Source organism: Streptomyces sp. NPDC055254, assembly GCF_053606025.1.
The window spans coordinates 1-56,207 of the sequence record NZ_JBSGQV010000031.1; the positions used below are offsets into that span (position 1 = coordinate 1).

50 protein-coding genes and 1 pseudogene (1 of these 51 running past the window's edge) are annotated in these 56,207 nt (G+C 72.8%); 20 read left to right on the forward strand and 31 right to left on the reverse strand.

The genetic code is table 11. The features are described 5' to 3' along the window. Positions 1-169 precede the first annotated feature (169 nt). Together ACWFQ8_RS24550 and ACWFQ8_RS24555 are read left to right on the forward strand one after the other, a co-directional pair. Positions 170-1,840 carry a hypothetical protein gene (locus tag ACWFQ8_RS24550; RefSeq protein ID WP_453788421.1) on the forward strand — a complete coding sequence of 557 codons (1,671 nt, stop codon included), beginning with the start codon at positions 170-172 and terminating at the stop codon, positions 1,838-1,840. Between the two features lie 171 nt (positions 1,841-2,011). Beyond that, on the forward strand, positions 2,012-3,709 hold the full coding sequence (locus tag ACWFQ8_RS24555) for a PKD domain-containing protein (protein WP_453788422.1): 1,698 nt from the start codon (positions 2,012-2,014) through the stop codon (positions 3,707-3,709). Positions 3,710-3,783: 74 nt separating this feature from the next. On the opposite strand, the gene ACWFQ8_RS24560 is transcribed toward ACWFQ8_RS24555, so the two are convergent. Further along, positions 3,784-5,067, reverse strand: a complete 1,284-nt coding sequence (locus ACWFQ8_RS24560; RefSeq protein WP_453788423.1) for an adenylosuccinate synthase — start codon at positions 5,065-5,067, stop codon at positions 3,784-3,786. Positions 5,068-5,251: 184 nt separating this feature from the next. On the opposite strand from ACWFQ8_RS24560, the gene ACWFQ8_RS24565 reads away from it, so the two are divergent. Then, the gene (locus ACWFQ8_RS24565; protein WP_453788480.1) at positions 5,252-6,043 is read left to right on the forward strand and encodes a diacylglycerol kinase; all 792 of its coding nucleotides are present in this window, start codon (positions 5,252-5,254) and stop codon (positions 6,041-6,043) included. Between the two features lie 181 nt (positions 6,044-6,224). On the opposite strand, the gene ACWFQ8_RS24570 is transcribed toward ACWFQ8_RS24565, so the two are convergent. The 7 genes from ACWFQ8_RS24570 to ACWFQ8_RS24600 all read right to left on the reverse strand — a co-directional run bounded on the left by ACWFQ8_RS24570 (position 6,225) and on the right by ACWFQ8_RS24600 (position 13,883). Further along, complete coding sequence (locus tag ACWFQ8_RS24570) at positions 6,225-7,433, reverse strand: cytochrome P450 (protein ID WP_453788424.1); 1,209 nt, start codon at positions 7,431-7,433, stop codon at positions 6,225-6,227. Between the two features lie 70 nt (positions 7,434-7,503). Continuing rightward, complete coding sequence (locus ACWFQ8_RS24575; protein ID WP_453788425.1) at positions 7,504-8,163, reverse strand: response regulator; 660 nt, start codon at positions 8,161-8,163, stop codon at positions 7,504-7,506. Further along, positions 8,160-9,428, reverse strand: coding sequence for a sensor histidine kinase (locus tag ACWFQ8_RS24580; RefSeq protein ID WP_453788426.1), 1,269 nt, complete (start codon positions 9,426-9,428; stop codon positions 8,160-8,162). Before ACWFQ8_RS24580 ends, ACWFQ8_RS24575 begins: the two co-directional genes overlap by 4 nt. Before the next feature lie 149 nt (positions 9,429-9,577). Then, the gene (locus ACWFQ8_RS24585) at positions 9,578-10,249 is read right to left on the reverse strand and encodes a response regulator (RefSeq protein WP_453788427.1); all 672 of its coding nucleotides are present in this window, start codon (positions 10,247-10,249) and stop codon (positions 9,578-9,580) included. Further along, positions 10,246-11,622, reverse strand: coding sequence for a sensor histidine kinase (locus ACWFQ8_RS24590; RefSeq protein WP_453788428.1), 1,377 nt, complete (start codon positions 11,620-11,622; stop codon positions 10,246-10,248). Before ACWFQ8_RS24590 ends, ACWFQ8_RS24585 begins: the two co-directional genes overlap by 4 nt. After that, entirely contained in the window at positions 11,615-12,850 is a 1,236-nt protein-coding gene (locus tag ACWFQ8_RS24595) for an acyltransferase family protein (protein ID WP_453788429.1), read from the reverse strand. The genes ACWFQ8_RS24590 and ACWFQ8_RS24595 overlap by 8 nt, the downstream gene beginning before the upstream one ends. Further along, complete coding sequence (locus ACWFQ8_RS24600; protein ID WP_453788430.1) at positions 12,843-13,883, reverse strand: alpha/beta hydrolase; 1,041 nt, start codon at positions 13,881-13,883, stop codon at positions 12,843-12,845. The genes ACWFQ8_RS24595 and ACWFQ8_RS24600 overlap by 8 nt, the downstream gene beginning before the upstream one ends. 313 nt (positions 13,884-14,196) lie before the next feature. Here ACWFQ8_RS24600 and ACWFQ8_RS24605 point away from each other — a divergent pair. After that, positions 14,197-14,694 (forward strand): annotated as a pseudogene (locus ACWFQ8_RS24605) (HIT family protein); the annotation flags it as partial. Between the two features lie 119 nt (positions 14,695-14,813). On the opposite strand, the gene ACWFQ8_RS24610 reads toward ACWFQ8_RS24605, so the two are convergent. The 3 genes from ACWFQ8_RS24610 to ACWFQ8_RS24620 all read right to left on the reverse strand — a co-directional run bounded on the left by ACWFQ8_RS24610 (position 14,814) and on the right by ACWFQ8_RS24620 (position 18,154). Then, positions 14,814-15,203 carry a nuclear transport factor 2 family protein gene (locus ACWFQ8_RS24610; protein ID WP_453788431.1) on the reverse strand — a complete coding sequence of 130 codons (390 nt, stop codon included), beginning with the start codon at positions 15,201-15,203 and terminating at the stop codon, positions 14,814-14,816. Between the two features lie 907 nt (positions 15,204-16,110). Then, positions 16,111-16,599: a MarR family winged helix-turn-helix transcriptional regulator gene (locus ACWFQ8_RS24615; protein ID WP_453788432.1), complete on the reverse strand. Its 489-nt coding sequence runs from the start codon at positions 16,597-16,599 to the stop codon at positions 16,111-16,113. A gap of 925 nt (positions 16,600-17,524) precedes the next feature. After that, the gene (locus ACWFQ8_RS24620; protein WP_453788433.1) at positions 17,525-18,154 is read right to left on the reverse strand and encodes a DJ-1/PfpI family protein; all 630 of its coding nucleotides are present in this window, start codon (positions 18,152-18,154) and stop codon (positions 17,525-17,527) included. 183 nt (positions 18,155-18,337) lie between these two features. Here ACWFQ8_RS24620 and ACWFQ8_RS24625 point away from each other — a divergent pair, with 183 nt between their 5' ends. The 3 genes from ACWFQ8_RS24625 (at position 18,338) to ACWFQ8_RS24635 (ending at position 21,285) form a co-directional block, all read left to right on the forward strand. After that, entirely contained in the window at positions 18,338-19,699 is a 1,362-nt protein-coding gene (locus tag ACWFQ8_RS24625; protein WP_453788434.1) for an aminotransferase class III-fold pyridoxal phosphate-dependent enzyme, read from the forward strand. Between the two features lie 129 nt (positions 19,700-19,828). Next, positions 19,829-20,494, forward strand: coding sequence for a GntR family transcriptional regulator (locus tag ACWFQ8_RS24630; protein WP_453788435.1), 666 nt, complete (start codon positions 19,829-19,831; stop codon positions 20,492-20,494). Positions 20,495-20,634: 140 nt separating this feature from the next. Beyond that, positions 20,635-21,285 carry a hypothetical protein gene (locus ACWFQ8_RS24635; RefSeq protein WP_453788436.1) on the forward strand — a complete coding sequence of 217 codons (651 nt, stop codon included), beginning with the start codon at positions 20,635-20,637 and terminating at the stop codon, positions 21,283-21,285. A 338-nt stretch (positions 21,286-21,623) separates the two neighbouring features. Here the strand turns inward: ACWFQ8_RS24635 and ACWFQ8_RS24640 are convergent, their stop codons facing one another. Next, the gene (locus ACWFQ8_RS24640) at positions 21,624-22,373 is read right to left on the reverse strand and encodes an SLATT domain-containing protein (RefSeq protein WP_453788437.1); all 750 of its coding nucleotides are present in this window, start codon (positions 22,371-22,373) and stop codon (positions 21,624-21,626) included. A 275-nt stretch (positions 22,374-22,648) separates the two neighbouring features. On the opposite strand from ACWFQ8_RS24640, the gene ACWFQ8_RS24645 reads away from it, so the two are divergent. The 7 genes from ACWFQ8_RS24645 to ACWFQ8_RS24675 all read left to right on the forward strand — a co-directional run bounded on the left by ACWFQ8_RS24645 (position 22,649) and on the right by ACWFQ8_RS24675 (position 28,910). Beyond that, positions 22,649-22,996 carry a YbaB/EbfC family nucleoid-associated protein gene (locus ACWFQ8_RS24645; RefSeq protein ID WP_453788438.1) on the forward strand — a complete coding sequence of 116 codons (348 nt, stop codon included), beginning with the start codon at positions 22,649-22,651 and terminating at the stop codon, positions 22,994-22,996. An 84-nt stretch (positions 22,997-23,080) separates the two neighbouring features. After that, positions 23,081-23,680, forward strand: a complete 600-nt coding sequence (recR, locus tag ACWFQ8_RS24650) for a recombination mediator RecR (RefSeq protein WP_453788439.1) — start codon at positions 23,081-23,083, stop codon at positions 23,678-23,680. Further along, positions 23,673-24,320 (forward strand): DUF5063 domain-containing protein, encoded by a 648-nt coding sequence (locus tag ACWFQ8_RS24655; protein ID WP_453788440.1) that lies wholly within the window; start codon positions 23,673-23,675, stop codon positions 24,318-24,320. The genes recR and ACWFQ8_RS24655 overlap by 8 nt, the downstream gene beginning before the upstream one ends. Positions 24,321-24,510: 190 nt before the next feature. After that, on the forward strand, positions 24,511-25,785 hold the full coding sequence (locus ACWFQ8_RS24660; protein ID WP_453788441.1) for an aspartate kinase: 1,275 nt from the start codon (positions 24,511-24,513) through the stop codon (positions 25,783-25,785). After that, positions 25,782-26,855 (forward strand): aspartate-semialdehyde dehydrogenase, encoded by a 1,074-nt coding sequence (locus ACWFQ8_RS24665; protein WP_453788442.1) that lies wholly within the window; start codon positions 25,782-25,784, stop codon positions 26,853-26,855. Before ACWFQ8_RS24660 ends, ACWFQ8_RS24665 begins: the two co-directional genes overlap by 4 nt. 169 nt (positions 26,856-27,024) lie before the next feature. Beyond that, complete coding sequence (locus ACWFQ8_RS24670; RefSeq protein WP_453788443.1) at positions 27,025-27,810, forward strand: SigE family RNA polymerase sigma factor; 786 nt, start codon at positions 27,025-27,027, stop codon at positions 27,808-27,810. Then, on the forward strand, positions 27,807-28,910 hold the full coding sequence (locus tag ACWFQ8_RS24675; RefSeq protein ID WP_453788444.1) for a hypothetical protein: 1,104 nt from the start codon (positions 27,807-27,809) through the stop codon (positions 28,908-28,910). Before ACWFQ8_RS24670 ends, ACWFQ8_RS24675 begins: the two co-directional genes overlap by 4 nt. Before the next feature lie 31 nt (positions 28,911-28,941). Here ACWFQ8_RS24675 and ACWFQ8_RS24680 read toward each other — a convergent pair whose 3' ends face one another. Together ACWFQ8_RS24680 and ACWFQ8_RS24685 are read right to left on the reverse strand one after the other, a co-directional pair. Continuing rightward, entirely contained in the window at positions 28,942-29,805 is an 864-nt protein-coding gene (locus ACWFQ8_RS24680) for an SURF1 family protein (RefSeq protein ID WP_453788445.1), read from the reverse strand. A 42-nt stretch (positions 29,806-29,847) separates the two neighbouring features. Further along, on the reverse strand, positions 29,848-31,695 hold the full coding sequence (locus tag ACWFQ8_RS24685; protein WP_453788481.1) for a prolyl oligopeptidase family serine peptidase: 1,848 nt from the start codon (positions 31,693-31,695) through the stop codon (positions 29,848-29,850). A gap of 92 nt (positions 31,696-31,787) precedes the next feature. Between ACWFQ8_RS24685 and codA the strand changes: the two genes are divergently transcribed. Together codA and ACWFQ8_RS24695 are read left to right on the forward strand one after the other, a co-directional pair. Beyond that, on the forward strand, positions 31,788-33,125 hold the full coding sequence (gene codA, locus ACWFQ8_RS24690) for a cytosine deaminase (protein ID WP_453788446.1): 1,338 nt from the start codon (positions 31,788-31,790) through the stop codon (positions 33,123-33,125). An 88-nt stretch (positions 33,126-33,213) separates the two neighbouring features. After that, on the forward strand, positions 33,214-33,798 hold the full coding sequence (locus ACWFQ8_RS24695) for a cyanamide hydratase (RefSeq protein WP_453788447.1): 585 nt from the start codon (positions 33,214-33,216) through the stop codon (positions 33,796-33,798). A 133-nt stretch (positions 33,799-33,931) separates the two neighbouring features. Here ACWFQ8_RS24695 and ACWFQ8_RS24700 read toward each other — a convergent pair whose 3' ends face one another. Next, on the reverse strand, positions 33,932-34,102 hold the full coding sequence (locus ACWFQ8_RS24700) for a hypothetical protein (RefSeq protein ID WP_453788448.1): 171 nt from the start codon (positions 34,100-34,102) through the stop codon (positions 33,932-33,934). 396 nt (positions 34,103-34,498) lie between these two features. On the opposite strand from ACWFQ8_RS24700, the gene ACWFQ8_RS24705 reads away from it, so the two are divergent. After that, positions 34,499-35,482 carry a helix-turn-helix transcriptional regulator gene (locus ACWFQ8_RS24705; RefSeq protein WP_453788449.1) on the forward strand — a complete coding sequence of 328 codons (984 nt, stop codon included), beginning with the start codon at positions 34,499-34,501 and terminating at the stop codon, positions 35,480-35,482. Positions 35,483-35,550: 68 nt separating this feature from the next. Here ACWFQ8_RS24705 and ACWFQ8_RS24710 read toward each other — a convergent pair whose 3' ends face one another. The 12 genes from ACWFQ8_RS24710 to ACWFQ8_RS24765 form a co-directional block, all read right to left on the reverse strand. Further along, positions 35,551-36,027: a rhodanese-like domain-containing protein gene (locus tag ACWFQ8_RS24710; RefSeq protein ID WP_453788450.1), complete on the reverse strand. Its 477-nt coding sequence runs from the start codon at positions 36,025-36,027 to the stop codon at positions 35,551-35,553. Continuing rightward, positions 35,978-37,093, reverse strand: coding sequence for a hypothetical protein (locus tag ACWFQ8_RS24715; RefSeq protein WP_453788451.1), 1,116 nt, complete (start codon positions 37,091-37,093; stop codon positions 35,978-35,980). The genes ACWFQ8_RS24710 and ACWFQ8_RS24715 overlap by 50 nt, the downstream gene beginning before the upstream one ends. After that, entirely contained in the window at positions 37,090-38,730 is a 1,641-nt protein-coding gene (locus ACWFQ8_RS24720) for a methionine--tRNA ligase (protein ID WP_453788452.1), read from the reverse strand. Before ACWFQ8_RS24720 ends, ACWFQ8_RS24715 begins: the two co-directional genes overlap by 4 nt. Further along, a complete protein-coding gene (gene epsC / locus ACWFQ8_RS24725) occupies positions 38,727-39,368 on the reverse strand; it encodes a serine O-acetyltransferase EpsC (RefSeq protein ID WP_453788453.1) in 642 nt (213 codons plus the stop codon). The genes ACWFQ8_RS24720 and epsC overlap by 4 nt, the downstream gene beginning before the upstream one ends. Continuing rightward, the gene (locus tag ACWFQ8_RS24730) at positions 39,355-40,563 is read right to left on the reverse strand and encodes an NAD(P)/FAD-dependent oxidoreductase (RefSeq protein ID WP_453788454.1); all 1,209 of its coding nucleotides are present in this window, start codon (positions 40,561-40,563) and stop codon (positions 39,355-39,357) included. Before ACWFQ8_RS24730 ends, epsC begins: the two co-directional genes overlap by 14 nt. Next, complete coding sequence (locus ACWFQ8_RS24735) at positions 40,560-40,997, reverse strand: cupin domain-containing protein (RefSeq protein ID WP_453788455.1); 438 nt, start codon at positions 40,995-40,997, stop codon at positions 40,560-40,562. The genes ACWFQ8_RS24730 and ACWFQ8_RS24735 overlap by 4 nt, the downstream gene beginning before the upstream one ends. Before the next feature lie 23 nt (positions 40,998-41,020). Further along, positions 41,021-42,361 (reverse strand): SidA/IucD/PvdA family monooxygenase, encoded by a 1,341-nt coding sequence (locus ACWFQ8_RS24740; RefSeq protein WP_453788456.1) that lies wholly within the window; start codon positions 42,359-42,361, stop codon positions 41,021-41,023. Next, positions 42,361-43,764, reverse strand: a complete 1,404-nt coding sequence (locus ACWFQ8_RS24745; protein WP_453788457.1) for a diaminobutyrate--2-oxoglutarate transaminase family protein — start codon at positions 43,762-43,764, stop codon at positions 42,361-42,363. Before ACWFQ8_RS24745 ends, ACWFQ8_RS24740 begins: the two co-directional genes overlap by 1 nt. Positions 43,765-43,781: 17 nt before the next feature. Then, positions 43,782-45,134 carry a SidA/IucD/PvdA family monooxygenase gene (locus ACWFQ8_RS24750; RefSeq protein WP_453788458.1) on the reverse strand — a complete coding sequence of 451 codons (1,353 nt, stop codon included), beginning with the start codon at positions 45,132-45,134 and terminating at the stop codon, positions 43,782-43,784. After that, positions 45,131-46,669, reverse strand: a complete 1,539-nt coding sequence (locus tag ACWFQ8_RS24755; RefSeq protein ID WP_453788459.1) for an ABC transporter substrate-binding protein — start codon at positions 46,667-46,669, stop codon at positions 45,131-45,133. Before ACWFQ8_RS24755 ends, ACWFQ8_RS24750 begins: the two co-directional genes overlap by 4 nt. 84 nt (positions 46,670-46,753) lie before the next feature. Beyond that, entirely contained in the window at positions 46,754-48,040 is a 1,287-nt protein-coding gene (locus tag ACWFQ8_RS24760; RefSeq protein WP_453788460.1) for an ATP-grasp domain-containing protein, read from the reverse strand. Further along, positions 48,037-49,332 carry an ATP-grasp domain-containing protein gene (locus ACWFQ8_RS24765; protein WP_453788461.1) on the reverse strand — a complete coding sequence of 432 codons (1,296 nt, stop codon included), beginning with the start codon at positions 49,330-49,332 and terminating at the stop codon, positions 48,037-48,039. The genes ACWFQ8_RS24760 and ACWFQ8_RS24765 overlap by 4 nt, the downstream gene beginning before the upstream one ends. A gap of 367 nt (positions 49,333-49,699) precedes the next feature. Here ACWFQ8_RS24765 and ACWFQ8_RS24770 point away from each other — a divergent pair, with 367 nt between their 5' ends. Further along, positions 49,700-50,971, forward strand: coding sequence for an MFS transporter (locus tag ACWFQ8_RS24770; RefSeq protein ID WP_453788462.1), 1,272 nt, complete (start codon positions 49,700-49,702; stop codon positions 50,969-50,971). Positions 50,972-51,133: 162 nt separating this feature from the next. Continuing rightward, positions 51,134-51,769, forward strand: coding sequence for a DinB family protein (locus ACWFQ8_RS24775; protein WP_453788463.1), 636 nt, complete (start codon positions 51,134-51,136; stop codon positions 51,767-51,769). Between the two features lie 182 nt (positions 51,770-51,951). On the opposite strand, the gene ACWFQ8_RS24780 is transcribed toward ACWFQ8_RS24775, so the two are convergent. Next, on the reverse strand, positions 51,952-53,388 hold the full coding sequence (locus ACWFQ8_RS24780; RefSeq protein ID WP_453788464.1) for an aminopeptidase P family protein: 1,437 nt from the start codon (positions 53,386-53,388) through the stop codon (positions 51,952-51,954). Between the two features lie 136 nt (positions 53,389-53,524). Between ACWFQ8_RS24780 and ACWFQ8_RS24785 the strand changes: the two genes are divergently transcribed. Next, positions 53,525-54,016 (forward strand): MaoC family dehydratase, encoded by a 492-nt coding sequence (locus ACWFQ8_RS24785; RefSeq protein WP_453788465.1) that lies wholly within the window; start codon positions 53,525-53,527, stop codon positions 54,014-54,016. A 1-nt stretch (position 54,017) separates the two neighbouring features. Here the strand turns inward: ACWFQ8_RS24785 and ACWFQ8_RS24790 are convergent, their stop codons facing one another. The 3 genes in view from ACWFQ8_RS24790 to ACWFQ8_RS24800 are tightly spaced (at most 41 nt apart) and all read right to left on the reverse strand, a layout consistent with a single transcriptional unit that may run on beyond the window. After that, positions 54,018-54,980 carry an ornithine cyclodeaminase family protein gene (locus tag ACWFQ8_RS24790; protein WP_453788482.1) on the reverse strand — a complete coding sequence of 321 codons (963 nt, stop codon included), beginning with the start codon at positions 54,978-54,980 and terminating at the stop codon, positions 54,018-54,020. A gap of 41 nt (positions 54,981-55,021) precedes the next feature. Beyond that, a complete protein-coding gene (gene dmpG / locus ACWFQ8_RS24795; RefSeq protein WP_453788466.1) occupies positions 55,022-56,041 on the reverse strand; it encodes a 4-hydroxy-2-oxovalerate aldolase in 1,020 nt (339 codons plus the stop codon). After that, a protein-coding gene (locus ACWFQ8_RS24800) for an acetaldehyde dehydrogenase (acetylating) (RefSeq protein WP_453788467.1) crosses the window boundary here: on the reverse strand, positions 56,038-56,207 show its 3' end. Its footprint extends 814 nt past the window's final position; only the last 170 of its 984 coding nucleotides appear in the window; its start codon lies beyond the right edge, outside the window; it ends in the stop codon at positions 56,038-56,040. The genes dmpG and ACWFQ8_RS24800 overlap by 4 nt, the downstream gene beginning before the upstream one ends.

Sequence of the window (56,207 nt, forward strand, 5' to 3'; positions counted from 1 at the left end):
GGTGGGGGGCTCCCTTTTTTTTTTTTTTATCTCTTCTGTTTTGTTTTAATCCCCCCCAATTTCCCCCCCCAACCCCGGGCGGGGCGCGGCCCCGGGCCCGTCGGCCGGTCCCGGGACGCCGGATCCCGTAACCCGCACACACAACACACACGAACAGAAATGGGGTTCGGTGCGCAATCGCCGACTCGTCATGTCCGCCGCCGCCCTCGTCGCGGCAAGCATCGGATTCATACCCGGCACGGCCCAGGCCGCCGATCCGGGCCAGCCCGGCGCGCGCGTGGTGGCGCCGTCCACCGGTGACCTGAAGAAGGGCGCGGAGTCCGCGTTCAAGAAGTACACCAGTCCTGCCGAGCGCTCGGTCACCACGAGCCTGCCGGCTGCGCAGAGCAAGGCCGGGGCGGTCCAGCGGGCGCAGGGCGCCGAGGACGGCAATCCGAACCTGGCGATCGTGCTGGACGCGCAGGCCGTGTCCGCCCACGGGTTCGAGCTGACCACCGCGATCACCAGCGCGGACGCCTCGCTCAACGTCACCGTCGACTGGGGCGACGGCACCACCGTCGACCAGGGCGACGCCTACGGCTCCGCCGAGCTGAAGCACCAGCACAGCTACGCGGAGCTCGGCAAGTACACCGTCACCGTGACCGTGGACGACCCGGTGAACCAGAAGAAGGTCACCAACGCCTTCGAGATCGAGACCGCGGGCTCGGACTTCACCGCGTACGGTCCCACCCGCCTGCTGGACACCCGTAACGGCACGGGCGTCGCGGCCGGCAAGGTCAGGGCGTACTCCTCGGTCAAGCTCCAGGTCGGCGGGAACGGCGCGATCCCGGCCGGCGTCACGGCCGTGGCCCTCAACGTCACCGTCACCAACGCCACCAGCGGCGGCCACGTGACCGTCTTCGGCTCGGGCACGGCGCGCCCGACGACCTCGAACGTGAACTTCGAGCCGGGCCAGACCGTGCCGAACCTGGTGATCGTGCCGGTCGGCAAGGACGGCAAGGTCGAGCTGTTCAACGGAGGCTGGGAGGGCGTTGACCTGATCGCCGACGTCACGGGCTACTTCGGGCGGAAGGCGTCCAGCGGCTACACCGGCCGCGACCCGCAGCGCCTCGTCGACACCCGCGAGGGCCTCGGCACCGCGCGCGGCCAGCTCGGCGGCCAGAAGACCTTCACCGTCAAGGTGGCCGAGCCCGGCCAGGCCACGGCCGTCGCGCTCAACATGACCGTCACCAACCCGCGCGAGGCCGGCCACCTGACCGCCTACCCGGCCGGGCAGGCGGCGCCGACCACCTCGAACGTGAACTTCACCGCGGGCCAGACGGTCGCCAACGCGGTGATCGTGCCGGTCGCCGCCGACGGTCGGATCACCGTCCGCAACGGCGCCTGGGCCGGTGCCGACGTCATCGTGGACATCGTCGGCGCCTACCGGACCGACAGCCAGGGCGCCTTCATGCCGGTCGAACCGTGGCGCATGATCGACACCCGCGCCGCGGACTGGCCGCACGGTCCGCTGTCGCCCCGCGGCTACCTCGCCAGGAACGTCTCGGCCGGCTGGCCGGGCGTCGCCGGGTACGTGCTGAACACCACGGTCACCAACACGCGCGGGGACGGCTTCCTCTCGGTGGCCCCGGACCCGAACACGTGGGAATCGATCGAGAACGGCACCGATCCGTGGCCGGAGCGTCCGGTCTCCTCCACCCTGAACTGGACGAAGGGCAAGACCGTCCCGAACCTGGTCCAGGCGAGCGCCGGTAACAACGGCGTCGTCGACTTCTGGAACCAGGGCTGGGAAGAGACCGACCTGATCGTCGACATGTTCGGGTACTACGAGACGAACTAAGACGAAGCAGCACGCGTGAGCGGTGCGCAGGGCGCCCCGGGACCGGCCGTCGTGCCGGTGCCGGGGCGCCCCTGTCCGAGGGCTGGCCATGGGCGTAGATCTGGCGCGTTTCGATCTGTACCCTGAGCGGGCTTCGAACCCGTTCAGACATCAAGCAAACCTGGGGGGCCGGTGCGCAACCGCCGACTCGTGATGTCCGCTGTCCTCGTCGCGGCGGGCGTGGGCCTCGGCGTCGCCCTCATACCCGGCGCCGCCCGGGGCGTCGATCCGGCCGAGCCCCCGGCCCGCGGGGTGGCCGCTCCCGTGACGGGTCTGGCGCAGGCACGCGCGGCGAACGTGAAGACCTTCAGCAGCCCCGGCGACCGCACGGTCCGCAGCGGCCTGCCGGCGGCGAAGAGCACGACGGCCGGCGCCCCGCCGGCGCGGGCGCAGGCCGCCGCCGGCGGGAACGAGGGCCTGGAGATCCACCTCGGCGCCTCCACCGGTACCGCGCACGGACTGTCGCTGGAGTCCCGGATCACCAGCGAGGACACCGCGCTCGACGTCGTCGTCGACTGGGGCGACGGGAAGAAGGAGCAGGCCACCGCCTCCGGCTCCACCACGCTGAAGCACCGGCACGTGTACGCGAAGACCGGGACGTACACGGTCACGGTGACGGTGACCGACGCCGCCCACAACGTCCGGGCCGTCAACTCCCTCCCGTACGTGACGCCCGGATCCGACTTCTCCCCGCACGCCCCCACCCGGCTGCTCGACACCCGTGACGGCACCGGCGCGCCGAAGGCCGGGGTCGGCGCGTACTCCTCGGTCCGGGTGAAGGTCGCGAGCCGTGCCGAGATCCCGGCCGGGGCCACCGCCGTGGTCCTCAACGTCACCGTCACCAACACCCGTACGTCCGGGCACGTGACCGCCTTCCCCGGCAGGGGGTACGAGCGGCCGGCCACCTCGAACGTCAACTACACCGCCGGGCAGACCGTTCCGAACCTGGTGATCGTGCCGATCGGCGAGGACGGGTACGTGGAGCTGTACAACGGCGGTTGGGAGCCCGTCGACCTGATCGCCGACGTCACGGGCTACTACACGCGCACCGCGGCCGGCGGTTACGTCCCGCTGGACCCGGTCCGCCTCGCCGACACCCGCTCGGGCACCGGTACGGCCGAAGGACAGGTCGCCGGGTACACCTCCTTCGACCTCCAGGTCCACGGCAGCGCCTCCATCCCGGCGGCGGCCACCGCCGTGGCCCTGAACGTGACCGCCACCGGCCCGAAGGACTCCGGCCACCTGACCGCCTACCCCAGCGGCCGGCAGCCGCCGAGCACGTCCAGCGTGAACTACGGGGCGGGGCAGACGGTGGCCAACTCGGTGATCGTGCCGATCGGCGCCGACGGGAGGATCAGCATCCGCAACGGCGGCTGGGACGCGACCGACGTCGTCGTGGACGTGGTCGGCTACTACAGCCCCGACAGCAACGCCGCCTACATGCCCCTCGACCCGGCCCGGCTGCTCGACACCCGCTCCGCGGACTGGAAGAAGGGCCCGCTGCGCGCCCGCACCTACGCCTACCTGGGCATCTCTCCCGGCGAGGCGGGCATCGCCGGGTACGTGCTGAACGCGACCGTCACCCACACCCGCGGCGCGGGCTTCCTGTCGGTCTCCCCGGACCCGAACACCTGGGACCAGAACGAGAACGGCTCGGGCACGGTGCCCGAGCGGCCCGTCTCCTCCACCCTGAACTGGACGACGGGCGCGACCGTTCCCAACCTGGTGCAGGCGAGCTCCGGGGACCACGGGGTGGTCGACTTCTGGAACCAGGGCTGGGAGGACACGGACCTGATCGTCGACCTCTTCGGCTACTACGAGACGAAGTAGGCGTGAGGGGCTCGCGACCGGCGGACACGCCGGAGGGGCGGCGCGCCGTACGGCACACCGCCCCTCCGCGGTTCCTACAGGAACGAGTTGATCTCGATGGTCTCGGTGCGGCCGGGGCCGACGCCGATCGCGGAGATCGGGGCGCCCGACATCTCCTCCAGGGCCTTGACGTACGCCCGGGCGTTCGCCGGGAGCTCGTCGAAGGTCTTGGCCTTGGTGATGTCCTCGGACCAGCCGGGGAAGTACTCGTAGATCGGCTTCGCGTGGTGGAAGTCCGACTGCGAGTACGGGAGCTCCTCGACGCGCTTGCCGTCGATCTCGTACGCGACGCAGACGGGGATCTGCTCCCAGCCGGTCAGCACGTCCAGCTTGGTGAGGAAGAAGTCGGTCAGACCGTTCACCCGGGTGGCGTAGCGCGCGATCGGCGCGTCGAACCAGCCGCAGCGGCGGTCACGGCCGGTGGTCACACCGCGCTCGCCACCGATGCGGCGCAGGTCCTCGCCGTCCTGGTCGAACAGCTCGGTCGGGAACGGGCCCGCACCCACACGCGTGGTGTAGGCCTTCAGGATGCCGATGACCCGGCTGATCTTCGTCGGGCCGACACCGGTACCGGTGCAGGCGCCGCCCGCGGTCGGGTTCGAGGAGGTGACGAAGGGGTACGTGCCGTGGTCGACGTCGAGCAAGGTGCCCTGGCCGCCCTCGAAGAGCACGACCTTGTCCTCGTCCAGCGCGTTGTTGAGGATCAGGGTGGTGTCGGCGACGTACGGCTTGATCTGCTCCGCGTACTGGAGCATCTCCTCGACGATCTGGACGGCGTCGATCGCACGGCGGTTGTAGAGCTTCGCGAGGAGCTGGTTCTTGCCCTCCAGCGCCGCTTCGACCTTCTGGGTGAGGATCGACTCGTCGTACAGGTCCTGGACGCGGATGCCGATGCGGTTGATCTTGTCCGCGTAGGTCGGGCCGATGCCGCGGCCGGTCGTACCGATCTTGCGCTTGCCGAGGAAGCGCTCGCCGACCTTGTCGAGGGTGACGTTGTACGGCGTGATCAGGTGCGCGTTGCCGCTGAGGAGCAGCTTGGAGGTGTCGATGCCGCGCTCGTTCAAGCCGCGCAGCTCGGAGAGCAGAACGGCCGGGTCGACGACGACACCGTTACCGATGACCGGGGTGCATCCGGGGGAGAGGATGCCGGAGGGGAGAAGGTGCAGCGCGTACTTCTGGTCGCCGACGACGACCGTGTGGCCGGCGTTGTTGCCACCCTGGTAGCGCACTACATAGTCAACGGATCCACCGAGCAGGTCGGTGGCCTTTCCCTTGCCCTCGTCACCCCACTGAGCTCCGAGCAGCACAAGAGCGGGCACAGGCGTACACCTCTTCCGGATGGGGCATGTCCAAGGCCAGGGGGCGTACGACGATGTACACCGCAGGCTGAGCCGTCGGACCGGTGCCCCGGAATAGACGAAGGCCCTGGCGCAATAGCGCAAGGGCCTCTTGCACAAAGATGCTACCCGAGGAAGGACCGAGGTGTCGGCTCCAGAGCCCACCATGAGCCACGCGGGCGCGCCGGTAGGCGGCCTGCTCGTGCTCGTCGACCCGGTCGCCCGCCGTCTTGACGGCGAGTCCGTGCGAATCGCGAAGGATGTGTTGTCAGCGGGAGCGGCGGCGAAAATCTGCCTCCCGGATTCGCAGGAGGAATTTGCGCGGGCACTCGCCCGCCGGGGTCATCGGCAGCCGGTGATCGTCGGGGACGACCGGGCCCTGGTGCGGGCCGTGGGGTTGCTGCACCGGGAGCGGGGGCTGGGGGAGGGCGCCCTGGCGCTGGTGCCGGTGGGTCACGTGGGCTCCTTGGGGCTGGCGCGGTCGCTGGGCGTGCCGCTTTCGGCCGTCTCGGCGGCGCGGGCGGTGCTGGACGGGACGGTGCGGGTGTGCGACCTGCTGGTCGACGACAGCGACGGGGTGGTGCTGGGGGCGCTGCGGATCCCGCCGGTGCGTGCGGCGGCGGCGCCGTCCGTGTGGAGTGCGTACCGCTCGCTGGTACGGACCCTGGTGCGGCCCGCCGGCGGCGGGCCGCACCGGCTGCGGGTGGAGGCGGACGGGGTGGTGCTGGCGGACGTGGACCGGCCGGTGGCGGACGTCCTGGTCCGCACGCGGGACGACGGCGGCCCCGCGGAGGTGGTGGTCCGCCGGGGCGCGACGGCGGTGACGGTGCGGGCCAAGACGGTGACGGTGTCGGGCGCGGACTTCCGCTACCGCGCCGACGCCGCGACCGCCGGCCCGGTCCGCCGCCGCACCTGGACCCTGCGCCCTGCGTCCTGGACCCTGACCATCCCCCACTGATGGTGACGCCGGACTCCGGCGGCCGCCCGAGGCCGGGCCCGGGCCGCGCTCCCGGGCGCGGGGGCGGGGCCTGCTGCCCAGGGGGCCTGCACGGGGGCCTGCCCCTGAGGCGGGGGCGGGGCACCCGGTCGCCGCGCGCCCGGCCCCGTGCCGCTGATCACGCCGCGCCCGCAATCCGCGGCTAGAACTCGACCAGCAGCTCTTCCAACCCCCGGATCACGTACCCGTCCCGCCACCGCGGCTCCCGCACGAGCCGCAACGGCGGCACCCCCTGCGCCAGCAGCGCTCCGAAGGACGCCTCCAACTCCCGCCGCGCCAGGGGCGCTCCCAGGCAGTAGTGGATCCCGGCCCCGAAGGTCAGGTGTGGATTGTCGGCCCGTACGAGGTCCAACGCGTCGGGATCCTCGAAGCGCGCCGGGTCGCGGTTCGCGGACCCGAACAACAGTGCGACCTCGGCCCCGCGCGGGACCGTCGTGTCACCGATCCGGATGTCGTCGAGCACCCAGCGTTCGAACATCTGGAGCGGAGTGTCGTAACGCATGAGTTCATCCACAGCTGTGGACAACTTTTCGGGATTCCCGCTCTCGCGGAGACCGGCGAGCTGCTCCGGGTGCCGGAAGAGGGTCCACCACCCGTTCGCGGTGGTGTTGACCGTGGCCTCGTGGCCGGCGTTCAGCAGCAGCACGCAGGTGGAGATCATCTCCTGCTCACTGAGTCGGCCGTCCTCGTCGTGGGCGGCGATCAGTCCGGAGATCAGATCCTCGCCGGGACGGTTCCGGCGCTCGGCGATCAGGCCCCGCAGGTACGCGCTGAATTCGACGCTCGCGCGCACCGCCCGGCCGGCCGTCTCCTCGTCCGGCCGCAGTTCGAACATCCCGCAGATGTCCGCCGACCAGGGCCGCAGCAGCTTGCGGTCCGCCTCCGGCACGCCCAGCAGCTCGGCGATCACGGCCACCGGCAGGGGCTCGGCGACGGCGGTCAGCAGGTCCCCGCCGCCCTCCGCGAGCAGGCTCCCCACCAGCTCCCCCGCCATCCGCCGCACGGCGGGCACCAGCCGCTCCACGGTCCGCGGGGTGAAGGCCTTCGCCACCAGCCGCCGCACCCGCGCGTGCGCGGGATCCTCCAGGTCCAGCAGGCCGTTGCCGTTGAGCACGTGGAAGGGTTCGTGCTCCGGCGGGGGCGCCGTGCGCCCGAACTCCTCGTGCGAGAACCGGTGCAGATAGGTCCGCCCCAGCCGCCGGTCGCGCAGCAGCGCGCTGACGTCGGCGTAGTGCGGCACCAGCCACTGCCCGGTGGCCTCCCACCACACCGCCCGCCCCTGCTCCCGCAACTCCCGGTAGGCCGGGTACGGATCGGCGACGAACGCGGCATCCCACGGATCAAAGCCCATGCCCGCAGCCTAGGGGCTGCCGCCCGCGCCGCGGGGGTGACGGACACCGCCGGGCCCGGCTAGGCAGGAATCAGGACGGCCGCACCAGGCGGGTCTCGTAGGCGAACACCGCCGCCTGCGTGCGGTCACGCAGCCCCAGCTTGACCAGTACGCGGCTCACATGGGTCTTCACCGTGGACTCCGCGACGACCAGACGATCCGCTATCTCCGCGTTGGACAGCCCCTGCGCGATGAGCACCAGCACCTCCGTCTCCCGCTCCGTCAACTCACCCACCCCGGCCGGGTCCGCGAGCCTCGGCGCCTCGGAGAGCTTGGAGAACTCCGCGATGAGCCGCTTGGTCACCGACGGCGCCAGCAGCGCCTCCCCGGCCGCCACCACCCGCACCCCGTCCGCCAGCTGCCGGGCCGACGCATCCTTGAGCAGGAACCCCGAGGCCCCGGCCCGCAGAGCCTGGTAGACGTACTCGTCGAGGTCGAAGGTCGTCAGGACCAGGACCTTCGCGTCCGTGTCGGCGGCCACGATCTCCCGCGTCGCCTCCAGACCGTTCATCTCCGGCATCCGGATGTCCATCAGCACCACGTCCGGGCGCAGCGCCGCCACCTGCGCGATGGCCTGCCGGCCGTCGACCGCCTCACCGACCACCTCGATGCCCTCCATGGCGTTCAGCAGGACGGAGAACCCCTCGCGGACCATCATCTGGTCGTCGACGATCAGGACCCTGATCGTCATGCCGCGTCCTGCGCGGGCTCGCCGGCCGGCTCCGGGCGGACGCGCACCGGTATGAACACCGCCACCTCGTACCCTCCGTCCGCCGTCTCCCCGGCCGTCATCTCACCCTCCAGCATCGCCACCCGTTCCCGCATGCCGGTGATCCCGTGCCCGGCTCCCGGCGAGGGCCGCGCGTCCCCGGTCGCCGCCTCGTTGACGACGCGGATGCCCAGGCCGCCCAGCACGTACGACACCTCCACCCCGGCCCGCGCGCCCGGCGCGTGCCGCAACGTGTTGCTCAGTGCCTCCTGGATGATCCGGTACGCCGACAGCTCCACGCCCTGCGGCAGTTCCCGCACCGCGCCCGTCACCGTCTTCTCCACGGGCAGACCGGCCTCCCGCACATTGGCCAGCAGCCCGTCCAGCGAGGCCAGCGTCGGCTGCGGGGCGTCCGGGGCCGCGTAGTCCGCGGAGCGCACCACCCCCAGCACCCGCCGCAGCTCCGTCAGCGCCGCCACCGCGTTCTCCCGGATGGTGACGAACGCGGCCTCCAGCTCCGGCGGCGGATTCTTCACCCGGTACGGCGCGGCCTCCGCCTGGATCGCCACCACCGACATGTGGTGCGCCACCACGTCGTGCAGCTCGCGCGCGATCGTGGTCCGCTCCTCCAGCAGCGTCCGCCGGTCCCGCTCGACGGCCGTGACCTCCAGCTGGGCCGTGACCTCCTGCTGCCCCTGCTTGCGCACGTTGCGGATGCTGACCGCCATCAGGACCACCCCGGAGAGGAAGGCCATCGGCCCCAGCTCCACGGACCCACCGACCAGGACGGTCATCGCCGACCCGAACGCCATGGTGATCAGCCACAACCACAGGGCCGCCCGGGGCCGGCTGCGCAGAGCCACGGCGGTGACCACGACGAGATGGGGGAAGAAGGTGACCGGCCCCCACGGCCACGTGAACCCCGTGTCCTGCAGCACGGCCAGCGGGGCCGTCACGCCCAGCATCACCCAGAACGCCCCGGCGGGTCGGACCAGAGTCATCAGCACCGGCGTCGCCGCTATGAGCCCCAGAAGCAGCTGGAAGCCGGAGTTGGAGCGGCCGTTGACGACGGCGGTGATCACCGTCACCAGGGCGAGGAAGCCCAGCGTCGCATGCGGAAGGAACGCCACCTTCGGCCGCACCGACCTCGGCAGCCGCCGCACCACCGGGCCGTCCGCACCGAGGGGCGCAAGCGGCCGGTACGCGAAGGCGTCCGTGACCAGGTCTTCGCGAAGGCTCTGCAGCACTCCCGAAGCCAATCGGAACTCAGGTGGCCGGGCAGTCCCCCCGGTGGTCGTCTTGTTCATACCGACCACCGTAGGTGCGCGCCCACCTGGTCCGCGTCGCCGCTGATGGGGATTTCGCGGCCTCCCCCTCAAGTACTACCCGCGGTACTTCAGTAGCCCATCGGCCGGATCAGACCGGTCTCGTAGGCGAACACCGCCGCCTGCGTGCGGTCCCGCAGCCCCAACTTCACCAGGATCCGGCCGACATGGGTCTTCACGGTCTGCTCGGCCACGACCAGATGCTCCGAGATCTCCGCGTTCGACATGCCCTGGGCGATCAGCGACAGCACCTCGGTCTCCCGCTCCGTCAGCTCCTCGATCCGCGCCCGCGACGGTGCGCGCGGCGCCCCCATCCGGGAGAACTCCGTGATCAGCCGCTTGGTGATGTTCGGCGAGAGCAGCGCATCACCGGCCGCCACCACCCGCACGGCTTCCGCGAGCTGGTCGGCCGAAGCGTCCTTGAGCAGGAACCCGGAGGCCCCGGCCCGCAGCGCTTCGTACACGTACTCGTCGAGATCGAAGGTGGTGAGCACCAGCACCTTCACGGTGGAACCGGGAGTGCCCGTGATCACGGAGGTGGCCTCGATACCGCCCGTACCGGGCATGCGGATGTCCATCAGGACCACGTCCGGGCTCAGCTCGGCGACCTTGCTGACGGCGTCCGCCCCGTCCACCGCCTGGCCGACCACCTCGATGTCCGGCTGGGCGTTGAGAAGCACGGTGAAGCCCTGCCGGACCATCATCTGGTCGTCGGCGACCATCACCTTGATCGGGGTGCTCATGCGTCCTTCTTCGTCTCGGTGGAGGACCGGCCGGGCAGGTCCCGGGGGTCCATCGGGAGTACGGCGCTCACTTCGTACCCCCCGTCGGGGCGCGGTCCCGCGGCCAGCTCGCCCCCCAGCATGCCCGCCCGCTCCCGCATCCCCAGCAGCCCGTGCCCCGCACCCGGCGACTCCGGTACGGCCCGGGTCGGCGCGCTGTTGGCGACGCACAGGTGCAGATCGCGCGGCCCGTACGCGATCCCCACCTCCACCCGCGAACCGGGGGCGTGGCGCAGGCAGTTGCTCAGCGCCTCCTGCACGATGCGGTACGCGGTGAGCTCCACGCCCGGAGTGAGCTGGCGCCGGATCCCCGCGATCTCGGTGGTGACCTCCAGCCCGGCGCCGCGCACGTTGTCAGCGAGGCCTTCCAGCTCGGCGAGGGTGGGCTGCGGATGCTGCGGGGCCCGGGGATCGTCCGGCTGCTCCGAACGCAGCACGCCCAGCACCCTGCGCAGCTCCGTCAGGGCTTCCAGGGCGTTCTCCCGGATGCCCGCCAGGTTCTCCTTCAGTTCCTCGGACGGGTTCTCCACGAGATGCGGGGCGACCTGCGCCTGGATGGAGATCACCGACATGTGGTGCGCGACGACGTCGTGCAGCTCGCGGGCGATCCGGCTGCGCTCTTCCAGCAGGGTGCGCCGGGCACGCTCCTCCTCGGTGATCGTCTCCTGCTCGACCAGTTCGCCCCGGGCCAGCCGCAGCGCGCGCAGCGCGTACCCGAGGAGGCCCACGAAACCGAAGAGCAGCGCGGCAGCCGCCAGGCTGCTGCCGGCGTCCTGCGGACTGAACAAGATCTCGGCCGCGAGCGTGAGGGCCATCGGGACCACGACCGTCCCGATCGTCACCCGGGGCGGTACGCGCAGGGCGACCAGCAGCAGCACCGCGGCGAACGCGAAGAGCCCGCCGGGTGTCCAGGGCCATGTCTGGCCCGGCCCGACGGAGTCGTGTATCGCCCAGGCACCCGAGCCGGCCGCCAGCATCCCGAGCCACCAGCCGGCGATCGGCCGGAACATCGCGAGCCAGATGGACACCCCGGTCATCAGCGCGACCACCAGGGGCGGGCCCCCCGTGACGTGGTAGTGCTGCTGGAGCTGCTGGGTGGTCAGGAAGCCGAAGAACACGGCCGCACAGGCGACGAACAGGTGCGGCAGCCGGGCCAGCCAGCGGGGCCGGGCCATCTTGGGCAGCGGGTCCCGCTCCAGGGACAGCAGGATCGGCCCGACCGTCCGCAGGACCGTGCCCCGCCGCGAGGGGGCCCGGCCGGGAGTCGGGGTCCTGGCCGCGGCGGGCTCATCCGGGGGCTCGCTCTGCGCGTTCACGTCGTCCACCCTAGGCATGGGTGATCTCCTGCTCGGCTGTCGCCCGGGGCGGGGTGACGGCGGCGGGGGAGCCCGCGACGGCACGGGATTGCGGGCGAGGGGTACGGGGTTGCTCGCGGCGCGGGCCGCGGCGGCCCTGCTCGTACGTCCGGAACGCGGCCCAGCAGACCCCCAGCGCGGCGGCGAACACGGGCAGCCACAGCAGCCTCGCCGCTGCCCAACCGATCGAGTCGGGGACGGTGTGCAGGCCGGGCAGATCGGCCGGGGCCAGTAGGCCGAGAGCGGTCACGGCCATCATCGCGGTCTGGTGCCAGAGGAAGACGGTCATCGCGGACAGGTTGACCAGGGCGACCGCCGCCCAGGCGCTCGGCCGCCGCACGGTCCGGGCCAGGGGCTCACGGACCAGCAGGGCCAGCCCGCACTGGGCGGCTCCGAAGGCGGCCGCGGCGAGCGTCGGCGGGTTCAGGTTGGACACGGGGGTACCGGGGACCCCGACCATGGACGCCGGGTACCCGCCCCACAGGACGAGCGCCGCCGCGGCGGCCGTGCCCGTGCCGAGCAGCAGGAGGGCCGGCCCGCGGCGCGTATACGCGCCGCGGGACCACGCCGCGCCCAGGGTGAAGGGAACCAGCCAGCCGGCGGCCACATTGACCCAGCCGATCCACTCCGGCCCGCCGAACCCGAACCGCCACACGTCCACGCCGGCCACCACGGCCAGCGGCCACAGCGGGTGGAGACGGGCGACGAGCGGGGTCGCGGCGGTCAGCGCGGCGAAGACCAGCAGGAACCACAGCGGCGAAAGCACGAGCTTGACCAGGGTCCGCACGGTGTCCGGCGAGGCCCCGCCGAGCAGCATGCCGCCCGCCACGACCGCCCACAGGACCAGGACCGCCGCGACCGGCCGGAACAGCCGCCCCATGCGCTGCCCGACCCACGTGCGGTACGAGTCCCCGCGCTGCCGGGCCGAGGCGTGACCCCGGGCGGCGACGTGTCCGCCGACCAGGAAGAACACGGCCAGCGTCTGGAACACCCAGGACACGGGGGCGAGCCACGGCATGGGGGCGAGCGGACTGGTGACGCTCAGGCCGCCGTCGGCCGTGGTCAGAGCGGTGACCAGCCAGTGCCCGAGCACCACCCCGAAGATCGCGAGGGCCCGCAAGGCGTCCACGGAGCGGTCCCGGCCGGCGGGCGTGGCGGACTCCACCCGTCCCGCGAGGGTTGTCCAACGGGAGCGGAGCTTACGCACGGGGAGCCTCCTGGGCGGCGACGGCTGAGGCGGGGGCGGAAGCGGCGGGGGTCGGGGCGGTGCCCAGGACGATGGCGGTCAGGCTGTCGAGGGACTCGGTGCCCGGCTTGAGGTAGTCGCTGTGTCCGGCGGTGCCGGCGGTGAACGGCCGGGCCCCGAAAGCCGGGTCGACGGGGTCGGTGCCGAAGCCGACTCCGGCGACGCGCACATGGGGAACACCGCCGATCCAGTCGTCGCTGCCCCGCCCGGACCAGACCCGGGCCCCGGTGGTCGCCAGCTCCCCGGCCGAGCGGGCCCCGGTGCCGGGACTCCCGTAGAGGGCCACGTCGCTGACGGCGGGTCCGGTCCCGGTCCGGGCGCACACCACGGATCCGTAGGAGTGGCAGAGCAGCGAGAGCCGGGCGCCGGGCCCGGCCATGCCCGTCAACCCGCTTAGGAACGGCCCCAGTTCGGCGGCGGCCTCCTCCGCACGGGCTGTGGTCAGGACGGCCGGACTGACCGTGCCGGGGGTGTCGTACCCGAGCCAGGCCACCACGGCGGAGCGCGGATGCGCGTCCCGGAGGCGCTGCTGGAGGGAGACGGCCCCGGCACGGAACCTCTGGTAGGTGTCGAGCGTGGTGTCGGAGCCGGGTATCAGCACGGCGACCCGGTCGGCGGTCTCCAGATCGCCGAACACCTCCACGGCCCGGCCCTTCCCCCGGCCGTCGAAGGCGAGGAACTGCGCGGCCCCGCCCGCCTCCATGTCCCGCAGCTTCGCCGCGCGGCCCCGACGGCCGGCGTCCTGCGCCGTACGGGCCGCCTCGGCCAGCCCGGCGCGGTTGGCCGCGTACCGGACCTGGGGCGTGGTGTTCGGGCCGAAGGCGGTTGGAGCCGGTGCGGGGACGTCGGGCGAGGCGGCGGCGGAGACGGGGACGACCACGGCGGCGGCGACGAGAGAGGCCAGGAAGGTCCGCCGCAGCCGGCCACCGCCGCTCCTCGCGGCCCGCCCGGCACCCGAATCCGTACCCGCACCCGAGACAGCGGTCGAATCCACGGCCGTATGCGAGCCCTTGGGCCGCCGCTGTGTTCGGCCGGCGGTCTCGGCGGGGCGGGGGCGCCCGCCGGTGCGGGAGCCGCCCCCGCCTTCTCCGCCCTTTCCGTCGTTCCGGGCGTCCGCAACGCCCGCTGCGCGCACACTGTCCACAGTGTGGTCCGCAGCGTGGTCCGCAGCGCCCCCGGTCCCCGTCGCCATCGTGCCCTCCTCCGGTCCGGAAGGGCGTCCGCGCCCTTCTCACCTCCGAAGTTAGGAATCAGCCCCCATGGTCCGCGTCCCGCCGAAGAGCCGTCTTCGCAGCTGGCTCTCAGGTATGACGGGGGGTACCTCAGATGCACGCGGCCCCGACTGGCGCCGCGACCGCATCGGCAGTGCGCACCGGGGTGAGAACCCGACCGTCCTGCGCCGCCTCGACTCCGGTTTCGCCGTGATCGGGGACCGGCAGTTCCTGCCCGGATACTCGGTCCTGCTCACCGACGACCCGGCCGTGACCCGGCTCTCGGACCTGCCCCGCGCGCGCCGGACCGCGTACCTGCACGACATGGAGAGGCTCGCCGAGGCCGTCGAGCGGGCCTGCCGCAGGCTCGACCCGGCCTTCCGCCGCGTGAACATCGAGATCCTGGGCAACACCGACCCGTACCTCCACGCCCACGTGTGGCCCCGCTACGACTGGGAGCCCGCCGACCTGGTCCGGATGCCGGTGTGGCGATACGAGGCGCAGGATTACTGGAGGGGCGAGCGGTACGGGTTGGGCGCCCGCCACGACGGACTGCGCGTCGCGATCGGGGAGGAACTGGACCTGCTCGGCGGGGTCGCGGGCCCTGCCGATTCCGCCGATTCCGCCGGTCCGGCCGGTCCTGCGGGTGCCGGGGCCGAGGTTGGGCCCCGTGCGGCGGGGGGCGAGGGCTGAGGGAACGGGCGGGCGGGGTGTCAGTCCGCGACGAGGGGTTCCACGTAGCCCGCGCGCCAGCGGGGTGCCGGGTCCTGGCCGGGGCTGGTCCAGTACTCCCGCGCTCCCACCACCTCGCCGTCCCGCACGGTCCACAGGGAGACGGCCCGGTAGACGACGTGGTCCTGAGGTATCTCCACCTCGGTGACGACGAGGTCCCCGTCCGCCAGGATTCTCAGCAGTTCGACGGACCGCTCGTCCGCGTAGCCGTCGTCGCTGTTGACGGCGATGAAGTTGGCGCGGCCCACGATGCGTTCGCCGCTCACGGGCCATTCGATGACCGCGTCCTCGGCGATGAGCTTCGCGACGCCGTCCCAGTCACGCGCCTCTATTCGCTCCCACAGTTGTGCCACTACGTTCAACGGCTCCATGTGCGGCAGTGTCCGGCAGCTGCGTTATACGTAACAAGCTTTGCTTGCAGGCTTATTGACTTCGACACAATCGGCTTCCGGTGACTGTGCGGGGTGGGTGGGGCGGGGGTTGCCGGGGGCGGGGGTCCGCCGTTGCGGGGGCGGCGTTTCGGGGCTCTGCCCCGCGCCCCGCGCCCCGCGCCTCAAGCGCCGGCGGGGCTGGGTGTGTGGCGGCCGGCCGGGGGCTGGGTGCGGCTGGGATTGGGGTGCAGTTCCCCGCCTCGGGTGTGTCGAGGTTCGGGGCTTGGCCCTGTGCCGTGAGTGGCGGCGGGGCTGGGTGTGGTTCTGGCCGGGTGGGGCGCGGGTGGGGCGGCGTTTCGGGGCTCTGCCCCGCGCCCTGCGCCTCAAGCGCCGGCGGGGTTGGGTGTGTGGCGGCCGGAGGGCTGGGTGCGGTTGTGGTTGGGGTGGCGTCCCGGGCTCGGGTGTTTCGGGGCTCTGCCTCGCGCCCCGCGTCTTGAGCGCTGGCGGGGTTGGGTGTGTGGCGGCCGGAGGGCTGGGTGCGGTTGTGGTTGGGGTGGCGTCCCGGGCTCGGGTGTTTCGGGGCTCTGCCTCGCGCTCCGCGTCTTGAGCGTTAGCGGGGCCGGGCGCGGGGCGCCTGGGTGGGTGCGGCGGGTGGTGGCTCGAACGGCGTGGGGCTGGGGTTGGGTGCGTGCGGGCCGTTGCCGGGGTGTGTCCCAGCCCACCCCGGCGGCACCGGAGATGCCGCCGGGGGCTGGTCACGAGCCTCACTCGCGTGCGGAGTCGTTGCCCAAGGGCATCCCGACCCTTCGGGCCTGCCGGTGCTGAGGTGCGGGCGGAACTGGGTCCCGAGCCCCGGCTCGCACCGGGCGCCCGCGCTTCTTGCGGGCGCTGTGCGCCGCGTGGGGGGTCAGGGGGATGGGGCGGAGAGGGTGTCGAGGGTTCGGACCAGGCGATCGAGGACGCGGACCGTTTCGGCGAAGGCCGTGTCGCCGAGTTCCTCCGCGAGGCGGGTTGCCAGGGCGGCGTGGCCCGGGGTGATGCGGGCGACCGCCGCGCGGCCGGCCTCCGTGGGGCGCAGGAGTTTCGCCCGGCGGTGGGCCGGGTTCGGGACGTACTCCGCCAGGCCCTTCGCGGCCAGGAGGTCCGCGACGCGCTGGACGCTCTGGCGCGTGATGCCCATGGTTCGGGCGATGCCCGCGACGGACAGCGGTTCCTTCAGTACCGCACCCAGTACCTGCCACCACGCGGCCGTCAGGCCGGCCGGGCGGGACAGTTCCTCCGAGAGGGCGAGGAACTGGCCGTTCAGCCGGAAGACGCCGAGCGCGGTACGGCTGAGCAGTTCCTGCCGGGTGCGGATCGGCAAGGGGGCGGCGGGTTCCGTCGAGGATTCGGGCATCTGCCCATCCTCCTCCGCCTCCTCCCTGGGGGATGCCTGACCGCTCGCCGCCGTCGTGGTGTGCGGGGGCCCGCCGGGGACGGCCGTGCGGGGTGCCTGTGCGTCCGGCTCCGCCGTGGCAGAGACCGGCCCTTCGAAGCCCGCCGCGTGCGGCGTACGCCCTTCCGGCTCCGCCGCGTCAGGGGCACCCCCGGCCGGTGCCCTGCCGGGACGGGGTGCGGCGGCCGCCGAGGCGCTCGGATCCGCCGTGGCGGTCCCCGCCGCTCCGGGCCCCTCCCCGGCGGGAGCCGGATTGGAGCGCCCAGCGCCCCCGGGCGTCGGGGTGGCGGGACGCGGCTCCCCGGGCGTCGGGGTTCCAGGCCGCCCTCCGGCGGGCGCCGGGGTGGCGGGCCCAGTGTCCCCGGGCGTCGGGGTGGCGGGCCGCGCGTGCACAGGCGCCAGAATCTCGGGCTGAGCATTCCCGGGCGTGGCCGTGTCGGGCCGTACGTCCTCCAGCGTCGGGGTGGTGGGCCCAGCGTGCCTGGGTGTGGGGGTGGTGGGGCGGGCGTGCACAGACGGCGGCGTTCCAGGCCGCCCCTCGGCGGGCGTCGGGTTGGAGCGCCCAGTGCCCCCGGGAGCCGGGTTGGAGCGCCCAGCGCCCCCGGGCGTCGGGGTTCCAGGCCGACCTCCGGCGGGCGCCGGGGTGGCGGGGTCGGCGTGCACAGGCGCCAGGGAGGGTCCGTCTCCGGCGGGAGCCGGGGTGCCGGGGGCGGCGTGCACGAGCGTCGGGGTTCCGGACACCTCCCCGGTGGGAGGCGGCGTTCCGGGCGCCTCCCCAGCGGGCCCCGGGGCGCCCGCTGGCGCTTCCCCGGCGGGCGCCGGGGGGCCCGGCCGTGCGTGTCCCGGCGGCGGGGTGGCGGGGTGCGGGGGCCTGAAGGGGGTGGGCTCAGGCATCGCCGGACTCCGCCGCCGCCATCAGGGTCGGGTACGCGCTCGCGTCCGAGTCGTGGAAGAGGCGGTACCACGCGTCCAGGACGTCCGGCTTGTACACGTCCAGGCGGGTGAAGACCTCGCGGGCGAAGGCCACCGGCTCCGTCGGGCCCGCCGTGATCAGGTCGCCGTCCGTGACCGCGTCGGCCTCGACGTAGTGCTCGGCGCCGGCGTAGCCCGGCTGCGGTGCCAGGTAGAAGGAGGCCCCGCTGGTGTGGGAGCGGTCGTTCAGCAGGCCCTCCCGGGCGAGGCCGGCGGTGGCTCCGCAGATCGCGGCGACCGGGACCCCGGCGTCCAGGAACTCCCGCGCCTTCGCCGCGAACGGCGCCAGCGCGTCTCCGGTGTCCCACAGCGAGGCCCCGGTGAGGATCAGCAGCGAGGAGTCCTCGGGACGGAGGTCAACCAGGGCCAGGTCGGGCTGGATGCGGACGCCGCCCATGGTGGTGACGGGCACTCCCGCGACGGGGCCGACCGTACGGATTCCGTGGCCGCGCTGGGTGAGGTGCGCGGTGGTGTGGCCGGTCTCCCAGTCCGCGTACGTGTCGTAGACGGCGAGGTGAACGGGCTTGCGCGGGGTCTCGTTCATGGTGACCGCCTCCAGGAGGGGTTGAGGAGTAATGACAACATGCTGTCATTGCGGGAGGATGCTGTCAATGGCTGCCGCGCGGGAAGCGGGAAGGCGTGTGCAGACAGATTGCCGAGACCGGCCCCCCACCCCCATACAATCCGCCGATATCCCACCCGACCTGCGCACTTCTAACGTGGTGGCATGACCCCTCATGCCATCCCGCACACCCTTGCCGCAGTCAAGGACGCCGACCGGAAGCACGTCTTCCACTCCTGGTCCGCCCAGGCCCTGATCGATCCGCTGGCGGTCGCCGGGGCCGAGGGGTCGTACTTCTGGGACTACGACGGCAACCGCTTCCTCGACTTCTCCTCCCAGCTGGTCAACACCAACATCGGCCACCAGCACCCCAAGGTCGTCGCCGCCGTCCAGGCGCAGGCCGCCCGGCTCTGCACCCTCGCGCCCGGCTTCGCCGTCGACGTCCGCTCCGAGGCCGCACGCCTCATCGCCGAGCGGACCCCGGGCGACCTGGACAAGATCTTCTTCACCAACGGCGGCGCCGAGGCCGTCGAGAACGCCGTCCGCATGGCGCGGCTGCACACCGGGCGGCAGAAGGTGCTGTCCACCTACCGCTCGTACCACGGGGCCACCGCCGCGGCCATCAACCTGACCGGCGACCCGCGCCGCTGGCCCTCCGACACGGCGGCCGCCGGCGTCGTGCACTTCTGGGGCCCGTACCTCTACCGCTCCGCCTTCCACGCCACCACCGAGGCGGAGGAGTGCGCGCGCGCCCTGACCCACCTCGCCGACACCATCGCCTTCGAGGGGCCGCAGACCATCGCGGCGATCATCCTCGAAAGCGTGCCCGGCACCGCCGGGATCATGACGCCGCCGGCCGGCTACCTCGCGGGCGTGCGCGAGCTCTGCGACCGCCACGGCATCGTCTTCGTCCTGGACGAGGTGATGTCGGGCTTCGGCCGCACGGGCAAGTGGTTCGCCGCCGACCACTGGGGCGTCACCCCCGACCTGATCACCTTCGCCAAGGGCGTGAACAGCGGCTACGTACCGCTCGGCGGTGTCGCGATCTCCGGTGCCGTCGCCGAGACCTTCGCCACCCGCCCCTACCCCGGCGGGCTGACGTACTCCGGTCACCCCCTGGCCTGCGCCGCCGCCGTCGCCACGATCAACGCGATGGAGGAGGAGGGCGTCGTCGAGCACGCCGCCCACCTCGGCGAGAACGTGCTCGGCCCGGCCCTCGCCGAGATCGCCGAGCGCCACCCCTCGGTCGGCGAGGTGCGCGGCCTGGGCACCTTCTGGGCGCTGGAGCTCGTACGGGACAAGGAGACGCGCGAGCCGCTCGTCCCGTACAACGCGTCCGGGGCGGCGAACACGCCGATGGCCGAATTCGCGGCCGCCTGCAAGGCCTCCGGACTGTGGCCCTTCGTCAACATGAACCGCACGCACGTCGTCCCCCCGTGCACGATCACCGAGGCGGAGGCCAAGGAGGGTCTGGCCCTGCTCGACGAGGCGCTGCACGTGGCCGACCGGCACACCACTTCCGGCTGACCGTGACCCGTGGCTGGTTCCCGCCCGGTTAACGGGTTCTAAATCCGCATATCGACCAAGAACCGCTCAGTTTCGGCCTTGCTGCCTGGCCTATGGTGTCCGGAGTCGTACGACAGGAGACGGACCCCTATGCCAGGCAGCGGCGCTGTCACCCGCAACACCCTTCGCCAGCAGATCGCGGACGCGCTGCGTGACGAGGTGCTGGCGGGACGCCTGCCGCCGGGGACCGAGTTCACGGTCAAGCAGATCGCCGAGCAGTACGAGGTCTCCGCGACCCCGGTCCGCGAGGCGCTGGTGGACCTCTCGGCGCAGGGGCTGCTGGACCTGGTCCAGCACCGGGGATTCCGCGTCCGCGTCTTCTCCGTGGACGACTTCCGGGGCATGGTCGAGGCCCGATCGCTCGTCGTGGACGGGATATTCCGCCGGATCGCCGAGCGCGGGACGGCGCCGGGCGCCGGCGAGATGCTGGTGTCGGTGCGGCGCCGGGCCGAGGAGACGCGGCGGGCGGCGCGCAGCGGTTCGCTCGAAGTGCTGATCGGCTACGACCTGCGGTTCTGGCGCGAGCTGAGCGGGCTCGTCGGCAACGGCTACATCTCCGACTTCCTGCACCGCATCCGGGTGCAGTGCTGGGTCTTCGCCGTGCCCCACCTCCAGCGCGAGCCGCAGCTGCGGGCGGCGCTGTGGGACGGGCACCGCGAGCTGGTGGACGCGGTGACGCTGGCGGACGTCGACGAGGTGCGGCGGCTGGTGCGCGAGTACAACCAGCACGCCCTGGACTGGGCCGCGCGGCTGTAGCTGCGGCGGTGGGGGTGCCGGCGCGCGGTCGCGGGCGGGTGGGCGGTCCGGGCGCGGACCGGGTTCTGCGCAACCCTTCGCGGAGCGTGTCCGGAGCACTACCCTGGCCGGATCGGCGGCATCGACTGATCGGAGTCCGCGTGGCCTGTGACCTGTGGCTGGTCCCCCTTGTCGACGTGCTGTGCCACAGCCCCGACAACCCGTTCGCGGAAGAGATCGCCTCGTACGACAAGGCGCTGGGCGAGGCCGGACTGCCGTCCGTGCCGGTGTTCCGGTACATGCCCGGTCTGAGCGGGGACGTCGCCCCGGTCGCCGGCTTCGACTACGACGCCCTGCACTTCCTGCGGCGGGCGTACCTGCTGCGGATCTGCGGTCTGCCGGTGACCCCGGTGGACGAGCTGGGCGGGGACTACGAGCAACTGCTGGAGATGTTCGAGCCCACCGCGCAGCAGTCGCACCTGGTGTGGCACTACGACCACGCGGGGGCCTACGTGCCGGTGGACTTTCCCGTTCCGCTCGCGAACGAGGAGCTGCTGGGCGGGGGTGGGCCGCTGGGGTCCGCGCAGGGGTTGCTGCGGGAGCTGGCGTTCGTCGCGCCGGCGATCGGGATAGACCCGGGGAATCCGCCGGCGGCGCCGGCGCCGCCGGGGCGGCCGACGTCGCTGGAGGAGCCGGCCGGGCCGATTCCGTACGACGACAGTCCGTTCGCGCGGGAGCGGCATGTGTGGTTGGGGTTGCATGCGGCGGCTACGCGGAGTCTTGGGCAGGGGTCGATGATCATCTTTAGCTGAGGCCGGGTGGGTCGGGTCGGGCCCGTGGGGGTGCGGGTGCGGTGCGGGTGCGGTGCGGGTGCCGCTGCGCGGAGCTGGTCCCCGCCCCGCCCTTTCTCCGTTTCCCGGGGCTGCGCCCCGGACCCCCTACGGCGCTCCGCGCCCGCGCCTCAAGCGCCGGCGGGGCTGGAAGACGGGGCTCGGCCCCGGGCCCCGGGGGCCTCGCGCGTCGGGGGGGAAGGGACGGGCTCTGCCCCGGGCCCCGGGCCTCGCGCGGCGGGGAGGGGGGAAGGGACGGGCTGCGACCCGGGCTCCGTGCCCGCGTCGGCGGGGCTGGAGGGGGTGGTGGGGCGGGGTGGTCAGCGGGGTTGTTCCGGGGGGCGCTGGCGGGGCATGTTCGGGCGGGTGCCCGGGGGGAGGGGGAAGCGGGCCGGGGGGATGCCCGTGTCGCCGCGCGGGGAGGGGCCGCCCAGCGACTGCATGACCAGCGGGGCGGGCCCGGAGCGGAACTCCACCATCCAGTCCGTCGTCTCGGAGCGCACCAGCTCCGTGATGTCCTCGGAGAAGCGCCGCAGCACGGTCAGGCAGCGCTCGGCGGCCTCACTGGCCGTGCCCTCGGTGGGCCCGAGCACCTCCCGTACGTTCTCCGACGCCCAGTCGAACTGGAGCGTCTGGAGCCGTCGCTGCACCGCCTGCGCCGTCGCCACGTTCCGCATCCAGCCGGACGTCAGGCCGAAGAACCGGTCGCAGGCCAGCGCGGCGGCGCCCAGCATCAGTGCCAGGTACCCGTACGCCGAAGCCCCCGGCACCGAGCCCGTCAGCTCCAGGAGCGGCATCGCGGCGCCCGCGACGGCGCCCACGGCCGCGCAGATCCGCAGGACGCGCGCCCCCCGCCGCTTGTGGGCCCGGTCGGACAGATACCACTCGGCGGTGCGCAGGGCATCGGACTCGACGCGCCGGTACAGCTCGTCGAGCCGCTCGGCGGGCTCGCCCCAGTCCCCGAGGGGGAACGGCCGGCCGGTCAGATCGCCCGGTGCCGTCGGCCCGCTGCCCTCCCCCTCCCGGGGATCCCGGGGTGGCCCCTCGGGCTGCATCTCCGGCTGGCTCACCCGGCACTCCCTCTGCCTGCGCTGACGTGTGGTGGTGCGCGTGTGCGCAATGGTGCGCATGCTCTTCCTACCTTCGAATGACGGGTAATGGACAACGAATCCCGAGATTTCCGCCCGCAAGCAGGTCTCCATCAGGTACGCGTACGGCTCGACTCTCACTCGAAAGAGTTGGTCCTCACGGCGTAGGGCGCCGCGCCCGGGGAGCACGTAGGCTCGGATTGACCAAGAGGACCGCGAGGTCCGACGTACGGCTCGACTTATGGAGTGAGTGCCCAGTGATTCCCGGTGGTGGCCAGCCCAACATGCAGCAGCTGCTCCAGCAGGCCCAGAAGATGCAGCAGGATCTCGCGGCTGCTCAGGACGAGCTCGCGCGCACCGAGGTCGAGGGCCAGGCCGGGGGCGGTCTGGTCAAGGCGACCGTGACCGGCTCCGGTGAACTGCTCGCGCTGATGATCGACCCGAAGGCCGTGGACCCGGAGGACACCGAGACCCTCGCCGACCTGGTGGTGGCGGCGGTCCAGGCGGCCAACGAGAATGCCCAGGCGCTCCAGCAGCAGAAGCTGGGCCCCCTGGCCCAGGGCCTGGGCGGTGGCGGCACCGGCATCCCCGGCCTGCCGTTCTAGGACCCGCAGGACCCCGCAAGACCCGCAGGACCCGCAGTGCCCCGCAGTACCCGTGGTGATCCGCAACCGAAAGAAGGCAGTCCGTTGTACGAAGGCGTGGTCCAGGACCTGATCGACGAACTGGGCAGGCTGCCCGGCGTCGGGCCCAAGAGCGCGCAGCGGATCGCCTTCCACATCCTGCAGGCCGAGCCCACCGACGTCCGCCGCCTCGCGCACACGCTGCTGGAGGTCAAGGACAAGGTCCGGTTCTGCGCGGTGTGCGGGAACGTGGCGCAGGAGGAGCGGTGCGGGATCTGCCGCGACCCGCGCCGCGACACCACGGTCATCTGTGTCGTCGAGGAGCCCAAGGACGTCGTCGCGATCGAGCGGACGCGTGAGTTCCGGGGCAAGTACCACGTCCTCGGCGGCGCCATCAGCCCGATCGAGGGCGTCGGGCCGGACGACCTGCGCATCCGCGAGCTGCTGACGCGCCTGGCGGACGGCGAGGTGACCGAGCTGATCCTCGCCACCGACCCGAACCTGGAGGGCGAGGCGACCGCCACGTACCTCGCCCGCATGATCAAGCCCATGGGCCTCAAGGTCACCCGCCTGGCCAGCGGGCTCCCCGTCGGGGGAGATCTGGAGTACGCGGACGAGGTCACGCTCGGGCGGGCCTTTGAAGGAAGGCGACTTCTCGATGTCTGACGCAACGCTGCACGCCTTGGGCCAGGACCCGGACGACTTCGCCGTCCAGATCGCGGACCAGATCGAGTCCTTCATCGTCGCGGTCACCGAGGTGGCCAAGGGGGAGGACCCGGACAGCGCGGTGCCCTTCCTCCTCCTGGAGGTGTCGCAGCTGCTGCTGGCGGGGGGCCGGCTGGGCGCGTACCAGGACGTCCTGCCCGACGAGCGCTACGAGCCGGACCTCGGCCCGGAGCCGGACGTGGACGACCTGCGCGAGCGGTTCGCGCTGATGCTGGAGCCGGTCGACGTGTACTCGGAGGTCTTCGACCCCTACGAGCCGCGCAAGGCCCCGGTCGCGCACCGCATCTCCGACGACGTGGCCGACGTGGTGGCGGACCTGCGGCACGGGCTCGCCCACTACCGGTCCGGCCGGACCACCGAGGCGCTGTGGTGGTGGCAGTTCTCGTACTTCACGAACTGGGGGACGACGGCCTCGGCCACCCTGCGCGCCCTCCAGTCCCTGGTGGCCCACGTGCGCCTGGACCAGCCGCTGGCGGCCCTGGACGGTCTGGACACGGACGAGGACCTGGCCGAGGACGAGCTCGCCGAGCAGGCCGGACAGGTGATGGCCGAGGAGCTCGGCCGCCTCGGGCGGCCGTGAGCCGGTCGGTGGGCGCGGCCGAGGGCACGGTCAGGGGCGGTCCGAAGGCGCGGTCCGCACGGTAGAACGGCAGCTCCGCGAGGGAACCCATTCGTTGATCGTTTCGTCTCATGATGTGGTACGAAGCGGTCGGATCGCGGCTGCTCGTTACACTGCACCAGCAATGAGACGGATTGAGCGAGGAGCGCACGTGGGCCTTGTCGTGCAGAAGTACGGAGGTTCCTCCGTAGCCGATGCCGAAGGCATCAAGCGTGTCGCCAAGCGGATCGTGGACGCCAAGAAGAACGGCCACCAGGTGGTCGTCGTGGTTTCCGCGATGGGCGACACGACGGACGAGCTGATCGATCTCGCCGAGCAGGTGTCGCCGATGCCTGCCGGGCGCGAATTCGACATGCTGCTGACCGCCGGAGAGCGGATCTCCATGGCCCTGCTGGCCATGGCGATCAAAAACCTGGGCCACGAGGCCCAGTCGTTCACCGGCAGCCAGGCCGGTGTGATCACCGACTCGGTCCACAACAAAGCGCGCATCATCGATGTCACGCCGGGCCGTATCCGCACCGCGCTGGACGAGGGCAACATCGCCATCGTCGCCGGCTTCCAGGGCGTGTCCGCGGACTCCAAGGACATCACCACCCTCGGCCGGGGCGGCTCGGACACCACCGCCGTCGCGCTCGCCGCGGCGCTGGACGCCGAGGTCTGCGAGATCTACACCGACGTGGACGGCGTGTTCACCGCCGACCCGCGCGTGGTGAAGAAGGCCCGGAAGCTCGACTGGATCTCCTCCGAGGACATGCTGGAGCTCGCCGCCTCCGGTTCCAAGGTGCTGCTGCACCGCTGTGTCGAGTACGCACGCCGATACAACATCCCGATCCACGTCCGCTCGTCCTTCTCGGGACTGCCGGGCACGTGGGTCAGCAACGAGAATCCGCAAGGGGACGAGCAGGTGGAGCACGCCATCATCTCCGGAGTCGCTCACGACGTCTCCGAAGCCAAGATCACGGTCGTCGGCGTTCCGGACAAGCCGGGCGAGGCCGCGGCGATCTTCCGCGCCATCGCGGACGCCGAGGTCAACATCGACATGATCGTGCAGAACGTCTCCGCGGCCTCGACGGGCCTCACCGACATCTCCTTCACGCTCCCCAAGGCCGAGGGCCACAAGGCCATCGACGCCCTGGAGAAGGCGAAGGGCACGATCGGCTTCGAGTCCCTGCGCTACGACGACCAGATCGGCAAGATCTCCCTGGTCGGCGCGGGTATGAAGACCAACCCGGGCGTCACCGCCTCCTTCTTCCAGGCGCTGTCCGACGCGGGCGTCAACATCGAGCTGATCTCCACCTCCGAGATCCGCATCTCGGTAGTGACCCGCCAGGACGACGTCAACGAGGCCGTCCGCGCCGTGCACACGGCCTTCGGCCTCGACTCCGACAGCGACGAGGCCGTCGTCTACGGAGGCACCGGACGATGACCGCGCCCCGGTCCTCCGGCCCGGCGCTCGCCGTGGTCGGGGCGACCGGAGCGGTCGGTACCGTCCTGCTCCAGATCCTGTCCCAGCGCAAGGACGTCTGGGGCGAGATACGCCTGATCGCCTCCACGCGCTCGGCCGGCCGCGTGCTGGTCGTCCGCGCGGAGGAGACCGAGGTGATCGCCCTGACCGAGGACGCCTTCGACGGCCTCGGTCCGGGGGACATCGCCCTCTTCCTCACTCCTGCCCACGTCTCGGCCCGGTGGGCTCCCGCCGTCACCGCGCGCGGCGCCGTCGTCGTGGACCAGTCGGCCGCCTTCCGGGAGGACCCCGAGGTGCCGCTGGTGGTGCCCGAGGTCAACGGCCACGCCGTACGGGTCCGGCCGCGCGGGATCGTCGCGGGCCCGGACTGCGTGACCGCCGCGATGATCGCGGCCCTGGGCGCGCTGCACGCCGAGTACGCGCTGGCCGAGCTGGCCGTCTCCTCGTACCAGGCCGCCGGCGCCGCGGGCCGGGCCGGTTCGGACGCGCTGCGCCGCCAGCTGTCCCTGGTCGCCGGGACCGCCCTGGGGGAGCAGCCCGGCGACGTGCGCCGGGCCGTGGGCGAGGACACCGGCCCCTTCGCGGCCCCGCTCGCGCTCAATGTCGTGCCGTGGTCCGGCGAGTTGCGCGACGGCGGCTGGTCCTCGCACGAGCTGGCCGTACGGGCGGAGACCCGTCGGATCCTGCAGCTGGAGCGGCTGCCGGTCGCGGTGACCTGCGTGCAGGTCCCGGTGGTGACCGGGCATTCGCTGACCGTGCGGGCCCGGTTCGAGAACGCGGTGGACGCCGCGCACGCCCGGGAGATCCTGGACGCGGCGCCCGGCGTGGTGCTCGTCGACGACCCGGCGGCGGGGGAGTTCCCCACCCCGGTGGACGCCGCGGGTACGGATCCGGCCTGGGTGGGACGGGTCCGGTCCTCGCTCGACGACGGGCACGCCCTGGAGTTCTTCGTGTGCGCCGACAATCTCCGCAAGGGTGCGGCCCTGAATGCCACTCAGATCGCGGAGCTGATCGCAGATGAATTTGCGTAAATCGCTTTGTAGGATCAGTACGGATCCCTTGATCAAGGTGATGGCCCGACCGCCGTCTCGATGGACGGGGCAATCGGGAAGAGCGGGTACGCATGAGGGCAATGGGGATTTCGCAGGTGAGGTTGCCGCGCGCGTACAACCCTGACGGGGGGACGCGTGTCCTACAGGCGTGGCAGAGGCACTGCTCGACATCGCCGTCCTACCGGCGCGCACCGGGATCGTTGCGTCGCGCCGGATCTCCCGCCCGCCCGGCGGCGGTCTTCACGTGATCGTGCCCGTCCCTCCGGCCGGGCCCTCCGAGGTCCCCGTACGGGCTGCCCTGCCGAGCCGGAGCGGGCGCGTGCCCGCGCCGCGCGACAGCGCTGAGGCGGGCGGCGGCGGCAGCGGCGGCGTGGCGGCCGAGTCGGCGGCCGAGTCGATGCCCGAAGTGGTACCCGAGGTGGTACCCGAAGTGGTGGCCGGTACCACCGTCGACCACCTCACCGAGACCTACCAGGCCCACTACCGCTCGCTGCTGGGGCTGGCCGCCCTGCTCCTCGACGACACCGCGTCCTGCGAGGACGTCGTCCAGGAGGCGTTCATCCGCGTGCACTCGGCCCGGAGCCGGGTCCGAGACCGCGACAAGACGCTGGCGTACCTGCGGCAGACCGTCGTGAACCTCTCGCGGTCCGCGCTGCGACGGCGCATCCTCGGCCTCAAGCTGCTGTCGAAGCCGATGCCGGACATGGCGAGCGCCGAAGAGGGCGCGTACGACCAGTTGGAGCGGGACGACCTGATCAAGGCGATGCGCGGACTCCAGCGCCGCCAGCGCGAGGTGCTCGTCCTGCGCTACTTCGCGGACATGACGGAGGCCCAGGTCGCCGAGACGCTCGGCATATCGCTCGGCTCGGTGAAGGCGTACGGATCGCGGGGTATTGCCGCGCTGCGGGTGGCGATGGAGGCTGCGCAGTCATGATGGACGACCACACTCCGCGGGGCGGGGCGAGCGACGAGGAAGCGCTGCGGGGCATGCTGCGCGGTGCCGTCGAGGGCATCCGGCCCGCTGACGGCGCCCTGGAGCGGCTGCGGTACGCGGTCCCGGTGCGGCGGACCCGCAGGCGGCAGGCCTTCGTGGGCGCCGCGGCGGTCGCGCTGCTCGCCGGTACGGCGATCCCGGCGGCCGTGCACATGAACCTGATGGGCTCCGAGGGAACCGCCACCGACCGGCCGGCCATGGCCGGGCACGGCGAGCCCGGCGCCGGTCCGGGCGCGGACCCCTCCGACCCGCACCAGAACGGCCACGGGGTCCGGCCCAGGTCCACCCGGTCCGCTGCGCCCGACGCCGGCGGCACCACCGGGCAGCCCGACCCGGCGGTGAGCAGCTCCGCCCCGGCCGGCGGTACGACGGCCGGGCCGTCCGGCGCCGGCAGCACGGCCGGCCCCTCCGGCTCGGTCGCGGGGCCGGGTCCGCTGCCGCCGGTGTCGGTGCCGGGCGTGCCGGGGTGCGGCGCCGACCAGCTGGGGGTGGTGGCCTCGGCCCGCGCACCGCGGGCGGACGGCAAGGTCTACGGCAGCTTCAAGGTCACGAACGTCTCGGCGCGCGGCTGTACGGTCTCCGGACCGGACACCGTGACGGCGGCCGCGGCGTCGGCCGCCACGTCCGGCCCGGGTTCCGCCGTCCCCGTCGTCGGCCACACGGCGGGCGGTCCGGCGAGCGGGCTGCTGCCCGACCCCTCGGCGGCGGTGCCGGTGCTGGTGCTCCCGCCCCACACGGCGTACGAGGTGCGCTTCGCGTGGGTGCCCTCGGGGCAGCCGTGCCCGGCGGAGACGACGAGCGGCGGCGGGACGGGCTCGAAGCCGGTGGACGGCGCGTCGGGCACCCCGTCGGGGTCGGACGGGGACGCGGGGCGGGCGGCCGAACCGCCGGTGTCCGGTACGCCCCCGGAACCGGCCGGGGTGGCGGTGTCGCACACCCCTGGGACGGGCGCGCCGACGACCCGGACGACGATTCCCGCGGCCTGCGGCGGGACGGTCTACCGGACGGGCACCATTGCGCTGGACGCCCCCGAGTCGTGACGCGGCGGGGCGCCCTCGCGGGGGCCCGCGGTCAGGCCCGGGTGGCGGCGGACCCGGTGGACGCGGCGGGACCGTCCGACGCGGCGGCTCCGTCCGACCCGGAAAGTCCGGCAGGTCCGGCAGGTCCGGCAGGTCCGGTCGGCTCCGGGAGCAGGCCCGCCTCCGTGTCGCGCAGGGTCTCCACCTCGCGCCGGTAGAGCCGGAACCACATGAACAGCACGAAGGCGACGAAGACGAACCATTCGCCGGTGTAGCCGAGGTTCTGGAAGGCCTTGAGGTCGAGGCCGGTGTTGTTCGGGGCCCGGGCGGGCACCGGCACCATCCCGTCGGACGGCGTCTGCACGGTCAGCCAGGCGTCGTACAGGTCGTACGGGACGATGTTGACGAGCGAGGCCGCCCCGATCACCCCGAGCTGCCCGGCCGGCAGGCCGCCCACCGCGTGCACTCCCTTGGTACCGGAGTTCTCCGACGCCTGCAGGGCCCCGGTGACCTCGACCCGGCCGGTCGGTGCGGCCGGCGCCCTCGCCGCATCGGCCGGGCCCGGCAGCCAGCCCCGGACCACCGGGACGGCCTTGCCGGAGTCGGTCCTCAGCAGGGTCAGCACGTAGAAGCCGGACTCGCCGCCCAGGCGCCGCTCGGGCACCAGAAGCTGTTCGCCGTACTCGCCGGAGGCGGAGGCGAGCCGCCCGGAGGTCTTCTTGTCCACCGGGAGGAGGGAGTCCAGCGGCACCGCGGCCCGATCGGCCGGGCGCGCGGAGTTCGCCTCCTTGTGGCTGTCGACGCGGTCCTCGAAGCGGCCGAGCTGCCAGGACCCCATGAACAGGCAGAAGGGGACGGCGAGCGCGACGAAGACGTTGATCCCCCACCAGCGCGGGGTCAGGAGAAACCGGTGCACCCCACCACGGTACGGGGGGTGCACCGGTCCGTGTGTCCCGGGTCAGCGCGGAAGGTGCTTGAGGGCGAACTCCAGGTCCATCCGGATCTGCTTGATGCGCTCCTCCACCACCAGCGAGCCGTGTCCGGCGTCGTAGCGGTAGACCTCGTGGACCGCCCCGCGCGCCGCCAGCCGGTCGACGTAGTTGTCGATCTGACGGAGGGGGCAGCGCGGGTCGTTGACGCCCGCCGCGATGTGGACGGGCGCCACCACCCGGTCCACGTAGGTCAGCGGCGAGGACGCCGCCCACAGCTCCGGGACCTCCTGCGGCGTGCCGCCGAAGAGGGTGCGGTCCAGGGCCTTGAGCGCCTCCATCTCGTCCTCGTACGAGGCCACGTAGTCCGCGACCGGTACGGAGGCCAGCCCCACGGCCCAGGCCTCGGGCTGCGTGCCCAGGCCCAGCAGGGTCAGGTAGCCGCCCCAGGAGGAGCCCGACAGCACCAGCCGCGCGGGGTCGGCGAGGCCGCTGGAGACCGCCCAGTCGCGGACGGCCGCGATGTCCTCCAGCTCGATCAGGCCGATCCGGTGCTTGAGCGCGTCCGTCCACGCGCGGCCGTACCCGGTCGAGCCCCGGTAGTTGACCCGGACGACCGCGAAGCCGTGGTCCAGCCAGGCCGCGGGGGTCGCCGCGAAGGTGTCGCTGTCGTGCCAGGCGGGACCGCCGTGGATCTCGAAGATCGTCGGGAAGGGGCCGTCACCGTGGCCCGCGGGGCGCTGCGCGAGCGCGTGCACGCGTCCGCCCGGGCCCTCCACCCACACGTCCTCCACCGGTACCGAGCCGGGGGCCTTGGCGCCGGGCGGGTCCAGGACGATCCCGCCCGCGGTGGACCGTACGGTCTGCGGCTCGGCGGCCGAGGACCAGGTGTACTCCACCGTCCCGTCGGGCCGCGGCGTCGCCTCCACCACCGACCCCGGCGGCGTGTCCAGGCGTACGAGCTCCCGGGCGGCCAGGTCGTAGCGCCACAGCTCGCCGCGCGCCTCGAAGGTGTGGGAGACCAGCAGCGCGCTGCCGTCCGGGTACCACTCGGCGTGGACCTCGCCGGGCAGGTCGATCGCGAGCTCCTCCTGCGCCCCGGTGGCCACGTCCCACACGATCGGCTCCCAGCGGCCGCGCCGCTGGTGGCCCACCAGCAGCCGGGTGTCGCCCGCGACCGGGGCGAAGCCGAGCACCGCGAGGCCCAGCTCCTCGGTGCCGCCGCGGGTGTCGTCCAGCTCGGCGACGGTGGCGCCGTCGAGGGTGAGCACGCGCAGGGAGGAGTGCATGGCGTCGCCGTGCTCGGTGTGCTCGACGGCGATCAGCGTCCCGTCCCGGGACAGGTCGCCGACGCCCGCGGACTCGCGGTGGCGGTAGACCACGGTCGGCGCGGTGCCGTCCGCGCGGACCACGTGGAGGGTGGAGCCGTCCTCGTCGGTGGAGCGCCCGATGACGGCCGTCCCGTCGCGGCCGATGGCGAGTCCGGCGGGGTAGCCGGGCTCCAGGCCGGGGGCGGCCGGCTCGTCGGGGCCGCCCGCGAAGGGCTGGCGGACCCAGGTGCCGAACTCGTCGCCGTCGGTGTCGGAGAACCACCAGATCCACTCGCCGTCCGGGGAGAGGGCGCAGTCGGTGGTGCCGCTGGGGCGGTCGGTGGCCTGCCGCTGCGCGCCGGTGGCGCGGTCCCAGGCGTAGACCTCGAAGGTGCCGGTCGCGTTGGACACGAAGATCGAGCGGTCCGGGGCGTCCTGCGCCCACTCGGGCAGACCGACGCGCGGCGCCCGGAACCTCTTCTCCCAATCGGGCACGGCGGGGGGCGTCACAGGGGATTCGGGCGTCTCGCCGGTGGTCACATCGCTGTCGCTCGTCATGCCCCCCATTCTTGCCGGACGGGGCACCGGGATGCCGATCGCTCCGGTCAACGGCCCGCGGCCTCCCCGGAAGCCGCGGGCCGCGTGCGTACGCTGGCGGCATGCGGATGATCGTCCGGGGCGCCCGGCTGTGGACCGACCAGGAGACCGACCGGAAGCAGCCCGTCGCCCGCGACGGCCTGTCCGACGTCGAGGTGGGCGAGGACGGACGGATCGCGCGGGTCCTCGCGCACGACGACCAGAAGGAACCGCCGGCCACCGGTGTGATCATCGAGGCCCACGGCAGCCTGCTCACCGCCCCGTTCGTCGAGCCGCACATCCATCTCGACACGGCCCTGACCGCCGGTGAGCCGAGGCCGAACGCCTCCGGCACGCTGTGGGAGGGCATCGCCTGCTGGAGCGACCGCAAGGCGACGCTGACCCGCGAGGACGTGGTCGCGCGGGCCACCGAGGTGCTGCGCTGGCAGGCGGCGCAGGGTGTGCTGCACGTGCGCACCCACTGCGACGTCACCGATCCGTCCCTCACCGCGCTCGACGCGCTGCTGGAGGTGCGCGACCGGGTGCGCGACGTCATGACCCTGCAGATCGTGGCCTTTCCGCAGGAGGGCATCGTCTCCTACCCGGACGGCGAGGCGCTGCTGCGCGCGGCGGTGGCCCGGGGCGCCGACGTCGTGGGCGCCATCCCGCACTTCGAGGACACCCGCGAGGACGGGGTCGCGTCGCTCCACACCGCTTTCGCGGTGGCCGAGGAGTACGGGCTGCGCGTGGACGCGCACTGCGACGAGATCGACGACGAGCAGTCCCGCTTCGTGGAGGTGCTGGCGGCCCTCGCGCTGCGGTCGGGGCTCCGTGGGCGGGCGACGGCCTCGCACACCACGGCCATGGGCTCCTACAACGGCGCGTACAGCTACAAACTCCAGCGCCTGCTGGCCCGTTCGGGGATCAATCTGGTTTCCAACCCCTTCGCCAACCTCAACCTGCAGGGCCGCTTCGACGCCTATCCCAAGCGGCGCGGGCTCACCCAGGTCAAGGAGATGCTGGCGGCCGGCGTGAACGTGGCCTTCGGGCACGACGACGTGATGGACCCCTGGAACGCGCTGGGCACCGGCAACCCGCTCCAGACCGCCCTGGTCGGGCTGTACGCGGCCCAGCTCACCGGGGCCGCCGAGATTCCCACCGCGTTCTCGATGGTGACGGACCGCGCGGCCCGGGTGCTCGGCCTGAGCGGTGCGGAGTACGGCATCGCCGAGGGCGCGCCCGCCTCCTTCGTCCTGCTCCCCGCGCCCTCGCCCGAGGAGGCGATCCGCCGCCAGGTACGGCCGCGGTACGTCGTCTCGCGCGGGAACGTCCTCGCCGAGACGCCGCCCGCCCCGACCCGGCTGTCCTGGCCGGGGCAGGCCCCGGCCGACGTCGACTTCGGCCGGAGCCCGGTGCTGTGACGGCTGCTGGGACGGGTGCTGGGACCGGCACGGTCCACCGGTCGCGCGCCCGGCGGTCTCCCCGGCGACCGCACTAGGCTGGGGTCCCATGACGTGGACACTGGACACCGACTCCGCCCGGGCCGCCCTCGACATCGCGTCGGAGTACGCGGACCCGGCGCTGCTCCACCACTCCGTGCGCTCCTACGCCTTCGGGGCGCGGTACGCCGCCGATCACGGGCTGGTGTACGACGCCGAGCTCCTGTGCGTGTCGGCCCTCCTGCACGACCTGGGTCTGACGGCGCCGTTCGACAGCCACACCCTGCCCTTCGAGGAGGCGGGCGGTCACGTGGCGCGCGTCCTGACGGCGGGCCTGGGCTGGACGGCCGCCCGCCGGGCCCGCGCCCATGATGTGATCGTGCTGCACATGCGGGACGACGTCACGGCGGCCGAGGACGTCGAGAGCCACCTCCTCCAGGTCGGCACGAGCGCCGACGTGTCGGGGCTGCGGGTCGCCGAGTTCGATCCGGAGTTCATCGCCCGCCTGCTGGCCGACCACCCCCGGGCCGGGTTCGGGGCGTCCTTCCTCGCCCTGGTCGAGGACCAGGCGCGGCGCAAGCCCGCGTGCGCGGCGGCACACTACGTCGCGGGCGGCGCGGCGGGCCGGATCGCGGCGAACCCGCTGGACGCGTGACGCGGCACATCGGTGCCACCGCCCGGCGCGCGGCCCGGCCGCCCTGGCCCGGAACGCCGACAGGGCTTGATCCGCGCCGCGGATCAAGCCCTGCAACAGCCTCCTACTGCGGCTCGGCCGCCCAGCCGACGTACTAGGACCAGCCCGGGTCCATCAGCGCCAGCGGCTTCGGGGCCGACCAGCCCGGGTCCGCCAGGACGACGGTGTTCGTGGACTGATCCCCGGTCCGCTCCGCGGTGTTCGTGGCGATGACGGCGAGGGCGGCGGCGGTGACGAGGACCAGGGAGACGAGCTTGCGGCGCATGGTGGGATGCCCTTTACGGATCGGCGTGAGCGGCTGCTGTTTGGCCGGTTCGTTCGTCCCGGCGTGCAGCCATCGTGTCCAGGCGGGGTGGCCCCTGTCGCTGATTTCGACTGGCACAAAGAGATCTGACACATCCATGCCACAGAGCCGGGTCCATAGGGGCCCCGAGGCGGTACTTTGTGCCTGTCGCACCCGCCGGGCTCGCGGCCGGTACGGGCCTGTCCGCGTAATGGACGGTGTTTGTGCTGGCGGAGCGCGGTCAGGAGAATCCGGGGTGTGTGATCGACCTCGGAGTGGCGCCGCCGAGACCCGGACCGAGTCCGTGCCTCATCCCGCCGCCAACGTTGCCGGTATCCGTCCTTCGCCGCTCCGAAACCGCGAGCTGGGGGGCTCCTGTTGCTGGTTTCTCTAGGACTCACGGAGCGCTCCGACGCGCTCTACCGACTGATACTCAGACGGCCGGATCTCGCGGTCACCGACGTCGCCACGGAATTGGGGATTCCGGACGACGAGGTGCGCGAGGACCTGGCCGAGCTCACCGAGCTCTCGCTGCTGACGCCGTCCTGGCGCACCGGCGGGCAGCTGCGGGCGGTGAACCCGAAGGCCGCCCTGGATTCGCTGCTGGCCCACCAGCAGGCGGAGATCGCCCAGCGGCACCGGGTGCTCGCCGAGAGCCAGGCCGCGGCCAGCCAGCTCCTGTCGCGGTACGCCGAGCTCAATCCGGCGCAGCCCGCGCACGAGGCGGAGCGGTTCCAGGGCGTGGACGCGGTCCGGGCCAAGCTCGCCGTGCTCAGCGCCCGTACCCGCCGCGAGTCGATCTCCTTCCACCCCGGCGGGCCGGTGCCGGCGTCGCAGTTCACGGCCAGTGAGCCGCTCACCGAGGACCTCGTCGCGCGCGGGGTCAAGATCCGCACGATCTACCAGGACTCCATCCGCAACGACGTCGCCAGCCTCGAACACGCGCGCTGGCTCACCGAGCGCGGCGGCGAGGTGCGGACCGTGCCGGCGCTGCCGATGCGGATGGTGATCTCGGACGGGGAATCCGCCCTGATGCCGATCGATCCGACCGACAGTGCCCAGGGGGCGGTGCTGCTGCGGGAACCGGGTGCGGTCGCCGCGTTCTGCGCCCTGTTCGAAGCGGTGTGGGAGACGGCCACCCCCTTCGGGGCTCCGCCCCGCCGCCGACTGGACGACCCGGGTTCGCAGCCGCGCGAGCTGCTGCGGCTGCTGGCCCTCGGATACACGGACGAGGCCGCCGCCCGGCGCCTGGGGATCTCCCTGCGCAGCGAACGGCGGCTGATCTCGGAGCTGATGGAGAAGCTGGACGCGCAGAGCCGCTTCCAGCTCGGGCAGCGCGCCGTCGAACACGGCCTGCTCTGAGGTCGGTCGGACCGGCAGGACCGATGGGCATCCCGGCGCCGGTCGGCGCTCCGGGCGGGGTGCGCCCGTCAGCAACCGCAGTTGTCACCGGTGACCGGGGCGGTCAGCGGGTCCGGGGCGGACCGGCGCAGACCGTGGGCGTCCTCGACGGTGAACCCCTCGCGGGACCAGTACTCGAAGCCGCCCAGCATCTCCTTGACCTGGTAGCCGGCGGAGGCGAAGGCGTGCGCGGCGCGGGTCGCGCCGTTGCAGCCGGGTCCCCAGCAGTACGTGACCACGACCGTGCCCGGCGGCACGGCCTCGGCGGCGCGGGTGGCGATCTCGTCGGTCGGAAGGTGCACGGCCCCGGGGATGTGGCCCTGCTCCCAGGCCTCGGCGCTGCGGCTGTCGACGACGACGAACCCCTCCGCGCCGGACTCGACGTCGGCGTGGACGTCGGCGACGTCGGCCTCGAAGGTGAAGCGGCGGTGGAAGTGCGCGGCGGCCTCGGCGGGGTCAGCGGGCGGAACGCGCAGCACCTTCGAGGGGGCGGTGACGGTGGTCATGACGGGTGGGCTCCTTGGGGTGCGGGCGGCGCACGGCCGCGACGGCGATGAAGAGGTAGATGGCCGCGGTGGCGGTACCGGGGCCGATGAGCAGGACGGGTGTGCCCCAGCCGGCGAGCCGGCCGAGGAGGAGTGCGGTGAGCGCGACGGCTGCGCCGGCGAGGATTCCGGCGCGCCGGCCGGCTGCGGTCAGTTCGGCCCAACGGGCGCCTGTAGCGAGCAGGTTGGTGCGGCAGTATGTCCAGCAGACGGCGGCCGACGCGATGCCGAGGGCGACGAGCAGCGCCGGGTGCGGCGCCGGCAGCCGGGCGACGGGCCGCAGCAGCAGTCCGTACAGTCCGGCGGCGAGCGCGAGGCCCAGCAGGGTGGCGCCGAGGTGCTGCCCCGGAGAAGCCGCGCCGTCGGGTCCGGTCTCCGGGGTGCTACCGGGGTCCGCGCGGCCCCCGCCCGTACGGCGCATGGCGGGCACCGCCGACTCCAGTCCGACCCAGCCGAACAGCAGCGGCACCGCCAGCAGGGCCGGGGCCCAGTCGGACGGTGCGGCGGCCGGACGGTCGAGCAGCCACCAGGCGGCCGCGAGGCCGAGGACGGCGCCGAGCCGGAGCCGGCGGGCCCCGGGCGAGAGCGGGTGCGGGGCGTACGCGGCGTGCCCGGCGGCGGTGACCAGGACGGCGGCCGCCAGCGCGAACGCACCCCAACCGGAGTCGCCGAAGAGGGAGTTGCCCCCACCGGCGTCGGTCCCGCCGACCCGGTCGCCCCACCCCGGGCGGCCGAGCGCGAACTCGGCGGCGGCCAACGCCACCGCGGCCTGTCCGGTGGCGAACCCGCCGAAGTAGAGGGCGGTCACCGCACGGGCGGGCGCGGGGCCCAGCCGGTCCCGGACGAACGCCACGGGCCCGGCGCGCGCGGTGCCTCCGGAGGCGGCGACGAGCAGGCACCAGCAGGCGAGCCCGCCCGCCAGCACCGTCCCCGTCCAGGGGTCCACCGGGGCGAGCGCCGCCGGCAGGACGAGGGCGCCCAGACCGAGCACCGCTCCCAGCGTCCGGGCCGTGCCGGCTGCTCTCACGAGAGCTCGTGGAAGAACAGCGGCGTGGAGCTCGGCAGCCGGGCGCCCTCGGCGAGCAGCCGTCCCTCGCCGTCCGCCCAGTGCGGCATCCGGGTGGCCAGGTCCACCGGCAGGCCCAGGTGGCCGGCCATGAAGGCGGACCAGCCCGGCATCACCGGCGCGGCGGCGACGGCGACGGAGGCCAGCAGTTCCAGGTGCGCGGCCAGCCGGGCGGCGTACGCCTCGCCGGCGCCGGCGGCGCGCAGCAGGCCCAGCTCGCGCAGGTCCGCGTTGGCCCGGTCGACGGTGGTGGCCAGGGCGGCCGCCGCCCGCTGCGGGGAGAAGGCCTCGGCGCCGAGCGCGGCGGCGATCTCACCGGGGAGCGCTGCCCGCTCGGCGACGAGCTCACCGGCGGGAGCCGCGGCGGGCACCAGGGAGTCGAAGTCCTGGCCCAGCAGGTCCAGTACGGTGTCGGTCCAGCGCTCGATGCCGCCGGCCAGCACGGTGGAGACGGTGTCGGCGAACTCCTTCATGGAGAAGTTGTTCTGCTCGCGCTCCGGCCCGGTCAGGCACAGGTGGAAGCGCAGGGCGTCGGCGTTGACCCGGCGCAGGAACTCCCCGCCCCAGATGGCGTGGCCGCGGCTGGTGGAGAACTTGTCGCCCTCCAGCCGGTAGAACTCGTTGATGACGACCTGCGAGGGCAGGGTCAGCTCACCCTGTGCCAACAACAGCGCGGGCCAGAGCACGGCGTGCGAGAAGGAGCAGTCGAACCCGATGAAGTTGACGATGCGCGTCTCGGGGTCGGTCCACAGTCGTTCCCATTCGCTCTTGTCGCCGTTCGCCTCGGCCAGCCGGGCCGTGCCCGCCGCGAAGCCCCAGATGCCGCTGAACCACGTGTCGAGGATGTGTCCCTCCCACCCGGCCAGCGGGACCGGGATGCCGTAGTCCGCCTCGCGGCTGATCGGGGTGGCGGGGAGCTCCCGCTCGAAGAGGCCCTCCAGGTAGGAGATCAGCCGGGGACGCCACTCGGCCTTCGCCTGGGCGTCGGCGTAGTACGCCTCCAGCCGCTCGCGCCAGCGCTCCAGCGGGAAGACGATCCGGCGCAGGGTCGTGGTCTCGGGGGTGTTCCAGCAGGCGGTGCACTTCGGGTTCGCGAGGCTGCCCGAGGTCTGCGGCAGGCCGCACGCCTCGCAGTAGATGCCGTCGGAGGGCTCGGCGCAGAAGTGGCACTCGCCGCGTACCTCGGACTCGTACAGGTAGCGGTCGCAGGGGGTGCAGCGGAAGACGGGCAGCTCCTGGACCTCCAGGGCGCCGGACTCCCACAGCTCCAGGAAGAAGCGCTGGACGAACTCGGTGTGGGTGGAGTCGGTCAGCGGGCGGGTGAACCAGTCGTGGTGCATGGCGCCCATGGAGAGGGTCTCCTCCATGCGGTCGCCGAACAGTTTGGCCGTCGGGTAGGCGGTGGAGCCGATCTCCGCCGCGCGGCGCGGTACGTAGGCGGAGTGCTCGTCGGAGTAGCCGACGTAGCGGACGTCGTTGCCGCGCTGACGCAGGTGGCGGGCGAGCACGTCCGCGCCGAGGAACGGGCCGGACAGGTGGCCGAGGTGGAGGTCGCCGTTCGGGTTCGGCGGGGCGCTGGTGATCACGTAGGAGGTCATGACGCGTGGGTTCCTTCGGGGAAGCGCAGGGAAGAGGAGTCGAGCGGCGTCGTGTCGAGCGGCGGCAGCGCGTCGGAGGCGGCCGCGATGACGCGGCTGTGCGCCGGCAGGTCGTCGAGGACGATCGAGTGCGCGCCGATCCGGCAGTCGGACCCGACGGTGACCGGGCCGAGCACGCTGGCTCCGGTGCCGATGATCACGCGGTCGCCGACGGCGGGGTGGCGGCGCGAGCCCGAGGGCCGGCGCAGGTCCTTCCACCAGCCGACCGAGCCGAGCGTGACCTGGTGGTAGAGCATCACGTCCTCGCCGATCTCCACCGTCTCCCCGATCACGACCGCGGTGCCGTGGTCGATGAAGAAGCGGCGGCCGATCGTGGCTCCCGGGTGGATCTCGATGCCGGAGACGGCACGGGCCAGCAGGGACAGGGCCCGGGCGCTCACGCGGTGGCCGCGCTTCCAGAGCCAGTTCGCCATCCGGTAGGTCCACAGGGCGTGGATGTGCGGGTAGAGCAGCACCTCCGCGCGGGACCGGGCGGCCGGGTCCTTGGCCAGGACCGTCTGGACGTCCTCGCGGAGCTTGGCGAGGAGGGACAGCGGCTTCTCGCCGCTCTCGGCCGGGTTTTCCTCACATGTGGTCATAGGGGGCCTCCGGGCGGATCGGGCGGCCCGCGAGGAACCGCTGCGGGCGGTAGGGCTCCAGCAGTTCCTGGACCGCCTTGCCGGGTACGGCCCCGCCTTCGAGGATCTCCTTGGCGGCGAGTTCGGCGACGGCGGGGGCCAGCTTGAAGCCGCCGCCGCTGAAGCCGAGGGCCAGGTAGAGCCCGTCGGGGCCGGCGGCGCCCACCACCGGGCGCTTGTCCGGGGTGTAGCCGTCGAGTCCGGAGCGGGTGCCCGCGAGCGGGGCGGTGGCCGCCGCCGGGACGCGCCCGGCGATCGCCTTGATCGCCGACTCCAGTTCGGCCTCGGTCAGCGGCTCCACGTCGCGGCCGAGTTCGGTGTCCGGCTTGCTCGGGACGCCGAAGTAGAAGCGGTCCAGGCCGTCGGGCCGGAAGTAGCTGCCGGTGGTGTCGTCGATGCAGGTCGGGACGGAGGAGGCGGAGCCGCGCCGGCCGGCGCCGGGCAGCTCTGCCTGGGCCAGGCCGATCCGGCGGGCGGTGACCGGGATGTGGATGCCCAGGTACTCGGCCGGGGCGGAGCCCCAGGCCCCGCCGGCCAGCACGACCAGCGGCGCCTCGATCCGGCCGATGGAGGTGAGCACGCCGGTCACGGTGCCCGCGTGTTCGAGGACCTTGACGGCGCGGATCCCCTCGGAGGGGGAGACGCCGAGCCGGTAGGCGGCCGTGAGCAGGGCGGCGGACGCCATCATCGGGTCGGCGTAGCCGCCCTCCGGCTCGTACGCGGCGAGCGCCACGCCCTCGGTGCGCAGGCCGGGGTAGATCTCCTTCAGTTCGGCGGGGTCGATGACCTCGACGCGGCGGTAGCCGGCGGCGTCGCCCGCACGGGCGGCGTTGTCGCGCAGGTCGTCGGCGTGGTTCTCGCCGACGATCATCACGAAGCCGGTGCGCCGGTAGCCGCAGTCGCCCCCGATGACGTCCGACCACTGCTCGAAGACGGGCATGCTGCGGGCGGCGAGCCGGATGTCGGCGACCGACGTGTGGTGCAGCCGCAGCAGTCCGCCGGAGCGGGAGGTGGCGCCCTGGGCGTTGACCCGGCCCTGGTCGCACAGGACGATCCGGCCGAGGCCGGCGAGGGCGAGCTGGTGCGCGATGGCCGCACCGATCACCCCGCCGCCGACGACGACGGCGTCGGCGTTCGCGTGGACGATGGGGCTCATTCCGGCACCGCCGAGTCCGCCGCGGCCGGCGCGGTCGCTCCCGGGTCCTCGATGCCGAACTCGGCCGCCCACTTGGCGCGGTCGCGGGCCAGGGCGTCGGCACCGCCCCACCAGATGGTGATGAAGCGCAGCGTCACGTCGCCGTCGTTGGTCAGGTCGTGGTCCTCGAAGGGGGTGATGAAGACCGTTTCGCCGGAGCGCACCCGGGTGGTCTCCTCGCCGATCCGGATGAGTCCGGAGCCCTGGACGATGAAGAACATCTCGTTCTCGTCGTGGTGGTGCAGGGTGGAGGTGGCACCGGGCGCCACGTCGACCCAGGCGCCGCCCCAGTTGGGTTCGGCCACGGCCTCGGGCCAGGGGAAGATGCGCCGACCGCTGACGTTGTAGAGCTCCTCGAAAACCATGTCGTCCTCGTGGGCGGTGAAGATGTGCATGTGTACGGTCCAATCGGGAGCGGTCAGGCGGCGACGGGCTGGCGCAGGCGGCTGCGCAGGTCGCGGTGGATGGTGTCGGCCTTGGCGGCCATCTGGCTGAAGGAGGTGGCGCTGCCGATGCCGTGGCGCCACTCGGTGAGTCCGTCGAGGTAGATGCCGACCTCGCAGTCCTCGGTGGTCTCGGCGCGGTAGGCGCGGGTGACCTCGGGACGGCCCTCGGCGTCGAGCCGCAGGTACGGGGTGAAGGCGGCGAGCGCCTGCGGCAGGGCCGCTTCGCGGTATCCGGTGCAGATGATCACGGCGTCGGCCTCGATGAGCCCGCGCTCTCCCGTGAACACCTCCTCGGTGTGCAGGAGCACCCCGCCGTCGGCGGTCCGCTCGACCTCGGTCACCTCGGTGCGCTTGTGCATGTGGAGCCGCTGCCGGCCGGTGAACCGGTCCTGGTAGACCGCCTGGTAGAGGGCGGTGGAGACGTCCGGGTCCACGGCGGCGTAGTTGGTGGCGCGGGCCTGGGCCAGGGCGCGTTCGCGCTGCTCGCCCTCCAGCCCGTAGAAGTAGTCGGTCTCGTCGGGGAAGTACACCTCGTTGCTGAAGTGGCCGAGCTCGTACATCCGGAAGCCCGCGTGCCGCACCAGGGAGTGGATCTCGGCGTCGGGGTCCTGGGCGGCCAGGTGCAGGACGATCTCGCCGGCGGTCTGTCCGGCGCCGATCACCACGACCCGCTTCGGCGGCCGGTCGCCGAGGGCGGCCAGGCTCGGCAGCAGCTGGGAGGCGTGGAAGACCCGCTCGCCCAGGTGCGGGCGGAACAGCTCCGGTACGTACGCCTCGTGCCCGGTGGCCAGCGCGATGTTGCGGCCGACCGAGGAGTGCAGGGAGCCGTCGCGGGTGTCGCGGCTGACGACGCGGGCGGCGCGCACCCGGCCGTCGCCGGCGGTGACGGGCTCCACGGAGACCACCTCGCGGTGGTAGTCCACGGGGCCGCGCACCTGGCGGGCGGCCCACTGCACGTAGTCCGACCACTCCAGGCGGCTGACGTAGCCGCCCATCAGCGTGAAGGGGTAGAAGCGCCCGCTCTGCTGGAGGTAGTGGGGGAAGGTGAAGCGGGACCGGGCGTCGCGCGGGGTGGCGAAGTCGCGCAGGAAGTGGTGCTGGATGTCGGTGCCGGGCAGGACCAGGTTGGGCTGCCAGGCGGAGTCGGCGGCCTTCTCCAGGTAGCGGGCGGCCAGCGGGGCGCCGCCGGCGGCGTCGTCGTGGTCCTCGACGGCGGCGGCGAGCGCGATCCCGGAGGGCCCGAAGCCCGCCACGACCAGGTCCAGGGCCGCGGCGCCGTCCTCGGGGCTCCCGCCGTGGGCGGAGTACGTCATCACGCGCCCGCCTTGGAGGGCGTGGTCGCGGCCACCGCGGCGATCAGCGACTGGCGGATGATCTGACCCGCCTGGTCGATCTGCTCGGCCGTGCAGTTCAGCGGCGGCAGCATCCGCACGACGCAGTCGTCGCGGCCGCCGAGCTCGATGATCAGACCGCGGCTGACGGCCTGCCACTGCACCCGCTTGGCGAGGTCCGAGGCGGGCTCACCGGTCTCCGGGTCGGACAGCTCGACGCCGGTCATCAGACCGAGGCCGCGTACGTCGGCGACGTAGGGGCTGATCTCGCGCAGGCCCTGGAGGTGGACCATCAGCTGGTCGGCGCGGGCCCGGACGTTCTCCAGGACGCGGTCGCGCCGGACCACCTTCATCGTCGCCACACCGGCGGCGAAGGCGGGCTGGTTGCCGCGGAAGGTGCCGGAGTGGGCGCCGGGCTTCCACTGGTCGAGCTTCTCGTCGTAGAGGATGACGGAGGCCGGCAGGCCCATGCCGCTGAGCGCCTTGGAGGCGCAGACGACGTCCGGCTCGATGCCGTACTGCTCGAAGGCGAACCAGGTACCGGTACGGCCGCAGCCGCTCTGCACCTCGTCCACGATCAGCGGGATGCCGAGGCGCTTGGTGACCTCGCGGATCCGCTGGACGAACTCGACCTCGGCGGGGATCACGCCGCCCTCGCCCTGCACCAGCTCCATGATCACGGCGGCCGGCAGCGTGATGCCGCCGTTGACGTCGGTCAGGGCCTTCTCCAGGAAGGCGGCGCAGTTGACCTGGCAGCTGTCGCGCTTGAGGCCGAGGGGGCAGTTGTGGCAGTTGGAGTACGGGAAGAAGTGCACGCCCGGCATCCGTCCGCGGACCGGCTCCTTCTGCTCGACCAGGCCGGTGACGCTGAGCGCGGCCAGGGTCGCGCCGTGGAAGCCGCCCTGGAAGGTGATGATCTCCTCGCGCCCGGTGGCGGTCTTGCAGAGCTTGAGCGCCGCGTCGACGGCGTTGGCGCCGGTCGGGCCGCAGAAGTGGATCCGGGTGCGCTCGCGCATCGGCTCCGGCAGCATCCCGATGGTCAGGTCGGTGAACTCGTCCTTGATCGGGGTGGGGAAGTCCAGGCCGTGCACGAACTCGTCGAGCTGGCGGTGCGCGGCGGCGAGCGGCTCGGGGTGGTTGTGGCCGAGCGAGAGCACGCCGGCGCCGCTGAGGAAGTCGAGGAAGACGTTGCCGTCGAGGTCCTCGACGTAGGAGCCCCGGCCCCGCCGGATGGCTATCGGGAGTTTTCGAGGATACGAGCGGGAGTTGGACTCCCGTCCCGCCTGGCGGTCGAGCAGCTCGGCGCTGCGCGGACCGGGCAGCGGGCCGGTGATGACCGGAGCCGTGTAGACCGGCTCGACCGGGGTGTCGATGGTGGCAGTCATGGTGGGCGTCTTTCCGGTCAGGCGGCGGCGAGTACGGCGCTGCGGTCGGTGGCGGCCGCGGTCAGGCGGACGGTCAGGGCATCGGCGAGGGAGGCGGCGCGCAGCGACAGCAGGCTGAAGGAGCCGGCGTCGCCGATGCCGTGGCTGGACTCGCACAGGCCGTTGAGGAAGAGCGGCGGGGTTCCGTCGGCCACGGCGGTGAGCGTGTAGTCGGCGCAGACCTGGAGCCGGCCGTCCGGTTCGGTCGCGAAGAGCTTCGCGATCGGCGCCATCAGCGGCGGGCAGAGCTCCTCGTGCGGGCCGGGACCCATGTTGCGGAAGCCGGTGGCCAGCACCGCGAAGTCCACGGAGTCGGTGCTGTGCTCCCCGGTGATCCGCTCCAGGAAGTCCAGCTCGACCCGGTCGCCGGCCTCGCGGACCGCGGTGGCCTCGTGGTTGCCGCGCAGGAACACCCGCTGGTCGCCGTCGAGCTCCTGCTCGTACATGGTCACGTAGAGCTCGCGCAGCACGTCGCCGTCGGCCGAGGAGTAGTTCGTGCCGTGCATGTAGCCGTCGAGGGCGTTCTTGCCGGCGCGGTCGGCGCGGAAGTAGTAGTCGGTGAACTCCGGGAAGTACCCCTCCTCGCTGAAGGGGCTGGTGTCCTTCAGCCGCAGCGAGTGCGAGCGGGTGTAGGTGGTGACCTTGGTGCGCGGGAAGCGGCGGCTCAGGTCGAGGGCGAGCTCCACGGCGCTCTGGCTGCCGCCGATGACGGCCACCGACTCCGGCTCGCGGCCCTCGCCGGCCAGCTCGGCCAGCCGGGGCAGGTACTGCGTGAGGTGGAAGACGCGCGGGGTGCGGACGGAGTCGTAGGGGGCGGGGACGTACGGGGTGCGGCCGGGGCCCATCACCAGGGTGCGGCCCAGGTAGCGGCTGCCGGTCATGGTGGTGACGGCGTAGACGCGTTCGCCGTTCTCCTCGACGACCTCCACCCCGGCGGCCCGCTGGCTGCAGTCGACCAGGTGGGAGAAGAAGCCCGCGGCCCAGCGGATGTAGCCCGCGTACTCCTTGCGGAGCGGGAACTCGCCCGGCACGTTCAGGTGGCGCAGCAGCCGGCCCTGCTCGTGCAGGTAGTTCAGGAAGCTGTAGCGGCTGCGCGGGTTGCGCAGGGTGACCAGGTCGCGGCTGGGGTGGTTCTGGATGTCGGAACCGTCCAGCAGCATGCCGGGCTGCCACTCGGGGGTCGGCCGGGCCTCCAGGAAGCGGGCGGTGAGCGGGGACTCGCGCTCCTCCAGAGCGATGGCCAGGGCCAGGTTCGCCGGGCCGAAACCGATGCCGAGGATGTCGTACACCGGAGCCGCCGTGGTCGACGTGGTCGCAGTGGTGGCGCTCATCGTGTGGTGCTCCTTGCCGTAACTGTGGTCAGAGTGGGATTTCCGTCGAAGTCGATGCGCAGGCCCGCGATCCGGTCGGCCGCGTGGACCCGCTGGTCGGTGCGGTACCAGAGCGGGATCAGGGCCAGGTCGGCCATGGCGGTCCGGTCGGCGCGCCGCCAGGCGTCGGCCCGCTCGGCCGGGTCGGTCGAGGCGCGGGCCCTGGCCACGAGGGCGTCGAACTCCGGGTTGACGTAACGGCCCTCGTTGTCGCCGTGGGCGGTGCCCTCGGCGTCGGGGGCGGTGCAGGAGGAGTGCAGCAGCGGGAAGAGCATGTTGTCGGGCGTCGGGTAGTCGCAGGCCCAGCCGGCCCGGCAGAAGCCGGTCGCCGCGAGCGCGGTGCGGTGGTCGACGAGGCCGCGGGCGTCGGTGCGCAGCAGCTCGATCCGCCAGCCCAGCACCTCCTCCAGGCCCCGGGCCAGTGCCTGCACCCAGTCGTCGTGGCCGGCGCCGGTGTTGTAGGCGAACTCCACCCGGGTGCCCGGCGGCAGGCCGGCGCGCAGGGCCGCGGCCCGGGCCCGCTCGGGGTCGTACGCGGTCCAGTCGGTCTCGGCGGCGTCAGCCGTGTCCTTCACCCCGGTGGGGGCCGGGCGCGGGGTGTGCGCCTTGCCGAACCAGGGGGAGAGCAGCGAGTGCGCCGCGCTGCGGCGGCCCTGGAAGTAGGTGTCGATCAGTCCCTGGCGGTCGATGGCCGAGGACAGGGCCCGGCGGGCGTCCAGCGTGTCCATCGGGGCCTGATGGCAGAAGGGGATCAGGTAGAAGAGGCCGGCGCCCTCCTGTTCGAGGAAGCCGGGGTGCCCGGCGGCCTCGGCGGTGCGCGCCGGGGGGATGCGGGCGTAGTCGTACACGCCGGCCACGAAGCGCTCGTACTCGTCGTCGAGGCCGGTGACCGCGTCGAGGATGTCGATGTGCACCTCGCGGACCTCGGGCGCCGGGCCGAACCAGAGGTCGTTGCGGACGAGTTTGATCGACTCGTTGTGGATCCAGGGGCCGTCCAGCACGAAGGGGCCGTTGCCGATCGGCCGGTCGTTGTACTCCGGATCGAGGGCGGGGCCGGCGACGCTCGGCACCGGACTGAAGATGGGCTGGAGGGTCTTCAGGTCGAACTGCACGTCCGGCTCGCTGAGCTCGACGCGCAGGGTGGCGTCGTCGACCGCGGTGAAGGTGCGGACACCGGCCAGGTGGTAGGCGGTCTCCGTGTTGGCCTCCGGGTCCAGCGCCCGCGACCAGCCGCGGACGAAGGAGTGCGCGGTGACCGGCTCGCCGTTGCTGAACACCGTGTCGGTGCGGAGGGAGAAGGTCCAGGTGGTGGCCGTCTCGTCGCTCTCCCAGGAGGCGGCGGTGGCCGGGACCAGGACGCCGTCCTCGTCGAGGGCCAGCAGCCCGGTGAACAGGGCCTTGCAGACCAGGATCCCTTCACCTTCCTGGGCCTTGTAGGGGTCGATGGCGGTGGGCTCCGTGATTCCCATCCGGAACACGGGGTCATTGGCGTGCACGTGGGGCTCTTTCCGCGGTCGTGGGGTGAGTACGAGGAGGACGGGTCGGCGGCCTGCCGGGCGCCCGGGCGGGTCCGCGCCGGATCAGGAGGCCCGGACGGCCGGGACCACGACCACGTCGAGGCGCTCGTCCAGTTCGGCGGCGATCCGCTCGACCCGGTCGATGTCCTCGACGGACCGGTAGGGGGCGGCCACCGCGAGCGAGCCGGCGATCTCGTACCAGCCCTCCGGGGCGCGCCGCAGCCGGTCGCCCGTCTTGGAGGCGGGGATGTACGAGCGGAAGTACGGCGAGTGGTAGGCCTCGCCGGGGTTGTTCTTGACCAGCGTCCCGGTGCGGTAGGCGAACTTGATGCAGGTCGCGGCGCGCGGGGTCGCGGCCCGGGGCACCTCGCCGTCGGTGACCGATGCGGCGGCCCGCTCGTCGTCGCCGGCGAGCACGGCCTTGGTGTACAGCCTGACCGCGTCGATGCCGTGGACCTCGCGCAGGTTGCGGTAGTTCTGGCCGCCGCTCATGCGGGTGGCGAACTCCACGACCCGGTAGGTGCCGTCCGCGTCCTGCCGGAACTCGGCGTTGAACAGGCAGTGCTCGACGCCCAGGCCCTTGACGATGCCCTCGGCGACGGCCACCAGGCCGGGCTCCTCCTGCGGGGTGCGGAAGGGGAGGGTGTAGAAGTCCTCCTCGAAGTACGGGCCGGGCATCTGCATCTTGTTGGTGACGCCCACCAGGTGGAAGACGCCGCCGGTGACCACGCCGTCGAGGGTGACCTCCTTGCCCGGGAGGAACTCCTCCAGCAGGGCGATCTCCGGTCCCTCGGTGGGGAAGTAGCCGCCCCACTCCGCGGCGAGGCGCTCCACGTCGGCCAGCGCCCGCTCCAGGCCCTCGCGGTCGTGCACGAGGCTCACGCCGATGCTGGCGGCCAGCCCGCTGGGCTTGACGATGAACGGGAAGGAGAAGGCCTCGGCGGCGGCCAGGCCCTCCTCGACGCCGGAGACGCTCGCGAATCCGGGGCAGGGCAGGCCGTTGTCCTGGAGGAAGGTGCGCTGGAGCTTCTTGTCGCGGGAGATCTCGTCGGCCGCGGGTCGCGGCCACTGGTGGCCGAGCAGCTGGTTGGTCTTGGAGGTGACGGCGATGTCGCTGTCGTAGAAGGTGATCGCGGTGGCGATGCCGAGCCGTCGGGCCTCGGCCGCGCAGAACTCGGCGAGGACCGTGCCCTCCCGGTCGCCGACCGGGACGACCGAGGCGAAGCGGCCGTCGTCGCCGGCCTGGGCGACGGAGGTGGCGAGGTGGATCTCCAGACCCATCCGCTCCAGGGTCTCGATGTGCTCGCGGTGCCACGCGTACGTGTTCCGCATGATCAGCAGGATCTTCACGACTGGGCCTCTTCGGTGGTGGTGCCGGTGGTGCCGGTGGTGCCGGTGGGACGGGTGACGATGGAGACCTTCTCCAGGAGCCGCTCGGCGGCGGCGACGGCCGCCTCGGTGTCGGCGCCGGTCACCAGGACCTGGCCGACGCGGTCCCAGTTGCCGCGCAGTTCGCCGACGGTGTCGCCGGGCCCCACGGTGGTGTCGATGTCGATGACCCCGTCCAGGGCCAGCGCCTCGTCCTTGCCCTGGACCTCCTCGACCGTGCCGGGCAGTGCGGACAGGAAGCGGGTGGCGGCCGACCGCAGCGGTACCGGGCGCTCGGTCAGCGCCGGGATCAGGCCGAACTGCCAGGCCGGGATCCACTCCTCCAGGTCGATGCCGTAGGCGGCGATCAGCAGGTCGAAGATCCGGTCGCCGCCCATGCGGTTGTGGCTCTCGATGATCTGCGGACCGGCGGGGGACAGCCGCACCTCGGTGTGGGCCGCGCCGTCCTTGAGGCCCATCGCGTCGAGGAAGAGCGAGACCGCCTCCTCGATACCGCGTTCCACCTCCGGCGAGAGCCGGGCCGGCAGGGCGTGGCCCAACTCGATGAACCCTTCCTGACCGCCGGTGAGCTTCTCGGTCACCGCGAGCACGATGTGGCGGCCCGCGAAGGAGAAGCTCTCGATGCTGTACTCGGGGCCCTCGATGTACTGCTCCGCGATGAAGCGGCCGATGTGGAAGAAGGAACCCCACTGGAGGTCCGTACGGGCCCGCAGGGCCTCGACCCCCTCCCACGCCTCGGCGGCCTGCTCCGGCCCGTCGATCCGTACGACGCCCAGGCTGGCGGTGGCGTCCGCGGGCTTGAGCACGAACGGGTAGCCGTGCTCGGCGCCGAAGGCGACCAGGGCGTCGGCGTCCTCGACCTCGGCGGCGGCCACGGACAGCGCCCGCACGGCGGGGGAGTCGGAGGCGGCCAGGTGACGGCGCATCGCGTACTTGTCCCGGAGGAGCTCGGCGACCTCCTCGGAGGTGTTGCCGAGCCCCAGGAGGTCGCTGATCCGGCCGGCGGGCACCAGACCCGGCTCGGTGATCGAAGCGACGCGGGTGAACCCGTACGCCTTGTGCGCGGCCTCCACCAGGGGGCGGGTGACGTCCCAGTCGGTGTAGTCCGCGATCAGGACGGCTTCGGCGAGTTCGGCCGACTCGGGCACGAACTGGTCCTTGTGCTGGATCAGTACGAAGCGGATTCCGAGCGCCGCCGCCTTGCGCAACGTCTGTATGCGTCCGCCGACGACGAGAAGCTTGTGTTCGGTCATGGCCAGAACTCTGCCGCATGAATTCCGGCCGGAGAATGCTTTCCGGGTGGCACAACCGTGCCCGGCACGAAAGACGCGCCCCGGGCGCTGCGTCCGTCGGGATCGATACGGCCGCCGGGTCCGCACCTGAGGGGATTCGGGTACTGTCCGAGCAGGTCAGGGCGGGTGGTCACGGATGGTGTGCGGGCAGGATCGTGCCCGGCCGTTTCGTGCCAGCCCGTTTCCCTTCTCAAGGCGTCGGCCAGTGGGTTCCATGGTTCCCACCACCTCACCCCTTGACTAGAAGGAGCCCCTCATGGCCAGCGAGGAACCCTTGCGCCGACGATTGCGTGAACTTCCCAGAAGCGCCTGGGTCATCTTCGCTGGAATGTTCCTCATTAAATTCGGCAATTTCCTCAACGTATTCCTGGTGCTTTTCCTGGTGTCCCAGGGATACTCCGCCTTCGAGGCGGGCGTGGCCCTCGGCGTCGTCGGCGTCGGAGCCTTCGTCGGAAACGCCGTGGGCGGTACGGTCGCCGACCGCTTCGGCCGGCGCACCGCCATCGCGGTGTCGATGTTCGGCAGCAGCGCCGCCACGGCACTGGTCCCGCTCACCGACGGACTGTTCACCACCACCGCCCTGGTCGGCGTGGTGGGCGTCTTCGCCCAGCTCTACCGGCCCGCGGCCGGTGCGCTGCTGGTGGACCTCGTTCCCGAGGACCAGCGGGTGATGTCCTTCGCCGTGCTGCGCCTCGCGATCAACGTGGGCATGGCCGTCGGTCCGCTCGTCGGCGGTCTCCTCAGCGGGATGTCGTACACCTACCTCTTCCTCGGCGACGCGTTCTTCGCCTTCTCCTTCGGCGCGCTGGCCCTGCTGACGCTCCCGGGCGGCCGCCCGGTCCAGGTGGATCCGGCCGACGCCGCGGCGAACGCGGGCGAGGGCAAGAAGGCCAAGGGCGGCTACCGGCAGGTGCTGTCCGACCGCCCCTACGCGCTGTTCCTCGGCTCGATGGTCGCCGCGACCTTCGTCTACGGGCAGTCCACCGTGACCCTGCCCCTGCACGTCACCGACGCGGGCTTCGACAACAAGGTCTACGGCCTGCTGCTCGGCCTCAACGCCCTGCTCTGCGTCCTGATCGAGCTCCCGATCACCAAGCACACCGAGCGCCGCAACCCCCGCCGGGTGATCGCCGCCGGCCTGGTCCTGCTGGGCGTCGGCATGGCCCTGACGGGCGCGGCCAGTGCCATCTGGCTGCTGGCGGTGACCGTGGTGGTGTGGACCGTCGCCGAGACCGTCTACACACCGATCGCCAACGCCTACCCCGCCGAGTTCTCCCCGGCCCACCTGCGCGGCCGCTACCAGGGCGCCGAAGGCATCGCGCACACGCTCGGCGGCGCCCTCGGACCGGCCGTCGGCGGTCTGCTCTACGGCATCTCGGCCCCGCTCCACTGGGTGGTCTGCGCGGCCGTCGCCGTCCTGGGCGCCCTGCTGGTGCTCGGCGCCAACCCCGGCGACCGGGGATACGTGGGCGACTCCGCCAGGGCCGCCGAGGCCGAGGCCGTCGCCGAGGCGGACGCCGCGATCACGACCGCGGCGCCGACCGCGGGCGCCGGCGACGCCGCGTCCGCTTCCAAGCCCCAACCCGCCGCCGCCGGCTGACCACCCGCCGCCGGCTGACCACCCGCGCACCGCTCCGCCCGCGCGCACCGGTCCGCCCCCTCGGTACCGGTACGACAGCCCACCCCACCGGGCCCATTCCGGCCCCGTCCACCTGCCTCCATCCACCGCACCACCGACAGAGAACCGAAAGGCCCATCCCGCATGACCACGCAGACCACGGCCACGACCGACTCCGCCCCGGCGGACGCCGACGTGCACCGCATCGACATCCCCTCGGCGACCGAGGATCCGGCGGCCTACGTCACCGCGCTGCTCGACGTGGCCGGTGACCGCGACGCCTTCGACGTCCTCGCCAAGACCCCGGTCTGGGCCGCGGCGCTCTTCGCCGACCTGCCGACCGAGCTCGCCGAGACCGTCCCGGAGCCGGGCGAGTGGCCCGCCGCCTTCGTCGTCGGCCACCTCTTCGACGTCGACATCGTCTACGGCTTCCGCTGGCGCCTGGTCGCCACCGAGGACAACCCGGTCTACCCCGGCTACGACGAGCAGCTCTGGGCCCCGCTGCCCCGCCTGCCGTTCCGCCAGATGCTCGACGCCTGGACCGGGCTGCGGGCCTCCAACGTCGCGCTCCTCGCCTCGTTCTCGCCCGAGGACTGGCAGCGCACCGGCCGCCACGGCGAGCAGGGCGGCGAAACCATGGAGGTGATGATCCGCAAGGTCATCGGCCACGACATCGCGCACATCAACCAGATCTACCGGGCCATCCGCCTCGTCCGCCTGGCCGCCGGCCTGGAGGTGGCCGAGCTCGACGCCACCTACGCCTCGCTGGGCCTGCGCTGACCCGCCGCCGCCGGGTCCTCCCCGTACCGAGGACCCGGCGGCGCCACCGGCCGCCGCCACCTTCGGCCCGGCCCCCTGCTCCGCGTGCTGACCGGCTGATGGGAGGGCGCGGCGCACCACAGCACCCCGGAGACGGACGAAGGGCCTGACCCGCACCGCGGACCAGGCCCTTCCCGTACGGGTCAGCCCTTGAGGCCGGCCATCCAGGCCTCGACCTCGTCGGAGGTGCGCGGCAGGGCGGCGGACAGGTTCCGGTTGCCGTCCTCGGTGACGAGGATGTCGTCCTCGATCCGCACCCCGATGCCGCGGTACTCCTGCGGCACGGTCAGGTCGTCGGGCTGGAAGTACAGGCCCGGCTCGACGGTGAGGCACATGCCGGGCTCCAGCGTGCCGTCGACGTACGCCTCGCGGCGGGCGACGGCGCAGTCGTGCACGTCCATGCCGAGCATGTGGCCGGTGCCGGTCATCGTCCAGCGGCGCTGGAGACCGAGCTCCAGGACGCGCTCGACGGGGCCCTCCAGCAGCCCCCACTCCACCAGCTTCTCCGCCAGCACGTGCTGGGCGGCGTGGTGGAAGTCCACGTACTTCCCGCCCGGCTTCACGGCCTCGATGCCGGCCGACTGGGCCTCGTACACGGCGTCGTAGATCTGGCGCTGGATCGGCGTGAACGTGCCGCTGATCGGCAGCGTGCGGGTGATGTCGGCGGTGTAGAGGGTGTGGGTCTCCACGCCGGCGTCGAGCAGCAGCAGGTCGCCCGGGCGTACCGGGCCGTCGTTGCGGACCCAGTGGATGGTGGTGGCGTGCGGGCCGGCCGCGCAGATGGAGCCGTAGCCGACGTCGTTGCCCTCGACGCGGGCGCGGAGGAAGAAGGTGCCCTCGATGTAGCGCTCGGACGTGGCCTCCGCCTTGTCGAGGACCCTCACGACGTCCTCGAAGCCGCGCACCGTGGAGTCGATCGCCTTCTGGAGCTCGCCGACCTCGAACTCGTCCTTGATCAGGCGCAGTTCCGAGAGGAAGACGTGCATCTCCTCGTCCGTCTGGGCGACCGTCTTGTCGGCCAGCGCCGCCTCGACGCCGGCGTCGTGCCCGCGCACCACGCGCACCGGGCCCTCGGCCTCGCGCAGGTGCTCGGTGACGGTCCGGACGTCGCGGCAGGGGATGCCGAACAGGGCCTCGGCCTCGGTGAGGCTGTGCCGGCGGCCGGCCCACAGCTCGCCCTGGCCGTCGAGCCAGAACTCGCCGTTCTCCTTGTCGGAGCGCGGCAGCCGGTACAGCACGGCCTCGTGGCCGCCGTCCGTCGGCTCCAGGACCAGGACCCCGTCCTCCTTGAGGTCACCGGTGAGGTACGCGTATTCCGTGGCCGCCCGGAAGGGGTACTCGGTGTCGTTCGAGCGGGTCTTCAGATTGCCCGCGGGGACGACGAGGCGCTCGCCGGGGAACCGCGCGGACAGTGCGGCACGGCGGGCGGCGGTGTTCGCGGCCTGGGCGATCGGCTCCAGGTCGGCCTCGGTGTCGGCCCAGCCGGACGCCATGTTCTGCGCGAGCTCGTCGGAGACGCCCCGGGACAGGCCGTTCTTCCGCTGCTTGATGGGCTGCTCCTCGGCTGCGGCCTCTTCCACGGTTCCTCCTTGTATGGCGAACTGGTGTGCGCCGTCCATCATATGGACCGGCGGTGTAACGGAAAGGCCCGTCGGGGCCCCCGCGTACGCTGTCACGCCCTGTCCGTCCGAAGTACCGCACACGGGAGAAAGACGCATGACACTGCGCCACGTTCAGGACAACGAGTACGTCGAGGAACACGGCGGGGACTACGAGGACTTCGCACCCGGAATGGTGATCCGGCACTGGCCGGGCCGGACCATCTCCGAGACCGACAACACCTGGCTGACCCTGCTGACCATGAACCAGCACCCGCTGCACTTCGACCGGAACTACGCCGAAGGCGCGGAATACGGCCAGATCCTCGTCAACAGCGGGATAACCCTCTGCCTGGTCGGGGGCATGACCGTGCAGGCCCTGTCCGCTCGGGCCGTGGCCAACCTCGGCTGGGACAAGGTCCGCCTCAAGGACCCGGTCTTCGTCGGCGACACCCTGTACGCGACGAGCCGGATCCTCGACAAGCGGCTGTCCAAGTCCCGGCCGGGGCAGGGGATCATCACGGTGGAGACCACCGGCACGAAGTCCACCGGGGAGGACGTCATCGTGTTCGAGCGGTCCTTCATGGTGCGCTGCCGCGAGGCCGCCTGAGTCAGCCGGCGGCGCTCGCGGCCTCGTGCAGCGCCGCCGCTGCGGCCGTGTCCTCGATGGCCATGCCCACGCAGCGGAACACCGAGGTCCGGCGGCCCGCCCCGGAGCGAGTGCCCGGGGCCGGTTCGTCCACCAGGGTGCCCAGCTCGTGCAGCGCGTCCTCGGTGATCAGCCCGGCGGCCAACGCGGCCCGTACCTCGCCCGCTTCCGCGACCGCGGCGGCCCGCTCCTCCACCATGACGAAGGCGTCCGCCAGCAGGGCCGGATCGACCTCCAGCGCGTCCTCGTGGGTCCCGCCGATGACGTTGACGTGCGCCCCCGGCGCCACCCAGTCGGCCGCCACCAGCGGGGTCCGGTCGCTGGTGGAGGTCGTCGTGCAGATGACCTGGGCGCCCACGACGGCCTCCTCGACCGTGTCGCAGACCGTCACCGAGACCGCGGGGCCGCAGGTGTCGCGGACCCACCGCGTGAACTCCTCCGTACGCTCCGGGGTGCGCGAGAACACCCGTACCGAGCGGATCGGCCGGACGGCGCACACCGCCCGGACCAGCGCCCGCGCCTGCACCCCGGCGCCGATGACGGCCAGGTCCCGCGCGTCCTCGGGCGCGCACAGCCGGGTCGCCAGACCGGCGACCGCGCCGGTCCGGACGGCCGTCAGCTCGGCGCCGTCCAGCAGCGCCGTGATCCGTCCCGTCTCCAGGTCGGTCAGCACGACCACGCCGTGGATCAGCGGCAGCCCGCGCCCCGGGTTGTCCGGGGTGAGCGTGGTGATCTTGACGCTGCCGACCCCGCGTCGTTCCCACACCGCCGTCCCGGCCAGCAGCTCCCGCTGCGGGCCGTGCGGGACGACGGTCCGCGGCGGTGACGAGGTACGGCCGGCCGACAGGTCGCCGAACACGCCGGCCAGTGCGTCGACGACCCGCAGCAGCCGCTCCGGCCCCGCCATCAGATCGGCCCCGATCATCAGGGGGCCGGCGGCCGGCGAACCGGTCGTCGCGGGCCCGGTCACGCGGCGGCCGCCTTACGGGTGCTCAGTTCGGCGACGACGTCCACGATCAGATCCTCCTGCCCGGCGATGGCCTGCCGCCTGCCGAGCTCGAAGAACACGTCGCGCGGGTCGACCCCGGCGCGCGCGGACGCTTCAAGCACCTGGTGCTTGAAGCCGGAGAACACCCCGGCCAGGCCGCTCACGATGCCCACCGAGCCGGTCACCGGCGGCGCCGGCATGAGCTCGCGCTCGGCGAACTCGGCCGCGTCGAGCAGCCCGTACAGGTCGATGCCGGTGCGGAAGCCGCTGCGCTCCAGTACCGGCACCAGCACCTCCAGCTGGGTGTTGCCCGCCCCGGCGCCGAAGCCGCGGGCGCAGCCGTCGATGATCGTGGCCCCGGCCCGTGCGGCGGCCACGGAGTTGGCGACGGCCATGCCGAGGTTGTTGTGCCCGTGGAAGATCACCGGGATGCCGGTCCCGACCGCGCCGGCGATGGCGCCGATCCGCTCGGTGACGTCCTCGGGCAGGAAGTGGCCCGCGGAGTCCATGATCCCGACCGCCCGGGCCCCGTACCCGACGACGAGCGCGGCGTGCTCGGCCAGTTGGGCCGGCGTCGCCATGTGGCTCATCATCAGCACGCAGTGCGCGTCCGCGCCGGCCTCCCGCAGGAAGCCGAGGTGGCGCTCGGCCAGCGAGGTCTCGGTGCAGTGCACGCCGATCCGGATCACGTCCGCGCCGTGCGCGACCGCCTTGCGCAGGTCGTCCGAGGTGCCCCAGCCGGGCAGCATGAACACGCCCATCCGGCTGGTGCGCAGGGCTTCCCGCACGGTCGACAGCATCAGGTCGTCGCTGACGGCCGCCCGGCCGACCTGGAGGGAGGAGGCGCCCAGCCCGTTGCCGTGCCCCACCTCCACGACCGGCACCCCGGCCGCGTCGGCCGCCTGCGCGTAACCGCGCAGCGCGGCGACCCCGAGCTGGTGCCGCACCGCGTGCTGGCCGTCGCGCAGCGTCGGATCGTGGATGACCACGTCGCTCATCGGTACGCCCCCGTCCCGGCGGCCGGGGCGAGCCGGGCCGCGTGCTGCTCGGCGACCATGACGGCGGCCGAGTTGATGATGTCCAGGTTCCCCGCGTAGGCGGGGAGCACGTCGCTCTCGGCGGTGACCTCCAGCGAGACCACGACGCGGTCGCCGTTCACCGCGC

Bases quoted from the DNA above. Each gene is read 5' to 3' on its own strand.
- ACWFQ8_RS24565 (WP_453788480.1), top strand. From the start codon at position 5,252: ATGAGCCACGCGGGCGCGCCGGTAGGCGGCCTGCTCGTGCTCGTCGAC.
- ACWFQ8_RS24570 (WP_453788424.1), bottom strand. From the start codon at position 7,433: ATGGGCTTTGATCCGTGGGATGCCGCGTTCGTCGCCGATCCGTACCCG.
- ACWFQ8_RS24575 (WP_453788425.1), bottom strand. From the start codon at position 8,163: ATGACGATCAGGGTCCTGATCGTCGACGACCAGATGATGGTCCGCGAG.
- ACWFQ8_RS24585 (WP_453788427.1), bottom strand. From the start codon at position 10,249: ATGAGCACCCCGATCAAGGTGATGGTCGCCGACGACCAGATGATGGTC.
- ACWFQ8_RS24590 (WP_453788428.1), bottom strand. From the start codon at position 11,622: ATGCCTAGGGTGGACGACGTGAACGCGCAGAGCGAGCCCCCGGATGAG.
- ACWFQ8_RS24610 (WP_453788431.1), bottom strand. From the start codon at position 15,203: ATGGAGCCGTTGAACGTAGTGGCACAACTGTGGGAGCGAATAGAGGCG.
- ACWFQ8_RS24615 (WP_453788432.1), bottom strand. From the start codon at position 16,599: ATGCCCGAATCCTCGACGGAACCCGCCGCCCCCTTGCCGATCCGCACC.
- ACWFQ8_RS24620 (WP_453788433.1), bottom strand. From the start codon at position 18,154: ATGAACGAGACCCCGCGCAAGCCCGTTCACCTCGCCGTCTACGACACG.
- ACWFQ8_RS24625 (WP_453788434.1), top strand. From the start codon at position 18,338: ATGACCCCTCATGCCATCCCGCACACCCTTGCCGCAGTCAAGGACGCC.
- ACWFQ8_RS24630 (WP_453788435.1), top strand. From the start codon at position 19,829: ATGCCAGGCAGCGGCGCTGTCACCCGCAACACCCTTCGCCAGCAGATC.
- ACWFQ8_RS24655 (WP_453788440.1), top strand. From the start codon at position 23,673: ATGTCTGACGCAACGCTGCACGCCTTGGGCCAGGACCCGGACGACTTC.
- ACWFQ8_RS24665 (WP_453788442.1), top strand. From the start codon at position 25,782: ATGACCGCGCCCCGGTCCTCCGGCCCGGCGCTCGCCGTGGTCGGGGCG.
- ACWFQ8_RS24675 (WP_453788444.1), top strand. From the start codon at position 27,807: ATGATGGACGACCACACTCCGCGGGGCGGGGCGAGCGACGAGGAAGCG.
- ACWFQ8_RS24685 (WP_453788481.1), bottom strand. From the start codon at position 31,695: ATGGGGGGCATGACGAGCGACAGCGATGTGACCACCGGCGAGACGCCC.
- codA (WP_453788446.1), top strand. From the start codon at position 31,788: ATGCGGATGATCGTCCGGGGCGCCCGGCTGTGGACCGACCAGGAGACC.
- ACWFQ8_RS24695 (WP_453788447.1), top strand. From the start codon at position 33,214: ATGACGTGGACACTGGACACCGACTCCGCCCGGGCCGCCCTCGACATC.
- ACWFQ8_RS24700 (WP_453788448.1), bottom strand. From the start codon at position 34,102: ATGCGCCGCAAGCTCGTCTCCCTGGTCCTCGTCACCGCCGCCGCCCTC.
- ACWFQ8_RS24710 (WP_453788450.1), bottom strand. From the start codon at position 36,027: ATGACCACCGTCACCGCCCCCTCGAAGGTGCTGCGCGTTCCGCCCGCT.
- ACWFQ8_RS24720 (WP_453788452.1), bottom strand. From the start codon at position 38,730: ATGACCTCCTACGTGATCACCAGCGCCCCGCCGAACCCGAACGGCGAC.
- epsC (WP_453788453.1), bottom strand. From the start codon at position 39,368: ATGACCACATGTGAGGAAAACCCGGCCGAGAGCGGCGAGAAGCCGCTG.
- ACWFQ8_RS24730 (WP_453788454.1), bottom strand. From the start codon at position 40,563: ATGAGCCCCATCGTCCACGCGAACGCCGACGCCGTCGTCGTCGGCGGC.
- ACWFQ8_RS24735 (WP_453788455.1), bottom strand. From the start codon at position 40,997: ATGCACATCTTCACCGCCCACGAGGACGACATGGTTTTCGAGGAGCTC.
- ACWFQ8_RS24740 (WP_453788456.1), bottom strand. From the start codon at position 42,361: ATGACGTACTCCGCCCACGGCGGGAGCCCCGAGGACGGCGCCGCGGCC.
- ACWFQ8_RS24745 (WP_453788457.1), bottom strand. From the start codon at position 43,764: ATGACTGCCACCATCGACACCCCGGTCGAGCCGGTCTACACGGCTCCG.
- ACWFQ8_RS24750 (WP_453788458.1), bottom strand. From the start codon at position 45,134: ATGAGCGCCACCACTGCGACCACGTCGACCACGGCGGCTCCGGTGTAC.
- ACWFQ8_RS24765 (WP_453788461.1), bottom strand. From the start codon at position 49,332: ATGACCGAACACAAGCTTCTCGTCGTCGGCGGACGCATACAGACGTTG.
- ACWFQ8_RS24770 (WP_453788462.1), top strand. From the start codon at position 49,700: ATGTTCCTCATTAAATTCGGCAATTTCCTCAACGTATTCCTGGTGCTT.
- ACWFQ8_RS24775 (WP_453788463.1), top strand. From the start codon at position 51,134: ATGACCACGCAGACCACGGCCACGACCGACTCCGCCCCGGCGGACGCC.
- ACWFQ8_RS24785 (WP_453788465.1), top strand. From the start codon at position 53,525: ATGACACTGCGCCACGTTCAGGACAACGAGTACGTCGAGGAACACGGC.
- ACWFQ8_RS24790 (WP_453788482.1), bottom strand. From the start codon at position 54,980: ATGATCGGGGCCGATCTGATGGCGGGGCCGGAGCGGCTGCTGCGGGTC.
- dmpG (WP_453788466.1), bottom strand. From the start codon at position 56,041: ATGAGCGACGTGGTCATCCACGATCCGACGCTGCGCGACGGCCAGCAC.